The 57,076-nt window shown below is 57.6% G+C and carries 50 protein-coding genes (1 of these 50 running past the window's edge); 37 read left to right on the top strand and 13 right to left on the bottom strand.

Annotated elements, in window-relative coordinates; genetic code table 11:
* On the top strand, positions 1 to 461 hold a 461-nt coding region (locus AC0ZWN_RS09035; protein WP_476334766.1), incomplete at its 5' end, for an acetyl-CoA C-acetyltransferase.
* 218 nt (positions 462 to 679) lie between these two features.
* On the opposite strand, the gene cobF is transcribed toward AC0ZWN_RS09035, so the two are convergent.
* Together cobF and AC0ZWN_RS09025 are read right to left on the bottom strand one after the other, a co-directional pair.
* Entirely contained in the window at positions 680 to 1,435 is a 756-nt protein-coding gene (gene cobF / locus AC0ZWN_RS09030; RefSeq protein WP_476334765.1) for a precorrin-6A synthase (deacetylating), read from the bottom strand.
* Positions 1,435 to 1,989, bottom strand: a complete 555-nt coding sequence (locus AC0ZWN_RS09025) for a histidine phosphatase family protein (protein ID WP_476334764.1) — start codon at positions 1,987 to 1,989, stop codon at positions 1,435 to 1,437. Before AC0ZWN_RS09025 ends, cobF begins: the two co-directional genes overlap by 1 nt.
* A 333-nt stretch (positions 1,990 to 2,322) precedes the next feature.
* Here AC0ZWN_RS09025 and AC0ZWN_RS09020 point away from each other — a divergent pair, with 333 nt between their 5' ends.
* From AC0ZWN_RS09020 to AC0ZWN_RS08985, 8 genes are all read left to right on the top strand, one after another.
* Positions 2,323 to 3,177, top strand: a complete 855-nt coding sequence (locus AC0ZWN_RS09020; RefSeq protein ID WP_093439023.1) for a MurR/RpiR family transcriptional regulator — start codon at positions 2,323 to 2,325, stop codon at positions 3,175 to 3,177.
* A gap of 2 nt (positions 3,178 to 3,179) precedes the next feature.
* Positions 3,180 to 3,824, top strand: coding sequence for a cysteine hydrolase family protein (locus AC0ZWN_RS09015; protein ID WP_476334762.1), 645 nt, complete (start codon positions 3,180 to 3,182; stop codon positions 3,822 to 3,824).
* A complete protein-coding gene (locus AC0ZWN_RS09010; protein ID WP_476334761.1) occupies positions 3,821 to 5,152 on the top strand; it encodes a type I glutamate--ammonia ligase in 1,332 nt (443 codons plus the stop codon). The genes AC0ZWN_RS09015 and AC0ZWN_RS09010 overlap by 4 nt, the downstream gene beginning before the upstream one ends.
* The gene (locus AC0ZWN_RS09005; protein ID WP_476334759.1) at positions 5,136 to 5,888 is read left to right on the top strand and encodes an N-formylglutamate amidohydrolase; all 753 of its coding nucleotides are present in this window, start codon (positions 5,136 to 5,138) and stop codon (positions 5,886 to 5,888) included. The genes AC0ZWN_RS09010 and AC0ZWN_RS09005 overlap by 17 nt, the downstream gene beginning before the upstream one ends.
* 81 nt (positions 5,889 to 5,969) lie before the next feature.
* Complete coding sequence (locus AC0ZWN_RS09000) at positions 5,970 to 7,319, top strand: APC family permease (protein WP_476334758.1); 1,350 nt, start codon at positions 5,970 to 5,972, stop codon at positions 7,317 to 7,319.
* 118 nt (positions 7,320 to 7,437) lie between these two features.
* A complete protein-coding gene (locus tag AC0ZWN_RS08995) occupies positions 7,438 to 8,454 on the top strand; it encodes an arginine N-succinyltransferase (protein ID WP_476334757.1) in 1,017 nt (338 codons plus the stop codon).
* A 61-nt stretch (positions 8,455 to 8,515) separates the two neighbouring features.
* On the top strand, positions 8,516 to 9,550 hold the full coding sequence (astA, locus tag AC0ZWN_RS08990) for an arginine N-succinyltransferase (RefSeq protein ID WP_093439043.1): 1,035 nt from the start codon (positions 8,516 to 8,518) through the stop codon (positions 9,548 to 9,550).
* Positions 9,551 to 9,717: 167 nt separating this feature from the next.
* Complete coding sequence (locus tag AC0ZWN_RS08985) at positions 9,718 to 10,587, top strand: isocitrate lyase/PEP mutase family protein (RefSeq protein WP_007919546.1); 870 nt, start codon at positions 9,718 to 9,720, stop codon at positions 10,585 to 10,587.
* 132 nt (positions 10,588 to 10,719) lie between these two features.
* On the opposite strand, the gene AC0ZWN_RS08980 is transcribed toward AC0ZWN_RS08985, so the two are convergent.
* The 3 genes from AC0ZWN_RS08980 to AC0ZWN_RS08970 form a co-directional block, all read right to left on the bottom strand.
* A complete protein-coding gene (locus AC0ZWN_RS08980; RefSeq protein WP_038369113.1) occupies positions 10,720 to 11,022 on the bottom strand; it encodes a hypothetical protein in 303 nt (100 codons plus the stop codon).
* A gap of 562 nt (positions 11,023 to 11,584) precedes the next feature.
* Positions 11,585 to 12,823 carry a M20/M25/M40 family metallo-hydrolase gene (locus AC0ZWN_RS08975; RefSeq protein WP_093439048.1) on the bottom strand — a complete coding sequence of 413 codons (1,239 nt, stop codon included), beginning with the start codon at positions 12,821 to 12,823 and terminating at the stop codon, positions 11,585 to 11,587.
* 214 nt (positions 12,824 to 13,037) lie between these two features.
* Positions 13,038 to 14,111 carry a diguanylate cyclase gene (locus AC0ZWN_RS08970; RefSeq protein ID WP_095047520.1) on the bottom strand — a complete coding sequence of 358 codons (1,074 nt, stop codon included), beginning with the start codon at positions 14,109 to 14,111 and terminating at the stop codon, positions 13,038 to 13,040.
* Positions 14,112 to 14,288: 177 nt separating this feature from the next.
* On the opposite strand from AC0ZWN_RS08970, the gene AC0ZWN_RS08965 reads away from it, so the two are divergent.
* The 17 genes from AC0ZWN_RS08965 (at position 14,289) to AC0ZWN_RS08885 (ending at position 36,551) form a co-directional block, all read left to right on the top strand.
* Positions 14,289 to 15,743 (top strand): flavin-containing monooxygenase, encoded by a 1,455-nt coding sequence (locus tag AC0ZWN_RS08965; RefSeq protein WP_476334756.1) that lies wholly within the window; start codon positions 14,289 to 14,291, stop codon positions 15,741 to 15,743.
* A gap of 21 nt (positions 15,744 to 15,764) precedes the next feature.
* On the top strand, positions 15,765 to 16,691 hold the full coding sequence (locus AC0ZWN_RS08960; protein ID WP_476334755.1) for an alpha/beta fold hydrolase: 927 nt from the start codon (positions 15,765 to 15,767) through the stop codon (positions 16,689 to 16,691).
* A gap of 136 nt (positions 16,692 to 16,827) precedes the next feature.
* The gene (gene glcD / locus AC0ZWN_RS08955; RefSeq protein ID WP_476334754.1) at positions 16,828 to 18,327 is read left to right on the top strand and encodes a glycolate oxidase subunit GlcD; all 1,500 of its coding nucleotides are present in this window, start codon (positions 16,828 to 16,830) and stop codon (positions 18,325 to 18,327) included.
* Positions 18,327 to 19,376 carry a glycolate oxidase subunit GlcE gene (gene glcE / locus AC0ZWN_RS08950; protein ID WP_476334753.1) on the top strand — a complete coding sequence of 350 codons (1,050 nt, stop codon included), beginning with the start codon at positions 18,327 to 18,329 and terminating at the stop codon, positions 19,374 to 19,376. Before glcD ends, glcE begins: the two co-directional genes overlap by 1 nt.
* A gap of 2 nt (positions 19,377 to 19,378) precedes the next feature.
* The gene (glcF, locus tag AC0ZWN_RS08945) at positions 19,379 to 20,599 is read left to right on the top strand and encodes a glycolate oxidase subunit GlcF (protein ID WP_476334752.1); all 1,221 of its coding nucleotides are present in this window, start codon (positions 19,379 to 19,381) and stop codon (positions 20,597 to 20,599) included.
* A gap of 88 nt (positions 20,600 to 20,687) precedes the next feature.
* Complete coding sequence (gene hglS / locus AC0ZWN_RS08940) at positions 20,688 to 22,070, top strand: 2-oxoadipate dioxygenase/decarboxylase HglS (RefSeq protein WP_476334751.1); 1,383 nt, start codon at positions 20,688 to 20,690, stop codon at positions 22,068 to 22,070.
* A gap of 345 nt (positions 22,071 to 22,415) precedes the next feature.
* Positions 22,416 to 22,931 carry an Hcp family type VI secretion system effector gene (locus AC0ZWN_RS08935; protein ID WP_007919523.1) on the top strand — a complete coding sequence of 172 codons (516 nt, stop codon included), beginning with the start codon at positions 22,416 to 22,418 and terminating at the stop codon, positions 22,929 to 22,931.
* A 130-nt stretch (positions 22,932 to 23,061) separates the two neighbouring features.
* Positions 23,062 to 25,140 (top strand): type VI secretion system Vgr family protein, encoded by a 2,079-nt coding sequence (locus tag AC0ZWN_RS08930; RefSeq protein ID WP_476334749.1) that lies wholly within the window; start codon positions 23,062 to 23,064, stop codon positions 25,138 to 25,140.
* Entirely contained in the window at positions 25,125 to 25,958 is an 834-nt protein-coding gene (locus tag AC0ZWN_RS08925) for a DUF4123 domain-containing protein (protein WP_476334748.1), read from the top strand. Before AC0ZWN_RS08930 ends, AC0ZWN_RS08925 begins: the two co-directional genes overlap by 16 nt.
* Before the next feature lies 1 nt (position 25,959).
* Positions 25,960 to 28,968, top strand: coding sequence for a hypothetical protein (locus AC0ZWN_RS08920; protein ID WP_476334747.1), 3,009 nt, complete (start codon positions 25,960 to 25,962; stop codon positions 28,966 to 28,968).
* A complete protein-coding gene (locus tag AC0ZWN_RS08915; RefSeq protein ID WP_476334746.1) occupies positions 28,961 to 29,932 on the top strand; it encodes a tetratricopeptide repeat protein in 972 nt (323 codons plus the stop codon). The genes AC0ZWN_RS08920 and AC0ZWN_RS08915 overlap by 8 nt, the downstream gene beginning before the upstream one ends.
* Positions 29,933 to 29,941: 9 nt before the next feature.
* Positions 29,942 to 30,919, top strand: a complete 978-nt coding sequence (locus tag AC0ZWN_RS08910; protein ID WP_476334745.1) for a tetratricopeptide repeat protein — start codon at positions 29,942 to 29,944, stop codon at positions 30,917 to 30,919.
* 110 nt (positions 30,920 to 31,029) lie between these two features.
* Positions 31,030 to 31,995, top strand: a complete 966-nt coding sequence (locus tag AC0ZWN_RS08905; protein ID WP_476334744.1) for a tetratricopeptide repeat protein — start codon at positions 31,030 to 31,032, stop codon at positions 31,993 to 31,995.
* Positions 31,996 to 32,225: 230 nt separating this feature from the next.
* Complete coding sequence (locus tag AC0ZWN_RS08900; protein WP_476334743.1) at positions 32,226 to 33,194, top strand: tetratricopeptide repeat protein; 969 nt, start codon at positions 32,226 to 32,228, stop codon at positions 33,192 to 33,194.
* 17 nt (positions 33,195 to 33,211) lie between these two features.
* Entirely contained in the window at positions 33,212 to 34,189 is a 978-nt protein-coding gene (locus AC0ZWN_RS08895) for a tetratricopeptide repeat protein (protein ID WP_476334742.1), read from the top strand.
* Between the two features lie 158 nt (positions 34,190 to 34,347).
* The gene (locus tag AC0ZWN_RS08890) at positions 34,348 to 35,400 is read left to right on the top strand and encodes a DUF6708 domain-containing protein (RefSeq protein ID WP_476334741.1); all 1,053 of its coding nucleotides are present in this window, start codon (positions 34,348 to 34,350) and stop codon (positions 35,398 to 35,400) included.
* A gap of 116 nt (positions 35,401 to 35,516) precedes the next feature.
* On the top strand, positions 35,517 to 36,551 hold the full coding sequence (locus AC0ZWN_RS08885; protein WP_414927476.1) for a hypothetical protein: 1,035 nt from the start codon (positions 35,517 to 35,519) through the stop codon (positions 36,549 to 36,551).
* Between the two features lie 165 nt (positions 36,552 to 36,716).
* Here the strand turns inward: AC0ZWN_RS08885 and AC0ZWN_RS08880 are convergent, their stop codons facing one another.
* Positions 36,717 to 37,529, bottom strand: a complete 813-nt coding sequence (locus tag AC0ZWN_RS08880) for a VanW family protein (RefSeq protein ID WP_476334740.1) — start codon at positions 37,527 to 37,529, stop codon at positions 36,717 to 36,719.
* Between the two features lie 225 nt (positions 37,530 to 37,754).
* Here AC0ZWN_RS08880 and AC0ZWN_RS08875 point away from each other — a divergent pair, with 225 nt between their 5' ends.
* Positions 37,755 to 38,564, top strand: a complete 810-nt coding sequence (locus AC0ZWN_RS08875) for a glycosyltransferase family 2 protein (protein WP_476334739.1) — start codon at positions 37,755 to 37,757, stop codon at positions 38,562 to 38,564.
* 349 nt (positions 38,565 to 38,913) lie between these two features.
* Here the strand turns inward: AC0ZWN_RS08875 and AC0ZWN_RS08870 are convergent, their stop codons facing one another.
* From AC0ZWN_RS08870 to AC0ZWN_RS08840, 7 genes are all read right to left on the bottom strand, one after another.
* Positions 38,914 to 39,498 (bottom strand): hypothetical protein, encoded by a 585-nt coding sequence (locus tag AC0ZWN_RS08870; protein WP_095047534.1) that lies wholly within the window; start codon positions 39,496 to 39,498, stop codon positions 38,914 to 38,916.
* An 85-nt stretch (positions 39,499 to 39,583) separates the two neighbouring features.
* Positions 39,584 to 39,781 (bottom strand): hypothetical protein, encoded by a 198-nt coding sequence (locus AC0ZWN_RS08865; RefSeq protein ID WP_186624614.1) that lies wholly within the window; start codon positions 39,779 to 39,781, stop codon positions 39,584 to 39,586.
* Between the two features lie 10 nt (positions 39,782 to 39,791).
* Positions 39,792 to 40,034 carry a hypothetical protein gene (locus tag AC0ZWN_RS08860; protein ID WP_476334738.1) on the bottom strand — a complete coding sequence of 81 codons (243 nt, stop codon included), beginning with the start codon at positions 40,032 to 40,034 and terminating at the stop codon, positions 39,792 to 39,794.
* Positions 40,035 to 40,111: 77 nt separating this feature from the next.
* Positions 40,112 to 41,179 carry a lipocalin-like domain-containing protein gene (locus AC0ZWN_RS08855; protein WP_476334737.1) on the bottom strand — a complete coding sequence of 356 codons (1,068 nt, stop codon included), beginning with the start codon at positions 41,177 to 41,179 and terminating at the stop codon, positions 40,112 to 40,114.
* Positions 41,169 to 43,640, bottom strand: coding sequence for an FtsX-like permease family protein (locus AC0ZWN_RS08850; RefSeq protein WP_476334736.1), 2,472 nt, complete (start codon positions 43,638 to 43,640; stop codon positions 41,169 to 41,171). Before AC0ZWN_RS08850 ends, AC0ZWN_RS08855 begins: the two co-directional genes overlap by 11 nt.
* Entirely contained in the window at positions 43,637 to 44,290 is a 654-nt protein-coding gene (locus AC0ZWN_RS08845; protein WP_476334735.1) for an ABC transporter ATP-binding protein, read from the bottom strand. Before AC0ZWN_RS08845 ends, AC0ZWN_RS08850 begins: the two co-directional genes overlap by 4 nt.
* 173 nt (positions 44,291 to 44,463) lie before the next feature.
* On the bottom strand, positions 44,464 to 46,161 hold the full coding sequence (locus AC0ZWN_RS08840) for a sulfatase-like hydrolase/transferase (protein ID WP_476334733.1): 1,698 nt from the start codon (positions 46,159 to 46,161) through the stop codon (positions 44,464 to 44,466).
* A gap of 387 nt (positions 46,162 to 46,548) precedes the next feature.
* Here AC0ZWN_RS08840 and AC0ZWN_RS08835 point away from each other — a divergent pair, with 387 nt between their 5' ends.
* The 10 genes in view from AC0ZWN_RS08835 to AC0ZWN_RS08790 are tightly spaced (at most 21 nt apart) and all read left to right on the top strand, a layout consistent with a single transcriptional unit that may run on beyond the window.
* Entirely contained in the window at positions 46,549 to 47,901 is a 1,353-nt protein-coding gene (locus AC0ZWN_RS08835; protein WP_476334732.1) for a UDP-glucose dehydrogenase family protein, read from the top strand.
* On the top strand, positions 47,898 to 48,935 hold the full coding sequence (locus tag AC0ZWN_RS08830; RefSeq protein ID WP_476334731.1) for an NAD-dependent epimerase: 1,038 nt from the start codon (positions 47,898 to 47,900) through the stop codon (positions 48,933 to 48,935). The genes AC0ZWN_RS08835 and AC0ZWN_RS08830 overlap by 4 nt, the downstream gene beginning before the upstream one ends.
* 18 nt (positions 48,936 to 48,953) lie before the next feature.
* On the top strand, positions 48,954 to 49,700 hold the full coding sequence (locus AC0ZWN_RS08825) for a sugar transferase (protein ID WP_095124748.1): 747 nt from the start codon (positions 48,954 to 48,956) through the stop codon (positions 49,698 to 49,700).
* Positions 49,700 to 50,347, top strand: coding sequence for a CpsD/CapB family tyrosine-protein kinase (locus tag AC0ZWN_RS08820; protein ID WP_038369597.1), 648 nt, complete (start codon positions 49,700 to 49,702; stop codon positions 50,345 to 50,347). The genes AC0ZWN_RS08825 and AC0ZWN_RS08820 overlap by 1 nt, the downstream gene beginning before the upstream one ends.
* A gap of 21 nt (positions 50,348 to 50,368) precedes the next feature.
* Complete coding sequence (locus AC0ZWN_RS08815; protein ID WP_038369600.1) at positions 50,369 to 51,391, top strand: polysaccharide biosynthesis/export family protein; 1,023 nt, start codon at positions 50,369 to 50,371, stop codon at positions 51,389 to 51,391.
* Positions 51,392 to 51,407: 16 nt separating this feature from the next.
* Positions 51,408 to 52,997 (top strand): GumC family protein, encoded by a 1,590-nt coding sequence (locus AC0ZWN_RS08810; RefSeq protein ID WP_476334730.1) that lies wholly within the window; start codon positions 51,408 to 51,410, stop codon positions 52,995 to 52,997.
* On the top strand, positions 52,982 to 54,085 hold the full coding sequence (locus AC0ZWN_RS08805; protein ID WP_476334767.1) for a glycosyltransferase family 4 protein: 1,104 nt from the start codon (positions 52,982 to 52,984) through the stop codon (positions 54,083 to 54,085). Before AC0ZWN_RS08810 ends, AC0ZWN_RS08805 begins: the two co-directional genes overlap by 16 nt.
* Positions 54,082 to 55,449 (top strand): O-antigen ligase family protein, encoded by a 1,368-nt coding sequence (locus tag AC0ZWN_RS08800; RefSeq protein WP_476334729.1) that lies wholly within the window; start codon positions 54,082 to 54,084, stop codon positions 55,447 to 55,449. The genes AC0ZWN_RS08805 and AC0ZWN_RS08800 overlap by 4 nt, the downstream gene beginning before the upstream one ends.
* The gene (locus AC0ZWN_RS08795) at positions 55,446 to 56,414 is read left to right on the top strand and encodes a glycosyltransferase (RefSeq protein WP_476334728.1); all 969 of its coding nucleotides are present in this window, start codon (positions 55,446 to 55,448) and stop codon (positions 56,412 to 56,414) included. The genes AC0ZWN_RS08800 and AC0ZWN_RS08795 overlap by 4 nt, the downstream gene beginning before the upstream one ends.
* Positions 56,407 to 57,076, top strand: the 5' portion of a protein-coding gene (locus AC0ZWN_RS08790) for a glycosyltransferase (RefSeq protein WP_476334727.1). 467 nt of this gene lie beyond the right edge of the window; 670 of the gene's 1,137 nt are visible here — the first part of the coding sequence; its start codon is at positions 56,407 to 56,409; its stop codon lies beyond the right edge, outside the window. The genes AC0ZWN_RS08795 and AC0ZWN_RS08790 overlap by 8 nt, the downstream gene beginning before the upstream one ends.

Genomic DNA, 57,076 nt, shown 5'->3' with positions numbered 1-57,076 from the left:
GCGTCACGGCCGGCAACGCTTCGTCGCTGAATGACGGCGCCGCTGCGGTCATCTTGATGAGCGCTGAGAAAGCCAAAGCCCTCGGTCTGCCGGTTCTGGCGAAAATCGCTGCCTACGCCAACGCAGGTGTTGATCCTGCAATCATGGGCATCGGCCCGGTTTCGGCGACTCGCCGCTGCCTCGACAAGGCTGGCTGGAACATCGGTCAACTCGACCTGATCGAGGCCAACGAAGCCTTCGCTGCGCAATCGCTGGCGGTGGCCAAGGACCTGCAATGGGATCTGGACAAGGTCAACGTCAACGGCGGCGCCATCGCGTTGGGCCATCCGATCGGTGCATCGGGTTGCCGCGTGCTGGTGACCCTGCTGCATGAAATGATCAAGCGTGATGCGAAAAAGGGTCTGGCGACCCTGTGCATCGGCGGCGGCCAAGGCGTGGCGCTGGCGCTGGAACGCGTATAACCAGAGTTCAACAGTGAATGGCGGATCCACGACATCCGCCGCTTGCTGGCAACAAAAAACCCGGTGCGACTTGCGTTGCACCGGGTGTTTTTTTGCCTGTTCGAAATGTGCGTTGAATGTTCCGGCGCCTTCGCGAGCAAGCTCGCTCCCACATTTGAAATGCGGCCCCCTGTGGGAGCGAGCCTGCTCGCGAAGAGGCCCGCCCGGCCAGCGAAAATCTAAGGCTTGCGCAACAAATACGTATCCATGATCCACCCATGCTCGGCCCGCGCCTTTTTGCGCACCCGCTCGATCTCATCCGCAACATCTGCCAGCCTGCCGCTGATCAAAATCTCGTCCGGTGTGCCCAAGTAGGCGCCCCAGTAAATCTCGGTATCCTGATCGGCCACCCGGTGATACGAATCTTCAGCATCGAGCATCACCACCAGACTGTCCGCATTACTCACCTGCCCTGCCGCCAAACGCCGCCCGGTGGTGATTTCGATAGAACGACCGATAGTGTTCAACGGCACCTTGTGCTGCGCCGCCAACGCCTGAACGCTAGTGATCCCGGGGATCACCTCAAACTCGAAGGCGCACGCGCCCGAGGCCAGAATCGCCTGGAGGATGCGCACGGTGCTGTCGTACAACGCCGGATCGCCCCACACCAGGAAACCGCCGCACTGACCGTCAGACAATTGGTCATTGATCAGGCGTTCGAAGGTCTGCTGCTTGGCGCGGTTCAACTCATCAACACTGGCGGCGTAGTCGACATCGCCGCGTTCGCGCTCCGGACTGTGGGCCTCGACGAAGCGATAGTCAGGGTTGTCGATGTAGCGCTCACAAATCTCGCGGCGCAGGTCGATCAGCTTGTCCTTGCTCTGGCCTTTATCCATCAGAAAGAACACGTCGACCCGATTCAACGCCTTCACCGCCTGCATCGTGATGTAGTCGGGATTGCCGGCACCGATGCCGATCACCAGCAGTTGTTTCATCACAAAGCTCCTTTAAGACACAGGCGCCAGCGCCCGGTGAAGCGCAGTTCGAGCAGCGACAACGGTTCGACATCGATGTCATGCAACGCCGAACCGCGCAGCACGTGGATCAGCGCGGCGCGGATGACAAACGGATGCGTCACCGCCACGACATGTCCCGACGTGCCTTGCAGGTTAGCTAGCCAAGTCGCCACGCGCTGGCACAACTGCGCCACTGACTCACCGTCATGCGGAGTGGCGTGGGGATCTTCCAGCCAGGCCTGCAGCGCGGCGTCTTCCGAGGCTTGCAGGGCTTTGATCGACTGGCCATGCCAGCGTCCCCAGTCACAATCGCGCAGCGCCTCATCTATCTGCGCGTCTGCGCCAAACCATGCTGCTGTCTGGCGCGTGCGCAACTCCGGCGCGCAAATCAAGCGTCGCGCGGCGTCGAAACGCTCGGCCAATTCGCCCGATGCCAGCTGGCTATTTTCAACAGGTTCATTCGTAGGAAAACACGCCAATTTCTGTGCGACGGTTCGCGCATGGCAAATCAATGTCAAACGAGTGGTCTGCACAGGGATCGCTCCGGTGGGCCTTCATGAAAATCAGCGGCGCAAAGCCGTTGTGTCGGCAATTGTGCCGTAAACCGAGGGTTGCAGGGTTGTTGGATCGCCCCGGCATGTGCGGACAAAAGCAAAAATACGGCAATCTCTGACACTAACGTGGGCGATGGACTACAAGCCCTGTCGAAGTCCGTGTGGCCCTTGTTACACAGGCGTCTCGCCCCATTTTGGGGCCTTTTCAACACCCGGAAAAATTCACTAGACATGTAACGCCAGTTACATAAATACTGTTTTAACGGATTATGAAGCGAATTCGACACCCCCCCCCATCCAGCAGGAGCCCGGATGCCCCCTCTCAGAGACCTGATCACCGATCCCGGCCTGGATCTTACGCCGTCGGAGCGCAAAGTCGTTCGCGCCTTGCTTGATCAGTACCCACGCAACGGTCTGGGGCCGATGGCGCGTCTGGCCGAACATGCCGGCGTCAGCGATCCGACCATCGTGCGGCTGGTGAAAAAACTCGGTTTCGGTGGTTACGCCGAATTCCAGGATGCCCTGCTCAGTGACATGGACCACCGCCTGCGCTCGCCGCGCACGCTGTTGCAACCGCGCGCCCATCAACACAGGGACGACGCCTGGAGCCACTATCTGGGCGACAGCCATCGCCTGCTGGTCGAAACCCAATCGCTGACCCAACCCGAAGACGTGCGCATTCTCACCGACTGGCTGCTCGACGCGCGGCATCAGGTGTATTGCTTCGGCGGGCGCTTCAGCAGCCTGATGGCCACCTACCTGCTCAATCACCTGCGCCTGCTGCGGCCTGGCTGCTTTGCCCTGGAAGATAACGCGCAACTGCCCGATCGCCTGTTCGATCTGCAACGCCAGGATGTGGTGTTGCTGTTCGACTATCGCCGCTACCAGACCCAGGCCTTGCGAGTCGCCAGCGCGGCAAAAAACAACAACGCGCGCGTGGTGTTGTTCACCGACATCTATGCCTCGCCGCTGCGTGAACTGGCCGATCTGATCATCAGCGCGCCGGTGGAATCGGCTTCGCCGTTCGACACCATGGTGCCAGCGCTGGCTCAGGTCGAAGCACTGATAGCCTGCCTGACCTTGCGCACCGAAAACCTCGCCGATCGCCTGGAAGGCATCGATGCCCTGCGCAATGACTTCAACACCCACCTGCTGGAGGATAAATAAGGATGTTCAGCCTTCCCCACCGCTCGCCGCGGGACTTGCCGTTTGTCACCGATCACACCGCACTGTTGCTGGTGGACATGCAGCGTGCCTGGCTCGAACCGCAGTTCGACGCGCACCTCAACGGGCCTGACGCCGAGTATTTCCTGACCCGTGCACACATGCAGGTGGTGCCCAACCAACGTCGTTTGCTCAGTGCCTTTCGCGAAGCGCGGCAGAATGTACTGCACACCATTATCGAAAGCCTTACGGCTGATGGCCGTGACCGCTCGCTCGACCACAAACTCTCGGACATGCACCTGCCCAAAGGCAGCGCGCAGGCGCGGATCATTGAAGACCTGAGCCCAGTGGAAAACGAAATCGTCCTGCCGAAGACCTCGTCCGGCGTCTTCAACTCGACCAACATCGATTACGTGCTGCGCAACCTCGAAACCCGTCACTTGATCATCGCCGGCATCGTCACCGACCAGTGCGTGGACATGGCCGTGCGCGACGCCGCCGATCGCGGCTATCTGGTCACCCTGGTCGAAGACGCCTGCGCCACCTACAGCGCCGAACGCCATCACGCCTGCCTGAATGCGATCAAGGGTTACTGCTGGATTACCGACACCGACACCGTGCTCGCCCGCTTGCAGGAGATGCGGCCATGAGCACGCGCCTGACGCCGCTGCCGATGACCACGCTGGTCACCACCGACCTGATCGGCATCACCCGGGGCCGCTCTTTTCCCACTGATGAGCTTGAGCACTATCAAGCCGCCGGTTGCGGCTGGGTGCCGGCCAACAGCGCATTGACGCCGCAGGACATCATTGCTTCAACCAATCCGTGGGGCGCTTATGGCGACCTGCGGTTGATTCCCGATCTGAGCAGCCGCGTCACTGTCGGCAACGGCCCGGACGCCGACGCACCGGCGCTGGATTTCATCCACGGCGATATTCGCGAAACCGATGGCCGCCCATGGGGCGCCTGTCCGCGCACGCTGCTGCGTGATGAAATCGAGCGATATCGCGATGCGCTGTGCTTGCAGGTCAACGCCGCGTTCGAACACGAATTCAACCTGCACGCCGGTTTCGCCGAGCATCTGGCATTTTCCCTCGAAGCCCAGCGTCAGGGCGCCGAGTTCGGCGGCTGGCTGCTCAGCGCCCTGCGCGCCGGCGGTGTCGAGCCGGAGATGTTTCTGCCGGAATACGGCAAGCATCAATACGAAATCACCTGTCGCCCGACGCTCGGCGTAGCGGCGGCCGATCGCGCCGTCAATGTGCGCGAGATTACCCGCGAGATCGCCCGGCAAATGGGCCTCGACCTGAGCTTCGCGCCGAAAACTGCGGCGGATGCGGTGTGCAACGGCGTGCATCTACACGTCAGCCTGCTCGATCTGGCCGGCCAGCCAATGCTCTATGACCCCGGTACCAGCAACGGTCTGTCGAGTCTTGGCCAGCATTGGGCGGCGGGAATCCTGCATTACTTGCCGGCCCTCTGTGCGTTCACTGCGCCGACGCCGGTGTCGTACGAGCGCTTGCAGCCACATCACTGGAGCGCCTCTTACGCCTGCCTGGGCCAGCAGAACCGCGAGGCGGCGCTGCGCATCTGCCCGACCGTAACCCTCGGCGGCAAGTCCGTGGCCAACCAGTTCAACCTCGAATTCCGCGCCATGGACGCCACTGCCTCACCACATCTGGCGATGGCCGCGCTGTTGATCGCCGGACGGCTGGGCATCGAACAACGCCTGGCACTGAACGCGATCACCGATGAAATTCCCGATTCACTCAACGACGAGCAACGCCAGGCGCGGGGCATCGTTGCCCTGCCCGCTTCGCTAGCGCAGGCGCTGGATTGCCTGCGCAACAGTGGCACCTTCACCGAATGGCTGCCCAAGCCGCTGCTCGACACTTACTACGCCCTGAAAACCGAGGAACTGGCGCTGACGGAACAGCTCTCGCCCGCTGACTTGTGTGAGCACTATGCACGCCTGTACTGAATCCGCCGAGCTGGGGTTGTACACCCGACCGGCCTACAACCTGAGCCGCGCCGACTCGACGCATCCGTTGATTCTGGTGTGCGAACACGCTAGCCGCTACATCCCCGACGCCCTGAACAACCTGGGCTTGGACGAGGCCGCCGCCGCTGAACACATCGCCTGGGACATTGGTGCGCTGCAACTCGCCGAACAGTTATCGGAAAGGCTCGGCGCCACCCTGTTGAGTGCCAATTATTCACGCCTGCTGATCGATCTGAACCGTCCACGCCACGCCCCGGACAGTATTCCGACGCAGAGCGAAATCTATCAGGTGCCGGGTAACCGCGAGCTGGACGAAGCCACCCGCGAATACCGCCGCCAGACCTTGTTCAAACCGTTTCACACGCGCTTGCAAACGTTGATCGACGAACGTGTTGCTCAGGGCCAAGCGGTGCGTGTGGTGGGGATTCACAGTTTCACCCCGGTGTTTTACGGCCAACCGCGACCGCTGGAGGCCGGCGTGCTGTTCGGTCAGGCCAAGGCCTACGCGCAACGCCTGCTCGACGGCCTCGGCGAACTCCCGCTGAAAGTGGCCGGTAATCAGCCGTACAAGATCGATCCGCTGGGCGACATGACCGTGCCGGTGCACGGCGATGCCCGTGGCCTCGACTCGGTGCTGATCGAGGTGCGCAACGATTTGCTGCGCAGCCCCGAAGCCGTATCGCGCTGGGCCGGATACCTCGCGCCTTTGCTGTAATGAATGAAAGACTGCTGACGCTGTAAACGATGGATCGATAACAACTAAAACGACCGACTGGCTGACAAGGAGTTGCGCTTCATGGAAATTGAAGAATTCGGCTACAAGCAAGAGTTGAAACGTAGCCTGACGCTGACCGACCTGGTGGTATACGGGATGATCTTCATGATCCCCATCGCCCCGTTCGGTGTGTATGGCTACGTCAACGCCGAGGCACCGGGGATGGTGCCGCTGGCGTACATCATCGGCATGGTGGCGATGCTGTTCACCGCGCTGAGTTACGGCAGCATGGCCAAGGCTTTTCCGATTGCCGGTTCGGTCTATTCCTACGCGCAGCGTGGCCTCAATCAACACGTCGGCTTCATCGCCGGCTGGCTGATGCTGCTCGATTACCTGCTGATCCCGCCGCTGCTCTATGTCTACGCGGCGATGGCCCTCAACCATTTGTACCCGGACATTCCGAAAGTCGGCTTTATTCTCGCGTTTCTGGTCAGCGCGACCTTCGTCAACCTGCGCGGCATCACCTTCACCGCACGGATGAACATCATCTTCCTGCTCGCGCAACTGGTGGTGCTGGGGATCTTCCTGTTCTACGCCTGGAATGCCCTGCACAACGGTGGCGGTAACGGCGAGCTGACCCTGGCGCCGCTGTATCACGCGGAAACCTTTAACTTCGCCCTGCTGATGCAAGCGGTGTCGATTGCGGTGCTGTCGTTCCTTGGCTTCGATGCGATCTCGACACTCGCTGAAGAAATCAAGGGCGATCCGGGCAAGAGCGTCGGCAAAGCGGCGCTGATCACGCTGGTAGTCATGGGGGTGATTTTCGTTGCACAAACCTGGATCGCCACCGACCTGGCGGCAGGCATGGGCTTCAAATCCGCTGACACTGCGTTCTATGAAATCGCCGAAATCGCTGCCGGCAGCTGGCTGGCGACCCTGACCGCTGTAGCGACGGCGCTGGCCTGGGGCGTGGCTGTAGCGATCACCTCGCAAGCCGCTGTCTCGCGCCTGCTGTTCGGCATGGCCCGCGACGGCAAGCTGCCGAAAGTGCTGGCCAAGGTGCATCCGAAACACAACACGCCGTACCTGAGCATTTATCTGGTGGCGGTGCTGTCGCTGGTGATCTGCTACCTGTTCATCAACTCGGTCGACACCCTGACCTCGCTGGTCAACTTCGGCGCGCTCAGCGGCTTCATGCTGCTGCACCTGACAGTGATCAACTACTACTGGCGTCGGCAGAAGTCCGGCCAAGTGGTGCGTCACCTGATCTGCCCGGTCATCGGCTTCATCATCGTCGCGGCCATCATGTACAACATGGGCGTCGATGCGCAGAAGCTCGGCCTGACCTGGATTGCCCTGGGCCTGGTGTATCTGTTCTTCCTGAATAAACTCGGCGCCAGTACCGCGCTGCCTGACCCGAGCAACGGCTGACAAGAAAAAGAGCGGCGTCTGACAACAAATCAGGCGACCGCCGATTTATCGCGTGGACACCGACAGTGATAGTCAGGTTTGGCGACATCGCCGAACCTTTTGATACAGGAGTACATCCATGCTGGTCTTACGCCCAGTCGAACAGACTGACCTGCCCCAGCTACAACAATTGGCCCGCGACAGTCTGGTGGGCGTAACTTCCCTGCCGGACGACAGCGAACGCCTGCGCGAGAAAATCGCCGGCTCCTGCGCCTCGTTTGACAGCGAAGCGGCATCCCAAGGCCCGGAGAACTACTTCTTCGTGCTGGAAGACCTGGACCGCCAACGGCTGGTCGGCTGCTCGGAGATTCTCGCGACGGCGGGCTTCGACGAGCCGTTCTACAGCCTGCGCAACCGCCATTTCACCAGTGCATCCCGCGAACTGAACATTGAACACGGCGTGCCGGCGCTGTCGCTGTGCCATGACCTCAGCGGCCACACATTGCTGCGTGGGTTTCACATCAATGCCGAACTGGTGCGTACGCCGTTCTCCGAATTGTTGTCCCGTGCGCGCCTGTTGTTCATCGCCGCTCACACGCGGCGCTTTGCCGAGGCGGTGATTACTGAACTGGTCGGCTACAGCGACGAGCAAGGTCATTCGCCGTTCTGGGATGCGCTGGGCAAACACTTCTTCGACCTGCCCTACGCGGAAGCTGAACGCCTGTGCGGGCTGCAGAGCCGCACGTTTCTCGCCGAACTGATGCCGCAATACCCGATCTACGTGCCGATGCTGCCGCAAGCGGCGCAGGACTGTATCGGTCGTATTCACCCGGACGGTCAGGAAGCGTTCGACATCCTTGAGCGTGAGGGTTTCGAAACCAACAGCTACATCGACCTGTTCGACGCCGGCCCGACCCTGTATGCGCGTACCGCCAATATCCGTTCGATTGCCCGCAGTCAGACCGCAACGGTGCAGCAACGACCACAGATCGATGCCCGTGGCCGTTTCTTGCTGAGCAATGACGCACTGTCGGGCTTCCGGGCGATGATTGCCGAACTTGATTACCAACCCGATCAACCGTTGTCCCTCACCCCTGCAATGTGTGCGGCGCTGAACGTGACCGATGGCAGCCCGATCCGGCTGATTGCCCTGTGAAACCCGCCCGGTTGCGCAGTCAACGACAGTGCCCGAACAGGCGCGCAGAAGGAGTTACAGCATGATTGTCCGTCCGGTCAAAGTCAGCGACCTGCCTGCCTTGCTCGCGCTGGTACAACAGGCCGGCCCGGGGTTCACCACCCTGCCGGCCAACGAAGATCGCCTGTCCCACCGGGTCCGTTGGGCGCAACGGGCGTTCGCCGAACAAGTGGAACGCGCCGACGCTGATTATCTGTTTGTGCTCGAAGACGATGACATGCGTGTAGTTGGCGTCAGCGCACTGGCCGGGGCGGTCGGCCTGCGTGAGCCGTGGTACAACTATCGGGTCGGGTTGACCGTCAGTTCGGCGCCGGATCTGGGCATTCAACGGCAGATCCCGACGCTGTTTCTCAACAACGAACTCACCGGCCAATCTGAGCTGTGCTCGCTGTTTCTCGGCCATGACCAGCGCCACGGCAGCAATGGCCGCTTGTTGTCATTGGGGCGATTGCTGTTCGTTGCCGAGTTCCCGCACTTGTTCGGCGAGAAGATGATTGCCGAACTGCGCGGCAGTGCCGATGAACACGGTTGTTCGCCGTTCTGGGACAGCCTGGGTCGGCATTTCTTTCAAATGGACTTCAGCCATGCCGACCACTTGTCCGGGCTGGGCAACAAATCGTTCATCGCCGAACTGATGCCGCGCCAGCCGCTGTACACCTGCCTGCTCACCGAACAGGCCCAGGCGGCGATCGGCCAGGCGCACCCGAATACCGAACCGGCGCTGAAGATCCTCCAGGCCGAAGGGTTTACCCACAAAGGCTACATCGACATCTTCGACGGCGGCCCGGTGATCGAAGCGCCCGTGCGCAATATCCGCACCGTGCGCGAGAGCGTCGAGCTGGCCCTGAGCCTCGGCAGCCCCGACGAACAGGCGCCGCTGTGGCTGATTCACAACCGGCGTCTGGAGAACTGCCGCATCACCGTCGCCCGCGCCCGCCGGGTCGGCAGCAGCCTGGTGATCGATCGCCTCACCGCCAAGCGCCTGCAACTGCAACCGGGCAATTCGGTACGCGCGGTGATGCTGCCCAATCAACAGCAACAGGCGGTGGCGGCCTGACAGTCACCACCGCAAAAAGGTAAATCCTTTCAGCAAAAGAGTCCGCGACAACCTGTCCCTTGCAAATTCGTCATGATCCTTGACCCATTCGCGTGATAGCCTTTTCATTCTTCGGCGTTGACACCTTTGTTCAAGCCTTTCCATTCCTTTGTATTGGTGGAACTCGTATGACCCGGCTTTCCCATCAAGATTTGCGCCGTAACTTCCGTCAACTGCTGGCCTCCGACACCTGCTACCACACCGCGTCGGTGTTCGATCCGATGTCCGCGCGCATCGCTGCTGACCTGGGTTTTGAAGTGGGCATCCTCGGTGGTTCCGTGGCCTCGTTGCAGGTGCTCGGAGCCCCGGACTTTGCCCTGATCACCCTCAGCGAGTTCGCCGAACAGGCCACCCGCATCGGCCGCGTCGCCCAATTGCCAGTGATCGCCGACGCCGACCACGGCTACGGCAACGCCCTCAACGTGATGCGCACCATCGTCGAACTGGAACGCGCCGGCGTCGCTGCCCTGACCATCGAAGACACCTTGCTGCCGGCCCAATTCGGCCGGAAATCCACCGATTTGATCACCGTTGCCGAAGGCGTCGGCAAGATCCGCGCGGCGCTGGAAGCCCGGGTTGATACGGAAATGGCGATCATCGCCCGTACCAATGCCGGCATTTTGCCGAACCAGGAAATCATCAGCCGCACTCGCCAGTACCAGGCGGCCGGGGCTGACGGCATCTGCATGGTCGGGATTCAGGATTTCGATCAGCTTGAGCAAATCGCCGAACACCTGACCGTACCGCTGATGCTGGTGACCTACGGCAACCCGGCGCTGCGCGACGACAAACGTCTGGCCGAACTCGGTGTACGCGTGACCATTGATGGCCATGGTGCTTACTTTGCGGCGATCAAAGCGACGTATGACAGCTTGCGTGAACAGCGGCAGATCTTTACCCAGGCCTCCGACCTGAGCGCGACCGAGTTGACGCACACCTATACCCAGCCGGAGGAATACATTCTTTGGGCCAAGGAATACATGAGCGTCAAGGAGTGATGGGTTGACCGGGCTGACGCCATCGCTGGCAAGCCAGGCTCCCACAGGTTATGCGGTTCGACATCAATTGATGGTTCAGCACCAAACCCTGTGGGAGCTGGCTTGCCAGCGATGAGGCCTGCCGCTACACCGCTAAACCGGCGTCTTGTAAGCCTCTTCCCGCTGCACCGCCCGCGCCTGAATCACATTCAGAATCGCACAGCCCTCGCGCATCAACAGATGCACCGCGCTGGTCACCCGCGTCAGATCACAATCGGAAATGCCTTTGAGGTTGAGGCTGGCAAAGGTGTCGGCCAGATCGCGCACAACCACAAATCGGTGCATCGCACAGGCGGCCATGTCGCTGAGTTCTGAGTGGGTATTGAGGAAGAGCACCGGGGATTCGGCGTCGTAGGTGTCGATGGGGAGGAAGCGGGGCATTACTTGATCACACATTGGTATAACTCCTGTATTGAGAGAGCTACCACCAGTCGCGGCCAAACGAGGAAGGTGGCAGCCGTACGCGGGTTGGCCGACCGGATACAGGAACCGGCACACCCGAAGGTGTCCCACGCACAGCCGCCATAACACAACATCACAGACAAGCATCGACTGAATATGTTGGGCAGACTGTACGTCTCTGTATCGACCGGCCAAGGTCGTTCGCGGTGTTTTTCCGCGAGCCCGAACTATAGGGGTCGATACCGAAATGCGGCAACAGGGTACGTTGTAGGAAACGTCTTGGAAAGTTGTACGCCGTCCGCGACTTCCACTTTTCCCACAAAAGCCCCTCACCCTAGCCCTCTCCCGGAGGGAGAGGGAACCGATTGGGGGATGCTCGGGATCTACGCCGACTTGTGATACCGCGCTGAATCCGATTTTGAATTCAAAATCGATCTTTCAGGTCGCTGTATTGACCAAAAACAACACGGTCAGTCCCCTCTCCCTCTGGGAGAGGGTTAGGGTGAGGGCAAATGCACCTGACACCCCACCCGCATCAGTCACACCACAAAACCACTCACCGCGGCTTGGCCAACTCCATAATCATCCGCGACAACAGATAAATCCGCGGCGCCACACTCGCCACTTCGGCGTACTCCTCCGGCGTGTGAATATTGCCGCCAACAATCCCGAAGCCATCCAGCGTCGGCGTGCCAACCCCGGCCGACAAGCTCGCATCCGCCGCACCGCCACTGCCCTCTTCGGTCAACTTGCGGCCAATCTCGCCGTAAATCCCCTGGGCCATGGCCATCAGACGATCCGACTCAGGCGTCTGCGGCATCGGTGGCAGCCCGCGTTGCAACGAAGTCTTCACTTCCGTCTCAGCAATCAGCTTGTCCTGCGAGACCCGCGCCAGATCCTTCTCGATCCGGTCAAACTCCTCTGGCACCGCCGCGCGCACGTCAGCCTTGGCCGTGGCTTGATCGGGAATCACGTTGGTGCGGTCACCGGCCTTGAGCACAGTGAAGTTGATGGTGGTTTTCTTAGCCTCATCACCCAGTTTGCCCAACTGAAGAATCTGGTGCGCCGCTTCCATCGCGGCATTGCGCCCCAGTTCCGGAGCGACGCCAGCGTGCGCGGCTTTGCCCTTGACCTCGACCAGCGCCGTCGCGCTGCCCTTGCGCCACACCACCAAGCCATCAGCCGGGCGCCCCGGCTCAAGGTTGAGAGTCACGTCGTGCTGTTTAGCGGTTTTCTTGATCAGATCGGTGGCGACGTCCGAACCGGTTTCTTCACTGGCGTCGAGCAGAAAGGTGATTTGCGCGTAGTCCTTGAAGTCGAGGTTTTTCAAGACTTTCAGCGCATAGATCCCAGCGACGATGCCGCCCTTGTCATCCATCACCCCTGGCCCGTAAGCGCGGCCGTCCTTGATGTGGAACGGCCGCTCGGCCGCCGAACCTTCCTTGAACACCGTGTCCATGTGCGCCATCAGGAGGATTTTCGCCTTGCCGGTGCCTTTCAGCGTCGCCAGTACATGGTTGGATTTTTCCGGCGTGTTCGGCACCAGTTCGATGGTCGCGCCGAGTTTTTTCAACTCATCGATGGCGATGTCGCTGACTTGCTTGAGGCCTGGCTCGTAACCGGAACCGGAGTCGATATTGACCAGCCGTTCCAGCAATTTCAGCGCTTCTGGCTGGTATTGCTCGGCATCAGCGAGCACTTGTTTGTGCGGTTCGGCAAAGGCGTGGGCAGCCGAGAAGGCGAGAGACAGGCCGAGGCTAGCGGCCAGCAGGGAGCGAGAAAATGAGCACGTCATGAAGCGATCCTTGTTTCGCGTCGGGGGGATTTAACCGTACCCGACATCGGCGCGAGGCTCTACACCGAATGCGACACTGATCTAACCGACAACACACAACCCCCTGTGGGAGCGAGCTTGCTCGCGAAAGCGGTGGATCAGTCAACATTGATACAGCCTGGCAGGACGCCTTCGCGAGCAAGCTCGCTCCCACAGGGGATCTACGGTGTAGCGGTCAAACCGAATCCAGTAACGTCTGCCGGGACTTGTCATCGCAATTGCAGATCACCCGGTTACGCCCGCTGGCCTTGGCTTCGTACAACGCCTGATCGGCATCATTGAGCCAGCGTGTTGCGTCGGCATGCGCCGGATCGTACGCCGCCAGGCCGATACTCAAACTGACCTTCAATGCCGGATTCTGCTCATAACCCAGAATCGCGAAGCGCTCACGCAACGCTTCCATCGCCTGCGCGGCGTTGAACAGCGGCAGATCCGGCAAAATCACGCAGAACTCATCACCGCCATAGCGCCCGGCAACGTCTGTCGCCCGCAGGTTTTGTTTAAGTAACTTGCTCAACTGGCGCAACACGATGTCGCCGGCAACATGGCCGTAGGTGTCGTTGATTGCCTTGAAGTGATCGATGTCGATCAACGCAATCGCCGCGCCCTGCTTCTGCCGCTTGCAGCGCTGAAAAGCGATCTCCAGTTGATCCTTCCAGGCGCCATGGTTGAGCAACCCGGTCAGACTGTCGGTGCGGCTCAGGGCAAGCAATTCGCGTTTATGCAAGCCAAGCGTGTAGGCCTGACGAAAGCAGATCCAGCCCAGCGCCAAGGGGTACAGCAGCAGTAACGGGAAACAGGCGTACATTTGTGCAGGCGTAGTTTGCGGAATGAATGCCGGAGCAAACACCACCAGCCCGACGCCGACCCCGAGCAACTGCGCCGCAGAGCCTGCCAATAGAAAACGTGAACCACCGATTGCGACGTTGTTCATTGCCATCATCGAAATGGTCGTGGCAGTGGGCAGCGGATTGAAATGCATGGCGGCAAGCCAAAAGCCGCCGAAAAAGGCGTCGATCAACAGATTGCGGTGTTCAGCGTGGTAAGGAACCCGGGCGCGGCGCGCCCATTGAAACGCCAGATGCGGCCAGACCAAGCCATTGAAGAACATCAACGCCCAGACCCAGAGCGGCGGATCGAGCGAATACATCGCCACGCTCACGCACACAAGCCCCAGAATCAACCCGAGGATGCGCGACGTATAAAGCCTCCTGGCCAATGAAAGTCCCTTTCCTCCGGTATTTCCCATAAGGACCTCGATCACGCACACCGCAGGACGGATGTGCTGGAAGTCTAACAGGGCGACGTTAAATAGCCATCACCGGCCAGCGGGCTGAATAGCGCGACATCAGGACCGCACACAGGGCAAATATTTGGCTATACATGAAAGGAGCAAAATGGAAAAAAAACTATAAGAAGGAGACCCATGCACACCTATCACGTGTTGATCATCGGCAGCGGTTTTGGCGGTCAATGTGCTGCGGTCAACCTGCTCAAGGCCGGGATCGACGATTTTCGACTGCTGGAGCGACGGGACTTCTTTGGCGGCACCTGGTGCCAGAACACCTACCCCGGCGCGGCGGTGGACGTGCCGTCGCCGCTGTATTCGCTGTCGTTCGCGCCGTACCGCTGGTCGCAGATGTTCGCCGGACAGGCCGAACTGCAGCGCTACACCGAGCATGTCATCGAGCAGTTCGGTTTGCGTGAGCGCTTGGAGCTGGAGGCCAATGTCGAGCGCGTCGAATGGGACGACACGGAAAAACGCTGGGCTGTGCACACCGCCAGCAAAGGCACCTTTTATGCGCAGTTCCTGATCAATGCCACCGGACCATTGAGCCAACCGGTCATCCCACACTTTCCCGGCCAGGATCGCTTTCAAGGCAAGACGTTTCATACGAACAACTGGGATCACAGCTACGACTACCGCGCTAAACGCGTGGCCATCGTTGGTAGCGGCGCCAGTGCGGTGCAAGTGATTCCAGCCATTGCGGAACAGGTCGAGCAACTGCACGTGTTTCAGCGCACGCCACACTGGGTGCTACCCCGCGCCGATCGTCAGTTCGGACCGCTGCAACGCTGGCTGCTCGGCCGCAAACCCGCCTACAAACTGTTGCGCTGGCTGATTTACTGGCAATTCGAAACCCGCGTCATCGCGTTCAAATACTCGAAAGCGGCGATTCACATGGTCCAGCAGCACGCCCTGCGCTTTCTCAAACGCCAGGTGCCAGACCCGGCGCTGCAAGAAAAACTCACCCCGGACTTCACCATCGGCTGCAAACGGGTGCTGGTGTCCAGCACCTATTACCCGGCGCTGAGTCGCGCCAACGTCACCTTGCATACCCGCGAGCAAGGCATTGCGTCCATCGACGAAACCGGGATCAACACTCAGGACGGTCAGCACATCGACGTTGATCTGATCGTCTGGTCGACCGGTTACGACGCCACCGACGGGGTGATTTCCTACCCGGTCAGCGGAAAAAACGCCGTGCAACTCAGAGAGGTCTGGGCGCAATACCCGCGCGCCTATCTGGGCACCAGTCTGCCGGACTTCCCCAACCTGTTTATCGTCACCGGCCCCAACACCGGCATCGGCCACACCTCGGCGCTGTTCATCATCGAATCGCAGATGAACTACATCCTCGACTGCATCCGCACCGTGCAGGCGAAAGGTCTGCGCAGCATCGAAGTGCGCCCCGAAGCGGAACGTACCTACACTGAGATGATTCATCGGGAAATGCAGCGCACGGTCTGGAAGTCCGGCGGCTGCCACAGTTGGTATCAAAGCAAGAGCGGTCATGTGATCGCGATGTTTCCCGGCTTCAGTTTCAGCTATCACCGCTTGACCCGGGCGCTGAAACCGGCCGACCACATTCTGTCCTGAACACGTAAAAGGAAGACGTCGATGCTTTTGCTGTTTGTCGCCCTCGCGGTTTTCGTGGCCTGGAGCTGGTTGAGTTATCCGGCGGTCGGTCATTGGCTGTACGACCTGAACATGGCCATCAAGGCCAAATTGTACAAATTGCACAAGATCGAAGTGCCGATCGCCGAGATGACCGTCTCGACCTGGCAGGGCGGGCCGTATGAAGCAGCCAGCGCGATTCTGATGCTGCATGGCTACAGCGGCGAGAAGAACCTGTGGCTGCGCTTTTCCCGGCACTTCGTGCGCCAGTATCGGGTGATCATCCCGGACCTCGCCGGTCATGGTGAAACCGGCTTCAAGGCGGGCGGCGGCTACGACATTCCGTTGCAGGCCAAACGCATGATCCAGTTGCTCGACGTTTGCGGCGTGGAGAAAGTCCACGTAATCGGCAACTCGATGGGCGGCTACATCGCTGCGTGGCTGGCGGCGACGTATCCCGACCGCATCGCGTCGGTGGCATTGATCGACCCGGCGGGCGTCACCGCGCCTGAGGCCAGCGACATGGAGCGGCATCTGGCGCGCGGGCATAACCCGTTTCTGATCAATTCGCGGGAAGAGTTCCAGCAGTTCTACGCGATGACCATGGCCACGCCGCCATGGGTACCCAAATTGGTGCTGGACGCCATCGCCCAGCGCTACGAACAACAACGCGATGAACTGGAAGAGATCTTCCGCGATTTTCGCGCCAGCCCGCCGATGGAGCCGAAACTGGTCGACATCAAGTGCCCGGCGCTATTGCTCTGGGGGCGCAAGGATCGGCTGATCGACGTCAGCAGCGTGCCGGTGTGGAGCAAGGGCATCGCCAATTTGCGTGTGGATGTCTGGGATCACGTCGGGCACATGCCGATGGTTGAACAGCCGGGGAATACTGCGCGCCTGTATCGCGAGTTTCTGGGAAGCCAAAGATGACAATGCACTCTTCCCCTGATCGTTCCCACGCTCTGCGTGGTAATGCCTCAAGGGACGCTCCGCGTCCAGTGACGCGGAGCGTCACGGGCTGCATTCCCACGCAGAGCGTGGGAACGATCAAGGGTAAGGGCTTGAGATGAACATTCTTTATGACGAACGCCTCGACGGCCCGTTGCCGAAGGTGAACAAGGCCGAATTCCTCAAGTCATTGCAGCAAACGCTGCCAGATCTCGACATTTTGTGGCGCGAGGAAGAACTCAAACCCTACGAATGCGACGGTCTCTCCGCCTACCGCACCACGCCGATGCTGGTCGCCCTGCCCCGACGACTTGAGCAAGTGCAAACCCTGCTCAAACTCTGCCATGAGAAAAACGTCCCGGTGGTTGCCCGTGGTGCCGGCACCGGGTTGTCCGGCGGCGCCTTGCCGCTGGAACAGGGCCTGCTGCTGGTGATGGCGCGCTTCAACAATATCCTGCACATCGACCCCGCTGCCAGTACTGCGCGGGTTCAGCCGGGGGTGCGCAATCTGGCGATTTCCCAGGCAGCCGCGCCGTTTGGCCTGTATTACGCGCCGGATCCATCCTCGCAGATCGCCTGCTCAATCGGCGGCAACGTCGCCGAAAACGCCGGCGGCGTGCATTGCCTCAAGTACGGTTTGACCGTGCACAACCTGCTGAAAATCGAAGTGCTGACCATCGAAGGCGAACGCCTGAACCTCGGTTCGGATGCGCTCGATTCAGCAGGTTTCGATTTGCTCGCGTTGTTCACCGGCTCCGAAGGCCTGCTGGGGATCATCACCGAAGTCACGGTCAAACTGCTGCCCAAACCGCAAGTCGCGAAAGTGCTGCTGGCCAGCTTCGATTCCGTGGAAAAGGCTGGCCGCGCGGTCGCCGAAATCATCGCGGCGGGGATCATTCCCGGCGGCCTGGAGATGATGGACAACCTCGCCATTCGCGCCGCCGAAGATTTCATCCACGCCGGTTACCCGGTCGACGCCGAGGCCATTCTGCTGTGCGAACTCGATGGCGTCGAAGCCGACGTCCACGACGATTGCCAACGGGTGCGCGAGGTCATGACCGCGGCCGGCGCCACCGAAGTGCGTCAGGCCCGCGACGAAGCCGAGCGCGTGCGTTTCTGGGCCGGGCGCAAAAATGCCTTTCCGGCCATCGGTCGTTTGTCACCGGACTATTACTGCATGGACGGCACCATCCCGCGCCGCGAATTGCCCGGGGTTTTGCAAGGCATCGCCCGCCTCAGCGAAGAATACGGATTGCGCGTGGCCAACGTATTCCATGCCGGCGACGGCAACATGCACCCGCTGATTCTGTTCGACGCCAATCAACCCGGCGAGCTGCACCGCGCCGAAGCCTTGGGCGGCAAGATCCTCGAACTGTGCGTGCAGGTCGGCGGCAGCATCACCGGCGAACACGGCGTCGGCCGCGAGAAAATCAACCAGATGTGCGCGCAGTTCAACAGTGACGAACTGAGCCTGTTTCATGCAGTAAAAGCCGCGTTCGACCCGCAAGGCCTGCTGAATCCCGGCAAGAACATTCCGACCCTGCACCGCTGCGCCGAATTCGGCGCCATGCATATTCACGCCGGGCAATTGCCGTTCCCCGAACTGGAGCGTTTCTGATGGCCGACGTCGATGCCGCCAGCGCCCTGCTCGATCAGGTCAACGAGGCCCGGGCCAATGCCACGCCGCTGAAAATTCAGGGTGGCAACAGCAAAGCCTTTCTCGGCCGCGAGGTTGCCGGTGAAGTGCTCGACACCCGCGCCCATTGCGGCATCGTCCGTTACGAGCCGACCGAACTGGTGGTTACGGCGCGCGCCGGCACGCCGTTGTCCGAGCTGCTGGCGGCGCTGGACGCTGCCGGGCAAATGCTGCCGTGCGAACCGCCAGCGTTCGGCGAAAGCGCGACGGTGGGCGGCATGATCGCCACGGGTTTGTCCGGCCCTCGGCGACCGTGGTCTGGCTCGGTGCGCGACTTCGTCCTCGGCACGCGGGTGATCACTGGCCTTGGTCAGCACCTGCGTTTCGGCGGCGAAGTGATGAAAAACGTCGCCGGTTATGATCTGTCACGGCTGATGGCCGGCAGCTATGGCTGCCTCGGCGTGCTCACCGAAGTGTCGCTGAAAGTCCTGCCAAAACCGCGCCAGTGCCTGAGCATTCGCCTCGATATGGAATGCGCGCTGGCGCTGACCAAGCTTGCCGAATGGGGCCAACAACCGTTGCCAATCAGTGCCGCCTGCCACGATGGCCAGAGTCTGTATCTGCGTCTCGAGGGCGGCGAAGGTTCGGTGACGGCGGCACATCAACGCCTCGGTGGTGAGCCGCTGGATTCAGGGTTCTGGCGAGATCTGAATGAGCAGCGTCTAGCCTTTTTCAACGAAGGTTTGCCGCTGTGGCGCTTGTCGTTGCCGAACAATCTCGGGCCACTGGATCTGCCCGGCGAGCAACTGATCGACTGGGCCGGTGCACAACGCTGGCTGAAATCCGACGTCGAGCACATGCATATTCTTGCTCAGGAACTCGGCGGCCATGCCACCTGCTTTACCCACGGTGCCAACTCTTCGCCGTTCCAGCCGCTGGCCTGGACACTGCTGCGCTATCACCGACAACTCAAGGCGCAACTCGACCCGCAAGGGCTGTTCAACCCCGGGCGCATGTACGCGGAGTTCTAGCCATGCAAACCACCCTCAGCGAACAGTCACTGCAACTGCCCCGTGCCGCCGAAGCGGAAAAAATCCTCCGCACCTGCGTGCATTGTGGCTTTTGCAACGCGACCTGTCCGACCTATCAGTTGCTCGGTGATGAACTCGATGGCCCGCGCGGGCGCATCTACCTGATCAAACAAGTGCTCGAAGGCGCACCTGCGACGGCGCAGACGCAACTGCACCTGGACCGCTGCCTGTCGTGCCGCAACTGCGAAACCACCTGCCCGTCCGGCGTCGACTATCACAACCTGCTCGACATTGGCCGCGCGGTGGTCGATCACGCGGTGCCGCGTCCGGCGGCGCAGCGCCTGTTACGTGAGGGCTTGCGCGCATTGGCGCCTAATCCGGGATTGTTCAAAGGCTTGTTGCGGGTGGGCACGACGTTTCGGCCGCTGTTGCCGCGCTTGCTTGAAAGCAAATTGCCGCAGCACTTGCCGGTTAACGGCTCGCGCCCTGCCCCTCGGCATGCCCGGCGGGTGTTGTTGCTTGAAGGCTGCGTACAACCGGGGTTGTCGCCAAATACCAATGACGCCACGGCGCGGGTGCTGGATCGTTTGGGCATCAGTGTCACCCCGGTGGCCGAGGCCGGGTGTTGCGGCGCGCTGGACTATCACCTCGACGCGCAAGCCAAAGGCCTCGACCGCGCCCGGCAGAATATCGATGCCTGGTGGCCACACCTGCAAAACGGTGCAGAAGCGATTGTGCAGACCGCCAGCGGTTGCGGCGCATTCATCAAGGATTACGGGCATTTGCTGGCAGACGATCCGCTGTATGCAGCCAAGGCACGGGAAATCAGCGAGCGGACGCTGGATCTGGTGCAGATACTTGATCGGGAACCGCTGGAAAAAGTCTGCGCGGCGAGCGAGCGGCGGATTGCCGTGCATTGCCCGTGCACCCTGCAGCATGCGTTGAAACTGGGCGGCGCGGTGGAAGCCGTGCTGACACGCATCGGTTTCAACCTCACCGCCGTGCCCGACGGCCATTTGTGCTGCGGTTCGGCAGGCACGTATTCGCTGACGCAACCGCTGCTGGCGCGGCAACTGCGCGACAACCGCCTCAACGCTCTGGAGAGTGGCCGCCCTGAGCTGATCGTTACCTCCAACGTCGGCTGTCAGTGCCATCTGGGCAGCGCCGGGAGCACGCGCGTGATGCACTGGATCGAACTGGTGGATCAGTCGTTGGCAGAATGAAGTTCGTAGGATTCTTCGTTTGCCCGCGTGCGAGAAGGCTGCGATCTTTTCCCTCATCCATTCCGTGACCGTGGCAGGAATTTTTTTCATGACTGTGCAGCCGTTCGTCAGCCCCGACCTGATCCGCCAACGCTTCTCCAAAGCGATGTCCGACATGTACCGCGAAGAAGTGCCGCTGTACGGTGCACTGATGGAGCTGGTGGAGCAGACCAACCGCGAGGTGCTGGCCCGTCAGCCGGATATCGCCGAGCAGCTCAACAGCACCGGCGAAATCCAACGGCTGGACATGGAGCGCCATGGCGCCATTCGCGTCGGCACCGCGACGGAGCTGGCCACCCTCGCCCGCCTGTTTGCGGTCATGGGCATGCAACCGGTGGGCTATTACGACCTGACTCCGGCGGGCGTGCCGGTGCACTCCACGGCGTTTCGCGCGGTGCATGAGGAGGCGCTGCAGATCAGTCCGTTCCGCGTGTTCACCTCGTTGTTGCGCCTGGAATTGATTGAAGACCCGCAGCTACGTGCCTTTGCCGAATCAGTTCTGGCCAAGCGTTCGATCTTTACCCCGGAGGCGATGCGCCTGATCGCGCAAGCTGAAACCGCAGGCGGATTGGATGAAAGCGAGGCCGAGGCATTCGTCTTACAGGCACTGGAAACTTTTCGCTGGCATCACAGCGCTACGGTTACCGCTGCGCAATATCAGACGTTGAGCGCGCAACATCGCTTGATCGCCGACGTCGTGGCGTTTAAAGGCCCACACATCAATCACCTGACGCCGCGCACGCTGGACATCGACAGTGTTCAGGAACAGATGCCGGCCCATGGCATCACCCCGAAGGCCGTCATCGAAGGTCCGCCGCGCCGGCAGTGCCCGATCCTGTTGCGCCAGACCAGTTTCAAGGCGCTGGACGAGCCGATCGCCTTCACCGATCAGAACCAGACCCGTGGCAGTCACAGCGCGCGTTTCGGCGAAATCGAACAGCGCGGCGCGGCACTCACCCCCAAAGGTCGGGAGCTGTATGACCGTTTGCTGAATGCCGCGCGCGATGAACTCGGCGACTTCCCCAACGAAGCCAACGCCGCACGCTACAACGCGCTGATGGCTCAGCACTTTGGCGAATTTCCTGACAGTGTCGAGGGTATGCGTGAACAAGAGCTGGCGTACTTTCGCTATTTCGTTACGGAAAAAGGACTGTCAGCGGCAGGACTTGGGAGTTCGTCTCTGGAAGACTTGTTGCGCGATGGTCATGTGAAAGCGGAACCGTTGGTGTACGAAGATTTCCTGCCGGTGAGCGCAGCGGGGATTTTTCAGTCGAACCTTGGCGATGCGGCGCAGGCGCATTATGGCGAGCATTCCAATCGGCAGGCGTTCGAGCAGGCGCTGGGGCGCGCGACCATTGATGAGTTGGGGTTGTATGCGGCGACGCAGCAGCGTTCCATTGATGAGTGTCTGACACAACTTGCGATCTTTTGATTTGAAAGTTTTTAAGCAGCCGCTTCAGCCAAATGAAGGCATCTGGCCATTGTGTGCAAGAAGTTGCGCACTTGTTTTGCAAAACAGACCGCTAAAACCGCTGAGAGCCACGTCGTACAAGGCCTGCAGCCAAGTGCGCAAGAAGTTGCGCAGTACTGCGCAACTTCTTGCGCACTTTTGCATTGGGCGAGCGCTTTATTTCGCACAAGCGCCTGAAAAATCAGACAAACACCCCGGCCCGTATGGCCGGCACAATTGTTGGCACGCTCCTTGATAACAGTCAGGCACCCACCGGGCGATTTCGCCTCCCGGGCACCTTAAATTATTCCGCAAGGAGAGCACCCCATGGCAACACCAGCGTACATGTCGGTTACCGGCGAAAAACAAGGCCTGATCACTGCAGGCGCTTTCACCGCTGACTCCGTAGGCAACACCTACCAGGAAGGCCACGAAGACCAGGTTATGGTTCAGGCTTTCAGCCACGACGTAATCATCCCGCGTGACCCACAATCCGGTCAGCCAACCGGTCAGCGCGTTCACAAGCCAGTTGTGATCACCAAGGTCTACGACAAGGCTTCGCCACTGCTGCAAGCCGCTCTGACCTCCGGCGAGCGCATGAGCGAAATCGTTATCCAGTGGTTCCGTACTTCTGCTCAAGGTACCCAAGAGCACTACTACACCACCAAACTGGAAGACGCGATCATCGTCGCCATCAACAACAAAATGCACAACTGCCAGGATCCAGGCAACTCGCACTTCACCCACCTGGAAGAAGTGCAGTTCACCTACCGTAAAATCACCTGGACCCACGAAGTATCCGGTACTTCGGGTTCCGATGACTGGCGTGCTCCAGTCGTTTAATTACGGCTGATCGTTACAAGCATCGGCCAGCTCTGCTGGTCGATGTTGTTTTCGCCCTCCAGAATTTCGCGTAAGTTGAGCCGTTTTGCGGTCGTCGACTCACGCCGCTGTACAGCACGAGGAACAAGGGATGTTCGCGCCGGCCAATGAAACTCACTTTGCCCTGACCATCGAAGGTCTTTCCGCCGATTTCCAGGTGTTTACCCTCACCGGCCGGGAAGCCATCAGCCAGCCTTTTGTGTTCGAGGTGGAGCTGGTCAGTGAGCAGCCGTCGCTGGACCTCGAAACCCTGCTGCACAAACCGGCCTTCCTGCAACTGTCGCCCGACGGCAGCGGCATCCACGGCCAGATCTACCGCGCCGCGCAAGGTGATTCGGGCAAACGCCTGACCCGTTACTCGGTGACCCTGCGCCCGCAACTGTCGTACCTGGCGCACCGCATCAACCAGCGCATCTTCCAAAACCTCACCGTACCGAAAATCATCGGCATGGTCCTCGAAGAGCACGGCATTCAAAGCAACGCCTACGAATTCAAGACCGGTTCGATCTATCCCGAGCGCATCTACTGCGTGCAATACGATGAATCGGACCTGCATTTCATCCAGCGCCTGTGCGAGGAAGAAGGTATTCATTACCACTTCGAGCACACGGCGACGGCGCACAAACTGGTATTCGGCGATGACCAGACGGTGTTCCCGAAACTCAAGCCTGTGGCCTATCAGCAAGACTCCGGCATGGTCGCCAGCGACCCGGTGATCAAGCGCTTCGACCTGCGTCTGGAAACCCGTACCAGCCGCACCACCCGCCGCGATTACGATTTCGAAAAACCACGCCTCACCCTCGAAAGCGAAAACCGTGGCGACGCCCTGCCCGACCTCGAAGACTACGATTATCCGGGTCGTTTCATCGACCGCGAGCGCGGCAAACACCTGGCCAAACGCGCCCTCGAACGTCATCGCAGCGATTTCAAGCTAGCTGAAGGCAAGAGCGATCAGCCGTTGCTGGTCAGCGGCCACTTCCTCGCCCTGACCGCGCACCCGAAAGCCAAATGGAATGACCTCTGGCTGCTCACCGAAGTCCACCACGAAGGCAAGCAGCCGCAGGTCCTCGAAGAGTCGGTGACCAGCGACACCACCGCACTCAAAGACGATTTCCACCAGGGCTACCGCAACCGCTTCCAGGCGACCCCGTGGGACGTGCCGAACCGCCCGCCCCTGCGCCATCCAAAACCGCGCATCCTCGGCAGCCAGAGCGCCGTGGTCACTGGCCCGAAAGGTGAAGAGATCCACTGCGACGAATACGGCCGCGTCAAAGTCCAGTTCCACTGGGACCGCGAAGGCCAGGCCGACGACAAAACCAGCTGCTGGCTGCGCGTCTCCAGCGCCTGGGCCGGCGCCCAGTACGGCGGCATCGCCATCCCACGCATCGGCATGGAAGTGCTGGTCACCTTCCTTGAAGGCGACCCCGATCAACCGTTGATCAGCGGCTGCCTGTACCACAAGGAAAACACCGTCCCCTATCCACTGCCGGCGAACAAGACCCGCAGCACCTTCAAGACCCTCAGTTCCATGGGCGGTGGCGGCTACAACGAACTGCGCATCGAAGACAAAAAAGGTCAGGAGCAGATATACCTGCACGCCCAGCGTGACTGGGACGAAAACGTCGAGCACGACCAGAAAATCCGCGTCGGCAACGAACGCCACGACACCGTAGAAAAGAACAGCTACAGCGAGTTCAAGGCCGAAGAACACCATACCGTCTACGCCGACCGCAAAGTCGAAACCCGCGCCAACGACCACCTCACCGTCGGCGTCAATCAGCACATCAAGATCGGCACCGGCCAGTTCATCGACGCAGGCCAGGAAATCCACCTCAGCAGCGGCATGAAAGTGGTGATGGAAGCAGGCGCAGAGCTGACCCTGATCGGCGGCGGCAGCTTCATCAAGATTGATGCTGGTGGTGTGACCATGAGTGGGCCGGTGATCAATATGAACTCGGGGGGTAGTCCGGGGAGCGGCACCGGTGCGGCTCCTTTGTTGCCGGGCGTCGTGAAACAGGCTGACGCCGACAAGGCTGGCAAGGTATTAGTCCCGCCAATGACCAATCCGTTTGTACGAAAAAGCGTTCAAGGCCTGCCCCTTGTTCCGATCTGTGGAAAGCAAGCCAATGGCGCTTGCTCGCGAGAGGTTTGCCCATGTCTGAATGGCTGAGTCATTTCCTTGAACAACCCGTGGCCACAACGCCATCGGGCAACAGTGGAAACCGCACCCTGTATGGCATCATCGACAGCGTTCGCCAGCCTCGGGCTCTGGAAAAGCTTTATCAACAGTCCGGGTTGAATGGTGTTGAAAAGCTGTTTCAGGACACGCCGTTTGCCGAAATGAATGATGTCAGTCCGATCTGGCTGCAACTGACACCGGGAAGTCCTGCCGCCGCCCAAGCCATAGAGCTATGCCGCGACAACCGCGCGGGAATTTTGCTGACCTCGCGTGAAAAGCCAGAGACCGCGCTCTTGCATGCTCGTCGCCTCCTGCGCATGAACGACCCGTCTCATGGTGACTCGCTGGCGCGCTACTACGACCCGGCATTCTGGAGCGCGCTGGCGCTGACGGTACCCGCCCGAGCGCTGTTCGGCCCTTGGGCCAGCGTCTACACCCCGCCCGCCCACAGCGACGATCAACAATGGCGTGTTTGGGAACAAACAGAGAAAGTTGATGCCTCTAATGGCGAACAAAAATATCCGCTGCACCTGAAGAGCGACACGCTGATAGCGTTCGATGAGATCCGCTGGTGGTACTGGATTCGGCTGCGGAACGCCGAGTCCGCAGCGGGCTTATCGGATTCGCAATTGTCTGACGTGGCCGATAATTTGCAACTGCTGGTGGATCACGGCATTGAAGAAGGACGTCATCTTGAGCACCTGCTGCCGAATCTGAATCAAGGTCCGTTGCAGGCCCGCACCGACATCATGAACGTGCTGAGCAGCGACATGCCGGCATTCGAGAAAGTACAACGACTGGAAGTCTGAGATGACAGGTACGTCCGAACAAACACCCGCGCCAGAACAACCACCTGTTGTCATTCCGGCCGATCCACCAAAAAAGACTGCCGACGCGGAAACGTTCTGCAAAGACAAGAAGCCGGGCTGCAGCAGCAGCTATGACGACATCATCTACGTCACCGGTCAGCGCCGTTTCTGGCTGTTGCCCAAGCGCACGTCCGAGAAACTCAAGGAAAGCGTCAGCCTGCTCAAACAGAAAACCGTCGACGCTGATAAAGCCACGCGCATGAGCAACATCGCCGACGCGGGTTTGATGGACTACTTCCTCACCCCTGGCCCGGAAGCCTTTCTCGAAGGCGAGCAACATAGCAGTTACCTGGCGTCGAAGTCGGCAATCCCCGAAGACACTGCCAAAAAGGCGCAGTGCCGCAAGGATTGGGAAACGGCAAAAGCAAAGGGTGATAGCGACGCCACGATGCACGCCGAGCGCGAGATGTTCCACGCGGGACAACGCATCGAGAAAAACCAGAAAAACACGGAAACCCTCGAAAAAGTTTCCGACGAAAAAGCAAAAACGTTGGGGTACAAACGAGAAAACGGCGTCTTCTATACCCCGCGCGCGTTAAAGGCCTGTGAAGCCATCGATACGTACATTAAAGAGCGCGACAAGGCGAAAGCCCACGGCTACAAAATGTTCGATCCAGGCACCAAGAAGATCGCCTCGGCTTGGGAACATCTGAAAGAATATAAGGCCCTTCACAAAAAGCTGATTGAAACCGGCGAGATCGACGAAAAGAAACTCAAGGGTGTGCAAATCAACATCCTGGCGTTGAAAGACCTGATGTCCAAGTACATCAATGCCATCGTCGAGCTTGCCGAGTGCGGGATTGCAGTTCCCGAGTTTGCGCTGAGTCCCGATGACCAATACGCCGGTACCGAGGATTTTCAGGCATTCATCGAGCTGACCACCAAACGCGATGAGCTTGAGAAAAAGATCGAAGAACGTTACTCCCAATGGGTCTCGGCCACTGGCGGCAAATCTGCGCCACCCGGCGTGCTCTTCGTCAGCTTGCAGAAACAGTGGTACGACCTGAATGACGAGGCAGAGCGAATTCAGAACACCGCCGAAGCACGCGTTCGAACACTGAAGCCGCCCCGTCTGTTTCTCTGGGACGCGGAAAGCTACAAGCCAAAACCCCTCGAACGACTGGCCAAAACAAACATTCCACTGCGTGAGCTCAGCAGCGCATCGTCGACGACGATCCTGAACCACATCAGCCTGAAACATCTGGCACAGGTCAGCGGCAACGCATTCGAGGGTCAACTCAAAGAACTCGCGACCAGTTTGCCAAAGTCGATTGCCAAAGAATCCGACGACGACCGGATATTCAGTGATTGGCTGGAACAGGAAGGCGCGCTGCAGTTCGATGAAAAGGGACCATGGTTCGATGAACATGGACTTTTCGTGCCTGAAAAATTCTTCACCGCACTGGAAGCCAAAGGCTACAGAGTCGAAAGCATCAAAGCCGAAGCCAAACGCAAAAGCTGGGGCGAAAACCTCAAAGCCATGGTTTTCGAAGATAAGCAGTTGCGCAACCTCATGCTGTTCGACAACAGCCCACAGGCCCAACTGGTTCGATGCTTACTCCCGGAAAGTGCCAACCTGCTGTCCGAAGTGAAAATGGAAGGCCCCACTCTGAAAAGTGGTTCCCCTCAGATTGCCAACGTAGAAGTTGCACTGGATGTAACAGCGTGGCGCGGGGAAGTCAGCTTACTCAAAGTCGAATTCCCGAAACGGGCAAAAGCCGATCCTTGGGTCGCGAAATACAAGGCCCAGGACGGCAGCGTGCGCAGCGTCAACTTCGGCAAACTGTCTCTGGATCTGGAAGCCAAGGCCTGGGGATTCGCTGGCGCAAGCCTCATGCTGTCACGCGACCTGACCCTGGACCAGAAAACCGGCTACACCAGCTTGGTCGGTGTGGACATCGCTGAAAAATCCGGCGACCTCGCCAAGTTCGAAGTGTTTGCCGGCGCCCAAGCCGGGTGCAAAGTCACCGGCAAACTGTTCTGGTGCCCTCCCCCAAGCGTCCTCCCGCCTGCTCCCGTGCCCAATCGCATTTCGGCCAACCAGTGGCGCCCTATGGCCAAACTGGAAGTTGAAGTGGCCGTGGCCATCGGTGCCGGCTACACCGGCGACATGCAACTGCGGATGCAAAACGGCCTACTGCTGTTATCGATCAAGGGCGCGCTGGTCTGGGGCGCAGGCGTCAAAGGGTATTTGACCTTTGAAGTCGGCTACGACAGCATCGTAGCCTTGACGGAACTGGTGCGACAGGAAATGGCCGCGAACCAATACAAGGATCTTGAGTGGGTCGATGGCGAAGCCATGGACTACCTGCAAAAACTGAGCTTCCTCGGCGCCACTGGTATCGATGTGGCGTTTGCCTATGTGCGTGGGTATGCGATTGTTAAAGGGATATTTGATGCGCTGACTGAGGGGGGGCGTGGGGGGTTGATTGCTTACTCAATCGTTAATGACAAGAATCAGAAGGAAATGCAGGATTGGGTGTTTAACCTACAACCTCAAGCCTTTGGACCATTACTAATGGCGCTAAGCGCAGCCCCTGCGTCCTTTACTGTGGAGGAAAATCAGAAGAACAAAACCTTCGACGAGGACAATGCATATCACCTGCAACAGAGAGCCATCGAGCAATGTTTAAGATGGATAGCTTCCAAGGCTAATGCGGCCCAGCAATTCGAAGAATCAATTATATGTATGAATCGCGACGGGATACGTCCGAAACAAGCAGGCACCACATATTGCAAGAATAAACTAAAACTTGATACTTTTATGGCAGAGCGGGTTTACGCGCTCGACGGAATCAGCAATAAAATAAGATCACGTTATCGTGAACATGTAGAAAAACTGGGTGCACGTTTAAATGGACACTGCGAATTCACTACAATTTACAAAGGTCCGGCGTTTGCGCCAATTCAAGACACGAAAGCGGTTTACAAAGGACCTGACATTGATTAACAAGATTATCTTCGGCCTGTTGCTCTCAGTACTCCTTCCTTGTGCCGCTTTCGCAAAAATAACACCGGAACAACAATCGGCAAAAGAGAAGGGGTTAATTCTTTATCAACAAAATGACTGGTACGATTCTCAGCCACTACTAGCGAAAGCTGCAGAAGCTGGAGATAGCATTTCTCAGTATTATTTAGCAGAGGCAATTCGGCTAAGCGAACGATATACAACTTCCGAGGCAAGGAAATGGTATGAGGCGGCAGCTGAACAGGGCAACCTTTACGCGATGCTTCGTCTGAGCAGCAAAAATGACATCTGCAGCGATCTGGCAATATGTACGGGCAAGAGCGCTGATGAATGGCGTGAGAAAGTAATAGTAACTGCTCGTGAGCGCGCCGATAAAGGCGACACAGAAGCCATGACAGTATTGTTTATCACCGAGCAAGGTCTTAGTTGGTTGGAGAAGGCTGCAGATGCAGGCGACCCATTAGCTCAAAATACACTTGCCGGAGTTTACAAAGATGGGGAAGGATGGTTTCTTATTCCTGGCAGCCGCGAAAAAGCTGTTGAACAATGGTATGGAGCCTCGGCTAATGGGGGTTATCCGCGAGCCATGTATCTTTACGCCAATTATTTGTATGAACACCACGGTAAAAAAGAAGATGCAGCCTACTGGCTAAAAAAATCTGCCGAAAGTGGGTACATCGATGCCATGGGCAACTATGCGCTGAGCATAGCTCATCTGCCGGACAATCTTGGCTACACTAAAAATTTAGTGGAAGCGTATGGATTAGCGTACCTAATGTCCAAGCTTGAGGGTGGTGGAACAGGCGCCGAAGATGGAAAGATGATATTGCCTGATATAGCAGAGAAAATGTCAGAACAAGAAATCAAGCAAGGCCTTCTATTTGCGGAAGAATGGAAGAAAACGCGCCCACCGCTTTCTTATTTCGTCCCTGTTTACGGCTATTGAGAACTCGACGTGGCATTAATCATGAAACTAGTGACAAGCTTTCTTCTCTTAATTCTTGCACTAGATGTTTATGCCACCCAATTGACAGAGAATCAAGCTACGGCCAAAGATCGCGGTATCGCGCTTTACCATCAAAGCGCTTGGACTTCTTCACAGTCTTTTTTGCAAACCGCCGCCGAAACGGGTGATCGAGACGCTCAATACTACTTAGGCGAGGCCATCCGCCTAAGTAATCGCTACATGACAGAGGAAGCCGTGAAATGGTATGAGGCCGCAGCCGAACAAGGACATATCTATGCCATGCTGCGTCTCAGTAACAAAGAAGATCTCTGCACTATTATCGAAACCTGCAAGCAAAAAAGTGGTCAGGACTGGCGGGCGCAGGCCTTAAAAACTGCACATGAGCGCGCGAAGAGAGGCGACACCGAAGCAATGACTGCGCTCTTCACAGCTCAACAAGGTTTGGAGTGGTTAGAAAAGGCTGCAGAGTCGGGTGATAACTTTGCCCAGCAACTTCTAGCAAGTGCCTATCAAAATGGACAGGGTTCGTTCCTGATCCCAGGCAGTCGAGAGAAAGCAGTCAAGAATTGGTTTAAGGCGTCTGCGGAAGGGGGCTATCCTCCCGGAATGTACCTTTATGCTAACTACCTATATGAGCACAATGGAAAAAGGGAAGAGATAGGACATTGGCTTAAAAAAACAGCTGAAGCAGGACATATCGATGCACTTGGAAGCTATGCTCTCAATATCGCCCACCTCCCGAATAGTTACGACTTTCCGCTCGATTTAGTCAAAGCCTATGGCTTTACGTATTTGATAACACAGCTCCAAGGAGGGGGAGCAGCACCAAGAGAAGCGAAGATCAGCCTCCCTGAGATTGCAGAAAAAATGAAACCTGAAGAAATCGAAATGGGAATTTCATTCGCAAAGGAATGGGAAAAAATACACCCTCCGCTTTCCTATTTTGATCCAATTTACGGATATTAAACCAATTTATTGCCAAGATTACCGCCAAATGTTCTAAGTGCGACTAGCCCTTGGGTATTTGTAAAACCAACGATCGCATAACGAGAAATTAAATTTTTTAGATCCCACCAATGATCAAAAACACCTTATTTTTATTGCTCTCGTTAGCACTGTCTAACCTAGCTTCCGCCGGAATGACAGCAGCGCAAAAAGAAGCAGGAGAAACGGGAGTTATTCTTTTCAAACAGAGTGACTGGTACGACTCCCAGCCCTTTCTGAACATTGCTGCAGAGGCAGGGGATCGTGACGCACAATATTATTTGGGCGAAGCTATTAGACTCAGTCAGCGCTATATCACTCCAGACGCAAAAAAATGGTATGAGGCCTCAGCTGAGCAAGGTTTTTTATATGCAATGCTCCGCTTAAGCAATAAAAATGACTTGTGCGGAAGTATGGGTACCTGCACAGATAAAAATGGAGTGGACTGGCGAGAGCGTTCACTAACAACGGCACAAGAACGAGCAAAAAAAGGCGACACAGAAGCAATGACCGTCCTGTATACGGCTGGACAGGGCCTGCCATGGCTTGAGAAAGCGGCCGAAGCAGGTGACAGTTACGCACAACAAATGCTGGCTAGCGCTTACAAAAGCGGTGCCGGGTGGTTTTTGATTCCAGGTAGTCGAGAAAAAGCGATTATCAAATGGTTTAAAGCGTCATCGGAAGGCGGTAACCCGAGAGGTATGTTCCTCTATGCGAATTACTTATACGACCATAATGGTAGTAAAGAAGAGATCGCATACTGGGTGAAAAAATCAGCGGAATACAGTCATATAGATGCAGTTGGCACCTACGCTTACAAAATTTCAGATCCGTCCAATGAGCTTGGTTACCCAGAAAATCTGATTGAAGCATACGGTTTGACGCTTTTACTTTCGAAACTGGAAGCAGGAACAGCGCCAGAAGATGCAAAGCGTCTGCTCCCGGATTTAGCTAAAAAGATGAATCCTGTAGAAATAACAGAAGGGATTGAGTTTTCGAAAGAATGGAAAAAAAATCACCCACCCTTGTCTTATTTTGACCCAATATACGGATACTAGACGATCAAATATTCTTAACAACCCTACCTTCGCTCAATTACATTCAGGGGCAGAACATGGTTTATCATGTTTTACATGTGGCATGCCCCCAAAATTAAAAACACCATTGAGTGATCAGACTTATTTGCACCAGAGACAAGAATCTATAGCCACCGCACTTAATCGAACGCATACTTTGGCCATCATCCCCCCCACTCAAGTAGTCAAGGCTTTCAATAAAGGACGAATCGTTGACTAAAATAATTTATATCATCATTTTGTACTCAATATTTTTATTCACTCCAGCTTCCGCAGAGCTAACGACAGAAGAGCTATTAGCAAGAAATAACGGCATTATCCTGTATCAACAAAGTGATTGGTACGATTCACAGCCACTACTGAAAATCGCTGCAGATGCAGGGGATAGTACAGCGCAATATTACCTGGGAGAGGCTATCCGCCTCAGCCACCGCTACACCACCGAAGATGCAAAAAAATGGTACAAATCCGCAGCCAATCAAGGAAATTTGTACGCAATGCTTCGGCTGAGTGCGCATAACTTGTGCAAAGAGATGGAAAGTTGCTTAGGTAAAAACGATGAAGAATGGCGGAGTTATGCGCTGCAGATTGCAAATGAACGCGCCGAGAAAGGCGATACTGAGGCAATGATTTTTTTATTCACCGCTAGCCAAGGTTTGCAATGGTTAGAAAAGGCAGCGACAGCAGGCAGTGGATTTGCTCAAAAAACGCTCGCTGGTAAGTACAAAGATGGTGAGGGTTGGTTCCTTATTCCTGGTAGTCGCGAGAAAGCCGTTGAAAAATGGTTCAAAGCTTCAGCTGACAGCGGTTACCCGCCGGGCATGTACCTATACTCAAATTTTTTATATGAAAATAATGCGCGCAAAGAAGATGTAGGATATTGGCTAAAAAAAGCGGCTGAGTCAGGTCATATTGATGCTGCTGGTGGATATGCCCTCACTGTCGCGCATCTCCCTGACAGTTACGGATTCCCTTTGGACTTGGTAGAAGCCTATGGAATCACCTACCTTATCTCCCATTTGCAAGGCGGTGGCGTAGCCCCTGAGGATGCTCGAAGAAGCCTCTCTGAAATTGCCGAAAAGATGATTCCTCAAGAAATCGAGGATGGGATTCGCTTTGCCAAAGATTGGGAAAAGACTCACCCACCACTTTCCTACTTTGTTCCGGCTTACGGCTACTGACCTAAGGAAGTTTATCTGTGTCCGCTCTCCGCCCTCTTTTCTTAAGCATCGCCTTGTGGGTTTCCACAACATCAATTTCCAACGCCCAATTAATTGAAAATCAAGCGGTAGCGAAAGAAACTGGCATTATGCTTTACAAGCAAGGTGCATGGACTTCCTCCCAACCGTTTTTACGAACCGCGGCTGAGGCCGGCGATAAAAAATCTCAATATTTTCTAGGTGAGGCGATACGACTGAGTAATCGCTACATGACAGAGGAGGCCAGAAATTGGTACGTAGCTGCGGCAGAGCAAGGTGAACTTTACGCTATGCTACGTCTAAGTAGTAAAAAGGATCCTTGCAACTTACTAGATGACTGCGCGGGGAAAGGTAATGTTGATTGGAGAGAGCAAGCTTTAAAAATTGCCCGTGAACGTGCCGACAAAGGTGATACTGAGGCAATGGTTGTGCTGTTTACGGCAAATCAAGGATTGGAATGGCTGGAACGAGCCGCAGAATCGGGTGATAATTTTGCTCAACAGCGGCTCGCCAGTGCTTACCAAAGTGGAGAGGGATGGTTTTTGATCCCTGGGAGTCGCGAGAAAGCAGTTAAAAAATGGTTTAAGGCTTCAGCAGAAGGAGGTTTTCCTCCGGGCATGTATCTGTACGCAAACTATTTATATGAACACAATGGTAGTAAAGAAGAAGTAGGAAGCTGGCTCAAAAAAACAGCTGAATCCGGACATATAAATGCACTAGGGGGTTATGCATTAAATATTGCCCATCTTCCAGATACTTATGGATTTCCTTTAGATCTCGTTAAGGCTTACGGCTTCACCTACTTGATAGCAAGCCTCAAAGGCGGAGCAATCGCACCGGAAGATGCAAGATTGAACCTCCTTGAAATAGCAAAAAAAATGCAACCTGGAGAAATAAAACTAGGAATATCATTCGCAAAAGAATGGGAAAAATCCCACCCTCCTTTATCGTATTTCCATCCGACATACGGTTACTAGCAAATCCATTGCAAATAGAGAACAACCAACAACACAAAGCGATAGATTTATTTAACAGATACTTCAGCAATTAAATAATCCGTCGCTTTTTCCTTCCAAAACAGCCATTTCTTTCAGAGCCGCCGCAGGAGCAAAGGAAGCAAGGATGGAGAACCCAAGTGCTTAAAAGTAAGTATGAGCGATTACCCCACGCGGGGGACTTCGAAAAAGAAAATGGACTAGAAATAATATACTTATCTCCAAAACCGATACCAACCGGGATGCCTGCAATCACCACTCGGCAACTACACCGCAACGCCAATAGTACCTTCCTGGACTTTTCTACAGGACAAGGGAACTTCGAGTTCATGGCGCGAATTGGTATTGGTTCGATAATGTTAATTATCACCTCACTTTTTTTCTTCTCAGCTTTCGCTTCTTGGATCAGAAGATACTCAGAACCGTTCCTGAGTGCCTGGGCCAGCTTTTTCTTCAACCCCGTGATATGGTTCATAATTCTATCGATTGCCGCACTCTATCTTTATTATTTTATAAAGTTAGCCAATGAGTTCTCTTCAAACCCGCCTCTACGTTTTAATCGTGAGCGCCGCGAAGTTGTATACGTAGCTAAAAAGCGAGACAAACCCAAGTATATATGTTGGGAAAGCGTTATAGTCTGCATATCTTCCGGCAAACTGATAACACAATATTCTGTAACCCCAGAGCACAAGCTAATGATCGGTCTGCGCGAAACGACCAGCGGCGAAGTCCTTTGGAGCGTAATACCATGTGGTAGCTTAAGTCTGGCGATATCAGAATGGGAGGCTATTAGAGCTTACATGGAGAATGGTATAGACAGCCTCCCAACCAATTATAGCGACGAACTTGAAGAAGGTACTGTCGAGTTTTTCAAATTATGCCGTGAAAGCTATCGCGAAGAACATTCCCTAGTACGTTACATCTGGGGTTTTATCACAATTCAGTTATTTAGTGGCTGGACTTTACCATGCTACATATCCGAATGGATTAACAATCGTCCTAAAGTGCTTTTCCCCAAGGAAGTATTAGAGTGGTCAAAGCCCCTCCCACTAGCAGATCATGCAAAGCCCAGCAAAGAGCTAGTTGCGGAAACCGAAGAAATCCGCAAGCACTTCGCAAGAGGGAAGACTCTTTTAGATTACTTCAGCGTAAAACTCTCTGATGTGGATACAAAATCCCAGACAAGTGAATAATTACTACCTAGGACTTTGCGTCGCTAGTATATATGGCGCATTCCGAGTTCCCGTAAGATGCCATATACAACGGCGAAATAGAGCAACCACGAAGGACACTCTACCGGACCAATTGAATGCCTGATAAAAAATCCTACCGTTTGCCCCAAGCCGGTGACACTGAAAACAAATTCGGAACCGAATTTATTTATCTTTCGCCGGTGCCATTTCCCACAGGGGTGCAAGCCTTCAGCGCCCGCAATTTACATCAAGAGGCAAACGAAACCTACTTGGATTTTTCCGTAGGACGCGGAAACTTTGAGTTCATGGCAAGAGTGGGTATTGGCGTCGTCATGTTTTTTATTATTTTCCTATTTCTTGCAACCGGATACTTGTCCTGGCTACGACGAAATTTTGAACCGTTCTTATCAAGTTGGTGGGAGTTCTTCTCCGGCCCGGTTGTGTGGGCGATTGTAATACCATTAGCCTTGCTTTATACAGTGGTCTTTTATCTTTCTACACGCCAGATCACACAACATCCACCCATACGTTTTAACCGTCAACGTCGCGAGATCGTTTTCATTCCAAAAAGAGGAACTCGCCCTCATTATGTAGCTTGGGAAAGTACTATTGCTTGCGTATCTGCTGGCCAGCTAGTAACGCAATATGCAACGATACCTGAATTCAAATTAATGATCGGCTTGCGTGAAGCAGAAACCGGAAACATTCTTTGGTCATCGGTCGCTTGTGGGAGCTTAAGTTTAGCGATTTCCGAATGGGAGGCTATACGGGCCTATATGGAAGAAGGACCCTCAGCCTTGCCTGCGCCACAAACAGACGAACTTGAAGAAGGAAGTGTGGCATTTTTCCATTTATGTCGACGAACTTACCGAGCAGAACACTCCGTAATCCGTTACGCCTGGGGCTTCCTGACGATACAGTTTTTTAGCGGCTGGACTTTGCCCTGCTATATTTCCGGTTGGGTAAATAACCGCCCAAAGGCAAAATTCCCTAAAGAAGTACTGCAGTGGTCGAAGCCAATATCCACTGATCAGCATGCAAATCCGAGCGAGGAACTTTTAAATAAAAGTGCCGAGATTCGCTCGACCTTTTCAAAGGGGAAAACTTTTCTCGACCATTTCAAACTCAAGCGATCTGATCAAGCACAGTAAATAGACAATCGGGGGATAAACCACGTTTTCTTTCTTCTAGAAGTGGTCTCCCCCCGAATAGCCTGCCCCCCTTACTCGGTAAACAGCTAACCCACATAAAAATCCGCGAAAATCTGAAGAGCAACAGTACGTCATCAAAGCTGAAACCCCGCATTCACAATGCATCTATTCAACCAGTTCGCCCGCCACTTCATACTTCACCACGACCCGATTCCGATAAAGCCTCTCCCTTTCCACCAAAGCCCCCACCTGCCCCTTTTCCCTGACCTCCCGCCAGATCTCATTCTCCCGATACACCCGCGCCCCCTCCCGCACAAACCGATGCGCCTCCTGGAACACGTGATAGCGATATTCCCTCACCCGATCACACAGCAACTCCCCTTCGAGTTGTGTCTCGCCGACGTTCAACTTCAACTGAAAGTGCCGATCCGTCGGGTTGTGCAGCACCAGATCAACGTAGTTGTAGAAAATCGCCGCCCCGGATCCAAACGGCAGCACCCGCCCTTCGTCCGGAAACGGGTCGAAGCTGTGGTTGGAGCGTTCGACTACCACCAGCGGTGAATGAATCGCCATCCAGTGAATCAGGTTGCTCAGTTGGCAAATGCCGCCGCCTACACCGCGTCGTGCCTCGCCGAATGACAGTTCCATGCCTTCAACGTAGCCGCGCTTCAAGGTCGGGCGGCCGACGAGGCGGCAGAAGGAGAAGTGTTCGCCGGGGGCGATGATGATGCTGTCGATGGCGGCGACGGCGAGTTTGAGGTTGATGACTTTGTTGTGTTGCAGAGCGAGGTCGGAGTTGCCGAGTTTGCGGATGAGTTTCGAGGTGTGTTTGAGGTAGCGATATGGCAGACGCTCGGCTGCGGCGACGGGGCGTGCGTAGCGTTTGCTGGAACAGTGCCAGGCGATCTGGCGGAACAGTCTTTTTTGCCACACGCGCAGCCAGTACAAGGCCGGGTGGTAGAGGGAAAGAGGTTTCATCCGTGACACAACGGCGTGCGCCGTTTCTTCCTTGAACCGTGAGAGGGGCGCGCATTTTATCCGCTTATGACCGGCAGCACCCCCATGCATTTCATTAGACCAGCAGCCTCTCTTCGGCATACATCTACCGTCACATCCGCAAATTAAGGTTCGACTAAGGTTGCCTCGCTACGATCGCGGCAACGAAACCCTGTTGTCCTTGAATCGCAGATGAGTCCTTCCGACATGAACGCGTTTGATTTACCAGCCCAGCCAGCGTCGAATTTCAGCCTTGTCTTGGTAAATTACAAAACCCCGGACATCACCCGAATGTGCCTCGAGCTTTTGCGTGAGCACGTCCAGGAGCAGCGCATTCCGGTGTGGGTGGTGGACAACGATTCGGCGGATGCCAGTCTCGATTACTTGCGTTCGCTCGACTGGATCAACTTGATTGAACGGCCTTCCCCGGGCAAGGAAATCGGCCATATTGCGCATGGCAAGGCGCTGGATCTGGCGCTGGAAAAAGTCGACACTGATTACTTGTTCCTGTTGCACACCGACACCTTTGTCTACGACAAAGAAGTGTTCGCCATGATGATGCGTGAATGCACGAAAAAACCGGATATGGCCGCAGTCGGTTGTGTAGAACAACTCAATCGCGGGGTTGTTCGTGACACTTGGCGGTTAACTTCGCGTTTCTGCAAGCACTATGTACGTAAAGCTAAAGTACGTCTTGGCATGCGCTCGAAAATGCCAAGACCCTACAAAGAAACTCATCTGAAAAGTTTCTGCACATTGTGGAATGTCCGTCTGATGAAGTCCCTGGGCCTGCACTTCTGCATGGATGAGCAGGTGCCCGGTTATGCGCTGCAAGATCAAATGAGCAGCCTGGGCTATGGCATCAAGTTCCTGTCACCGCGCAAGATTTTCAGCTATCTGGATCACATTCAGTCAGGAACCGTCGCGGCGGCGGGCACCTACGGGGCAAATCACCGCAGGACAAAAATGTATCAGGCCACGCTGAAGCGCTTTCAAGGGGCAGCTAGACACAGCTGAAGCGCACACCTCGGTCTAATTCACAGCAAACAAAAAGGGCGACTATAAAGTCGCCCTTTTTGTTTGCAGAAATTGTATACATCCACTCCGAAGAGGTGTTCGCCCAGTGTAATGGCCTGGCAATCCATGCACCGGTAAAGAGCCCTGACACTGGGCGAACGGGGTGGATTTTAATAGAAGTTGGCGCTTATGTCCTCATTCTTGAATATGAAATTTATGTACGGAAACGTTAATAGATATTTATCGGCGATTCCTTTCATGAAACTTTCAATGAGGTCAAATCACACTAATAGTATGACTACTCTCATACAAAAACTGTACAAGAGCAGTCATCCTGTAGAGTTAAAGCTCAACTTTCGTGTTGACTGGTCACTTTTAAGATATCGGTGTAAGTGACAATAACGCTCTGCCCTTCTTTCAGATCTTTCAGCTTGGCTTGAATTTCAGGCTGTTTCACGTCGAGGACTTTCGATTGACCTTGCGGGTTTTGCAGGGTCACCTGATTTGTCTTCAAATCAATTTTGGTGATTTTCAACTGCACCTGAACCTGACGATACGCCTCGCCACCGGGGTTATCGCTGCCCGGAGCCTTACGCAACTCACCGGTACGTTCGGTAGTGCCAGGCAGACCTTTATCCACATCGGTGTCGAGGTAAGCGGCGACAGAACGCTGTACCTGGATGTTGACCTGATCGCCCACCTTCAGATTGGCGAGGTTTTTCGCCTTGTCACTGAGCTGAACGTGAACCGGCTTGCCTTCGGCACCTTCCAGCACAACCTGATGGTTGGCGGCATCGACGGAGATCACTTTGGTGGTGACCTGATCGGCTTCAACAGTGGCAGACAGCGGAATATCGGCAGCCAGTGCGCCGAAGCTGGTGGCGGACAGTACGGTTGCGAGAGTGATGGCCTTGGCCAGTGCGTCGAGCTTCATAATCAATACTTTCCCTGTGATGAATGGCAGCGCCCGGCGTTGAAGCGGCTTCGACGCCGAGCGTGCCACTGAGCATAGACGCTGTTCAGGGCTTGGCTTTGGTTTGTGACGGCGAGGTTTGTTGCTTGGCGGTGTCTTGCGCGGTGGATTCGCCGCTGGGCGTGCCTTTGCCATTGTTTTCACGCTGTTTCGGGTCGGTGGGCCGCAGGGCGTCGTTGTCACGTTCGGTCTCGCCCGGTGGACGGGGTTCGTCGGGGTGTTCGCCTTGGGTGATGGGTTTCATGGGGTTGTCCTCAGGCTTTGGGGTCGTCGAGTTCACGGGCGACGTTGATCGCCGGTGAGTCCTTGTGCAGATCGTCGGCCTTGGCGCGCAGAAACTGCCATTGCTCCAGGTCAATGGCGCCCTGGCCGAGCAGGTCGTCGGCGATGCGTTGCAGGTCGAAGTAATGCGCGTCGGGGGATTGCTGCCAGTAGGTCTGGTCGTCGAACAGGCGCTGCCAGGTGGTCATGTCTGGGGGTTGCAGGTCGTCGCTCATGGCTAATCCTCGGCAGATTTTTCTGTAGAGGACAACACACCAAGCCAAGTTCAAACCGATCCTTTGCAGGAGAGTTTTCAGTACCCGGTCATTTCCAGATAGCCCTGGCCGGGATGGCTGCCGCTGATGTGCACCGGGCCTTCCCAGTACGGGATGCGCAGGTTCATCCAGGCGTTGGGGTTGAGCGCGTCGAGGCTGATGTCGAGGTGTTTGTCGGGGATGCTGATCGACCATTTCACCGGCATCGCCCGGCCGGCGACTTTTGCGGTGTCTTGCGGGGTGAGCTGGATCTGCGAACTGCGCAGGGTTTGCGTCTGGCCGTCGGCAGCGATCCACGTGCCGGTGAGATACGGCGCACCGTCCTTCTGACGCATGCGGTAAAGCATCACGTGTTCGCCGCTGTCCAGGTGCAGAGAGAACCAGTCCCAACCGGTTTGATTGGCGGTCAGCGGCTGGCTGCTCCATTCGCGATCGAGCCACGCGGGGCCACTGACGGCGTAGCTCTGGCCGTCAATCTGCAATGTGCCGCTAGCCTGAAAAAACGGCTGGCTGTAGTAATACGACGCCTGACCTTCTTCGGATTTCTGACTGAAACCCTTGTCGCCCTGCAACACCAACGGACGACTGGAAATGAGGTGCAGTTGATAGGCGAAATCCTTGTCACGAGCGCTGAGTTGCAGGTCGCTCAGGGGATCCTGCGCCTGACTGGCGAACCGCCAATCATCGATCCACGCCTCGAACGGCGCCAGTTGCACACCCGCCTGCCCCACCCCGCCTCGCGCATAACGTTCGGCAGCGTGATGTACCGTGCTCGACGTCACCGCCGCATGCCCCAGCCAGATCGTTTGATTGCCCCACCCTGCCGTCTCCGCCACAGGTTTTAAAGCGCTGCGAAACAAGGTCCACTGCACGCCGAATTCATTGCCCTGCTGATCCTTGAGATTGGCGGTGACGTACCACCACTCAATGCGAAAGCCGTCATGCGCCCCGTGATCAGCGGGAAAACTGAACACCCGCCCCGGCACCACCGGCGTAAACGCCAACGCCTGATTGCCCATCCCGGCGAAGCCCTTCTGCTCCGGCGCCGATTGATCGCAACCGCCGAGCAGCAACAAAACCATCAGCACAACGCGGTTAATCCTCATGGGCAAACGTCCTCAACAGGTCCGCCGGTTGCGTGCGGTACAACGAGTACAGCGGCCATGCCGACGCCAGCAATGTCGCCAGCAACGCCAGCCCCATCAGTTGCAGCAGTTGCCATGGGAACACCCGTAACGGCAGCCGCCAGCCAAACGCCTGCACGTTGATCACCGCATCCAGGCACCACGCCAGCGCGATCCCCAGCGGCAACGCTAACACCAGCGTCAGCACCGCCAACAGCCAGGTCTGACCAAGATTGAGCAGCATCAATTGCCGCCGCGTTACGCCCAGCGCCCACAGCGGTGCGAGTTGTCCGAGGCGACTCTGGCTTTGCGTCAGCAGGCTGATGAACAGCGCCACACCCGCCACCGCCAGGGTCAAGCTGTTCAACGCCGCCGTCGCCGCAAAGGTCCGTTCGAAGACCTGCACCGACCAGCCCTTGAGCCGCGCCTGATCAACGATGCGACTGTCATCGAGTTGAAAACGCGTCTGCAATGCTGCTAAAAGTCCCGGGATATTCTGCGGGTCAATACGCAAATTGAAGCGGTTCGGCGTCAGTTGCGGCCAGCCGCGCAGCAGGTGGTGGATGCTGACCAGCAAATGCCCCTTGGGATTGCCGTAGTCGGCGTAGATGCCAACGATGCGCGGCGACCAAGTGCCGTTGGGTGTCGGAATCGCCACGTGTTCACCCACGTGTAGTTTCAGGCGCCGGGCGATTTGCTCACTGAGCATCACCGCATCATCCGTCGCGAGATGCGCCCACGGATCGCCGCCAACGGCATCGAGCAGCGGCCAGTGCTGGCGATAATGCTCGTGATCGATGATGCCGAACACTTCCGCCGGCCAGCCCTGCAACGTCACCGCGACCTGCCAGTTGGGCAGAATCGCCGCGATGTTCGGCTGCTGCTTTAGCCAGCTGTACATTTCCCGCGACTGTGCCGGATTGCTCGGGTTGATATACAGCTCGGCGCTCAGGCGTTGTTCGAGCCAGTCATCGAAGGTCTGGCGAAAACCGGCGGTCATGCTGCCGGCACCGATGTTGGCGGCGAGCGCCAAAAGCAACGCCATCAGCGCCAGGCTCAGTGCCGGCAATTGCTGACGACAATCGGCGAGAAACCACTGCCCCAGCACCGAGCGACTGCGCCCGAGCAACTGATTCAACAGCGCACTGAGCAACACCGGCAAAGCCAACGCGGCGCCGATCAGCAACCCGGCCATCAGGACAAAACCGCTGGCCAGACTGTCACCCCAGATCAACGCCACCAAGGCCAGCAAACCGAGCACTGCCGCCAGCCAGCCTTGTCGACGCAGCCAACGTGCATATTGCTGATGCCAGGCTTGCGGATCCGCTACGGCCAACAACGGCAAACGGGCGGCGCGCAGCAGACTGTTGGACCCGGCGAGCAACGCGCCGAGCAGGCTCAAGCCGATGCCGCTGAACCACCACCACGGACTCAGGCGCAGTTGCCCCGCCACTTCCGCGCCATATAAACCGCGCAAGCTGGCGGCGACATCCGGCAGCAAGACACTCGCTAACCAATAGCCGCTGATCACACCGAACAATCCGCCGATCAGCGCCAGAACACCCAGTTCGACGATCAGGCACACGATCAACATCCGCGCGCTGACCCCGCAGGCGCGCAACGTACGCAGCAGACCGCGTCGTTGCTCAAGAGCCAGGCCAATCGCAGCGTGGACGATGAACAAGCCCACCACGAATGACAAAAACCCTAACGCATCGAGATTCAGGTGAAAACTCTCGGTCAACCGCGCCAGATTGTTTTCCTCGCCGCTGCTTTTGATTTGCAACAGACCTTTGAAGGAGGCCGGCAACTCGGCGTGGAAATCCTTGGGCAGCAATAGCCGCGACAATTGTCCGGGTTGTTCAAGCAGGGTTTGCGCGACGCCGATGTCCACCAGCAATACGCCGGGCGCCATGTCCTTTTGCGCGAGCAACGGTGGCAAGCGCAGCCCATTAGCCGTTTGTGGTGTGTCGCCTTCACGCAGAGCCAGCGCCTGCAAGGTTTCCGGTGAAATCCACGTACTGCCCGGCGGCGTGAAAAACTCGACAACACGCTCAATCGGCAGCGCCTGCCCGGCCACTGCGGAATCGGCCGGCAATGACACCGGCTCGATGCCCATCAGTTGCAGGCGCTGATCTTCATGGCCCTTGAGCAACAACCGCCCCTGCAATAGCGGCGATACCGGCCAGCCCGCTCGGCGCAGGTCAACGAACCATTGCTGTGCGAACGTCGCGCCGTTCGGCGTACTGAGACTGGCCTGGGGTTCGCCGCCGATCAACTGGCTGGCCCGCGCGTAGCTGTCACGCGCCTGACTGTTCAGCGCCTCGACGCCAGTGAGCAGACTGGTCGCCAGCCACAAGCCGGTCAGCACGCTGAAAAACTGCACTGGATGACGCCGCCAATGGCTGAGCAGCGCACGCAGGGTTTGTCGGAAAACGATCACGTCAGCCGCCCGCTGGACAACACCACTCGCTGCGCCAATCGCGCCGCAACCCGCTGACTGTGAGTGACCATCAACAATGTAGTGGGCGTGTCATCGAGCAACTCAAGCAACAAGCGCAGCACTTCATCGCTGGTGGCTTCATCGAGGCTGCCGGTGGGCTCATCGGCCAGCAGCAATTTCGGCTGCGACGCCAGCGCCCGGCCCAAGGCGACCCGCTGCTGCTGGCCACCGGAAAGTTGCTCGGGATAACGCTTGAGCAAATCGCCCAGGCCCAGACGCTGCACCAGATGCGCCTGCCAACGCGGTTCATGGCGCCCGGCCAGGCGCGCCTGAAAGGCCAGATTGTCCTCGACGCGTAGACTGCCGATCAGGTTGAACTGCTGGAACACCAGACCGATTTCCGTCCGCCGCCAGTTCGCCAGTTGCGCCTCGTTCATCACCTCAAGTCGATGCTCGCCGCTGCGAATGCTGCCGCTGTCGACTTTGTCGAGACCGGCCACCAGGTGCAGCAAGGTGCTTTTGCCACTGCCGGATTCGCCCATCAGTGCCAGGCTGCTGCCGGATTCCAGCGTCAGGTCGACGCCTTGCAGCACCGGCAATGGGCCTTGCGGGGTGAGATAGCTTTTGAAGACGTTTTCAACACGAAGCATGCCGCCACCTGATCGGTCAGTGTGGGGCAAGGATAGCGGATGGCGATGACAGACCTGAATCTTGCGTTGAAGCAAACCGCCCCTTCGCGAGCAGGCTCGCTCCCACAGGTTGATCGCATTACAAAGGTGGGAGCGAGCCTGCTCGCGAAAGCGTCAGCCCAGCCAACTCAAACTTACTGCCCCGCCGCCACACTCGTCGGCGCCTGCGACGGCGTGACAATGCTGCCCAGATCAATGTGCTTCCACTCAGGCTTGGCACCCAACCGTGCATTGAAGCGGTAGTTGAAGGTGAACTCATCCGCCGTCGCGACACTCAGTGGCTTGCCATAAACAGCCTCGATCCCCGCCAGGTCATAGCCCATCAACTGCAACAGCGTCGGGAAGATGTTGTAGTGGCTGGAGCGATCCTTGTTCGCGGCCAATTGCGCTGACCAGTCCAGGGTTTTCAGATCGCTGCCCTGAATCACCACCAGCGGCACCAGGCCCTCCTCCTCCACCGGGTCGCCGCCGCAATGGGTGTTCAACCCCGGATTACCGCGTTCATGCAAATCCTGGCCATGATCAGACGTATAGATCAGCAGCGCATTATTCAGATTGGCCTCGGCGAACACTCGCGCGAAAAACTCACCGACATTCCACAACACGGTGTTCTTGTAGGCGTTGCGGTACAGCACCCAATCGTCTGGCTGGCCGTTGAAACCGTTGCGTTCGCCGGTATCGGCCACTTCGGTGAACTGCCCGCGCGGCAAGGTCGGGCGGTAGGCCATGAACGCATCCGGGTATTTGTCGTGCACCGGAAAGTGCGCGCCGACCTTATTGATCACCACCAGCTCTGACTGGTCGTCGTTGAGCAATTCGATCAGCTTCGCCGCTGCCGCCATGTCGCGATCGCGCACGCTGGTCTGGTCGAATTGCACGAACTGATCGATGTCCTTCTTCTCGGTATCGGTCATCAGGTTCTGCAGATTGCCGGCGGTGCGCTGGGCGTCGATGTACACGGTGCGCAGCCCAGCTTTCTTGGCGTACTGCCAGATCGACGGCAACGTGGTGTTGATGCGCATGTAGTCGGCGCGGGTGCCGCCGTAACGCAGGGTCACGTTGGTGTCGGCGCTGCAATTGGCGATGGAGGCGGCGTAGCCGTAATTGAAGATATCGACGCCGGGACGCGCTTGTTTGAGGTTGCTGTGCACCCCGAACGGCGCGTTGATGTCCAGATAATTGCCGGAGATGCTTTCGTCGATGATCAGCACGATGTCATGGCCGACAGCTTGCGAGCTGCGTGCCAGTGTCACCGGTTCGCGCGGGCCGACGGTGTTGTGCAGGGCTTCATAGGCAAACAGGTTCAGGTAGGCCAGCGGCGTGTACATGATCGGCAAACCCCGCGCGCCCTCGCCCGCACGCAAGAACAGCACCGCACTGAGCAGCAACACGCCGCACACCGGCGCCGCCACACGTAACGCGTTGGGAATCGCCAGGCTATGGCGGGGTTTCAGACCGATGGCAAACAGCAACAGCAAACCGCTAAGCACGCCACGCAGGATCGCGTCCCGGTACTGGTACGCCGCTTCCTGGATGAAACCGCCGGAGTAAACCAATGACACGAAACCGCTGTAGGTCAGGTAATCCGCCGTGACCCGGGTATAGACATCGAAAAACACTGCCGAGACAAACATTGCCAATGCGAAAACGTGGCGAATGAGAGCCTGTTTTATATACGCCGTTAGATATAACGCTAAAGTCAGCGCCAAAAACATCGCGCCAAAAAGAAGTACAGAAAAACTGAGGCCGATAGCATTTAACCGATCAAAGTAATATTCGGAATAAATCAGTAAATAAACAATTAAGAACAATTCTTTGGCATATCTGAACATGGCGATACCGATCGGGCAAAACGGCAGGGAGTCAAAGGTTTGTCAGTCAGAACCTGACACTAGCACCCGGCCATCAAAGCGCAAGAATTGACTGTTTTCAGTAGAAAGCGTCAAAAAAACGGTGACTCAAATCTGACACAGCTCAAACGCTACAAGCCTTTAAATTAAAGGCTTAAGACCGTTTATCGCTTATTTAAAATCTGAACAAATCTGCACAAAAGCAACAAATTCAATCGCAGCAATGACTTGATGGCCAATCGCCAAAAAATGCTCAAGTGTTATACAGATGCAACATGTCATTTTGCTGACACGCTTTTCAAACGCTGCGCTATACCCCTTTAACAATCTCATTCCGTAGTTAACTTTTGGTGTTATTGAGGTGCGCAGATGGACGTGAGCGTATTTGGCACTGGCTATGTCGGACTTATACAAGCCGCCGCACTTGCAGACGTCGGTCATCGCGTTTTATGCGTGGACATTGACCCAAACAAGATTAAACAACTGCAACAAGCGGTGCCGCCAATCAGTGAGCCCGGTTTATCCAGCACGCTCGAAGAAAACATCAAGGCCGGCCGTCTGCTGTTCAGTACCCAGGCAAGCGACGCCGTCGAGCATGCCGAGCTGATTTTCATCGCCGTCGGCACCCCGGCCGATGAGGACGGTTCTGCCGACCTCAGCCACGTGCTCAACGTCGCCCGGCAAATCGCTTCGCACATGGAGGCCGATCGCACCCTGATCATCAAATCCACGGTGCCGGTGGGCACGGCGGATCAAGTGCTGACCACCGCCAACAGCGAATTGCTGCGTCGCGGCAAGACTGATCTGCAAGTGCGGGTGGTGTCCAATCCGGAATTCCTCAAGGAGGGTAGCGCCCTCGCCGACTGCATGCGCCCGGATCGGATCATCGTCGGCACCCGTGACGATGTAGCCCGCGAGCAAATGAGCGAGCTGTACGCGCCGTTCTGCCGCAACCGCGAAAAACTGATGTTCATGGACAACCGCAGCGCCGAGCTGACCAAGTACGCCGCCAACGCCATGCTCGCCACGCGCATCAGTTTCATGAACGAACTGGCCAACCTCACCGAACTGCTCGGTGCCGACATCGAAGCGGTGCGCAAAGGCATCGGTTCTGACCCGCGCATCGGTTACCACTTCATCTATCCGGGCTGCGGCTTCGGTGGCTCGTGCTTTCCCAAAGACCTGCGCGCCCTGCTGCACACCGCCGAACACAACGGCATGCCGTTGAAACTGCTGCGCAGCGTAACCGACGTCAACGACCTGCAGCGGCACATACTCTTCAGCAAACTGAAAGCGCAATTCCCGCAAGGCCTTGCCGGCAAATCCATCGCGATCTGGGGCCTGGCATTCAAACCCAACACCGATGACATGCGCGAAGCGCCCAGCCGCTACTTGATGGATGCGCTGTGGGCCGAAGGCGCCAGCGTGCAAGCCTATGATCCGGAAGCGATGTCCGAATGCCGGCGCCTCTACGGCTACCGCAACGATCTGCACCTGTGCGCCACCCGCGACGACACCCTGGAAGACGCCGACGCACTGGTGATCTGCACCGAGTGGAAAAACTTCCGCGTGGTCGATTTCGAGTTGCTCGCCGAAAAGCTCCGTTCGAAGGTGATCATCGACGGCCGCAACCTGTACAACCCGGAACAAGTCGCCGCCGCCGGTTTGCATTACAGCGGCATCGGCCTGCGCCACATTGCGCCTGAAGGACTACGGCCATGAAGGTGCTGGTCACCGGTGCGGCCGGTTTCATTGGTGCCCATTGCGTGCTGCGGCTGCTGCGCGACGGGCATTCAGTGGTCGGTCTGGACAATTTCAACGCCTACTACGACCCGCAACTCAAGCACGACCGCGTGCAGTGGGTGCGTGAGCAGGCCGGCGATTTCCAGCTCGCTACGGTTGACCTGGCCGATGCCTCGGCCATCGCAGCGCTGTTTGTCCGCGAACGTCCGCAAGTGGTGATTCACCTCGCCGCGCAAGCCGGGGTGCGTTACTCGCTGGACAATCCCAAGGCGTATCTGGACAGCAACCTCAACGGTTTCCTCAATATTCTCGAGAGCTGCCGGCATCACCCGGTCGAACACCTGATCTACGCGTCATCGAGCTCGGTGTACGGCGCCAATCAGCACACGCCCTACTCCGTGAAAGACGGCGTCAATCACCCGCTGTCGCTGTACGCCGCAACCAAGAAAGCCAACGAGCTGATGGCGCACAGTTACAGCCACCTGTTCGGCATTCCCTGCACCGGCCTGCGCTTTTTCACCGTGTACGGGCCATGGGGTCGGCCGGACATGTCACCGATCCAGTTCGCCCGGGCGATCAGCGAAGGCACACCGCTGAAGCTGTTCAACTACGGCGAGCACCAGCGCGACTTCACCTACATCGACGACATCATCGAGAGCATCACCCGCCTCATCGAGCAGCCACCGCAGGTCAATCCGCAGTGGGATCGCGAGCAGCCCGACCCGGCCAGCAGCATGGCGCCGTGGCGCCTGTTCAACATCGGCGGACAGCACCCGGTCGAGCTGAAAACCTACCTGGCGCTGCTGGAAAAACACCTTGGCCAGAAAGCCATTGTCGAGCTGCTGCCACTGCAACCGGGTGACGTTCTCAACACCTGCGCCAACGCCAGCGATCTGGCCCAGGCCACCGGATTTCAGCCCCGGATAGAGCTGGATGAGGGACTCGGACGCTTTATCGCCTGGTTCCGCGACTACTACCCCACTGCCTATCGCCCACGCGCCGCTCGCGGCTGAATTACTGTGGAGGACTCCATGACTGGACATGAGAAAGGTGTACCGATCCTAGAAATGCGCCGCGACAAGCGCGTGGATCCCGAGCACCGAATGCGTCTCGACGCGGCGATTCATCGCCAGGGTCGCGGCTGGTTCACGGGCCGCGACGGCGGTCGGCCATGGCAACTGTCACGCACCAATCGCGTGGTCGCCTGCCTCGGTGCGCTAGTCATTCTGGTACTGATTTCACCACTGTTGCTGGGCCTGGCACTGGCCATCAAATACTCCAGCAAAGGCCCGGTGATGTTCGTACAAAAGCGCACCGGCTACCGCGGTCGCAAATTCGGCATGTACAAATTCCGCACCATGGTCGCCAACGCCGAAGAATTGAAAGAGTCGTTGCGTCACCTCAACAAGCACGGTGCCGACGCCATCGATTTCAAAATCGACCACGATCCGCGCATCACCCGCATCGGCGGTTTTCTGCGGCGCACCAGCCTCGATGAACTGCCGAACCTGATCAACGTGGTGACCGGTGACATGCGCCTGGTCGGCCCTCGCCCGACCTCGTTCAACGCTTACCGCTACAAGGACAATCACCTCGCCCGTCTGGCGATCTATCCGGGCATGACCGGCCTGTGGCAGATCTCCGGGCGCAGCAATATCGACTTCGACCAGCGCGTTGAGTTGGACCTCAGCTACATCGCCGAGCAGAGCCTTCTGCTTGATCTGAAGATTCTGTTGAAAACCCCCTTCAAAGTATTCAGCGGCCACGGAGCAAGCTAATGGACGGTTCAACCAACAAAAGCCTGAGCATCGCCACCCCCAGCGAATCGAACCTGACCTCGACCGTGCTGGATCTCGATCTGCGGATCCTGTTCCTGACCGCCGCCAACCCCGGCTCAGGCACCACCACCAGTGCGCTGGCACTGGCCAGCCAACTGGCGCAAATGAGCAGCGGCCAAGTGCTGCTGGTCGACGCCAGCCAGTCGGCGAGCAATCTCACCCAGCAGTTGAACCTGAGCAAGGAGCGCGGCCTGCGCGACTTGCTGTTCAACCCCGACAAACCACCGCTGTTGCAGGACTGCGTGGTGCAGGTCTCGAGCCTGCCGTTCCACGTGCTGCCCAACGGCCGGCCGATCCGCACCCTGGAGCACCTGACCGCCGAGCGTCTGAGCCCGTTGCTTGATCAATTGGGCAGCCAGTACCGCTTTGTGGTGATCGATGGCGACGCGGTGTACTCCGACGCCGACACGCTGGTCATCAGCACTCAGGTCGATGGCGTGGTGCTTGTCGTACGCGCCGAAGACACTCGCTGGGAAGTCGCCCAGGCCGCCGTGCAACGCCTGACTCAGGCCGGGGCAAAAGTGGTCGGTAGCGTGTTCAACCGGCGCAAGTACTACATGCCCAAATGGCTTTACAAAAACCTGTAAGCGAACGCAAAGGATGACGCCATGAACGCCAAAATGCTTGTCCTGCTGTTGCTGCCGCTTGCAGGCTGCTCCAGCAATTCCGACACCCGCAACATGCCGGTGAATATCCTCACCGCCACACCGGCCAATGCGCAAGCCACCGACATGCCGAGGGTCGAGCAGACCCTGCGCCCGAAAGACGTGCTGGATGTGATTTTCCACATCAGTACCAGCGGCTCGGACGCTTACCGCGTGCAGTCGGGTGACCAGATCGGCCTGAACTTCACCGCTGCCAGTCAGCTCAACGGCACGCAACTGGTGCTGCCCGACGGCACAATCGAACTGCCGGGCGCCAACACCTCGGTGAAAATCGCCGGGCTGACCAGCGACGAGGCTCGGCAGGAAATCCAGCGCGCCTATCAACGCAAACAGCTGTTCCAGCCCAACCGCAATCAGCTCTCGGTGCAGATTCTGAGCCCGCTGAGCAACGAGCAAAACCTCAAAAGCGCGCTGAACCACCCGGCCACCGGCATGAGCCGCGAAATCACTGTCGGCACCGATGGCTATGCGAGTTTTCCGGAAATCGGCGCCGTGCCGCTGCAAGGCATGACTGTCAATCAACTGGAAACCTTCCTCAACAGCAAATACGCGCAATTGCCGGGACGGATGACTGTGGATGTGCTGCTCAAATCCACCGCCGGCAACGAGATCTACGTGCTCGGCGAAGTCGCTCAACCGGGCTCGTACCCGATCCGCCGGCCGGTGTCGGTGCTTGAGGCGCTGACCCTGGCGCGCGGTACCAATGTCAAGGCGCGTCTCGATTCGGTGGTGATCATGCGGCGCAACGGCAATCAGGTGCAGGCCATGAATTACGACGTCGAGAAAGCACTGTCGGGCGATGCGCCACAGATCGCCTACCTGCAACCGGACGACATGCTCTACGTACCGAAAACCAAACTGGCCAGCGCCGGCGAACTCGCCCGTCAACTGGCCGATGTGGTGCTGTTCCAGGGCGTGGGGTTCAGCTTCGGCTACCGCGTCGACAACAAAGGCAGTGACAACTGACTCTCAGGTGAACGACATGAACCCAAAAGAAAATTACCTGCACGAGTTCTTCAGGATTTTCTTCGCCAACAAGCAACTGGTGAAGCGCATCTTCCTGATCTTTGCAGTGATCGCGCTGTTGCTGCCGCTGTTGCTCAAACAGAGCTTCGATATCACCGCGCAGGTGATCGTGCAGTCGAAAAAACTCTCCCAGGGCGATGCGACCACCTCGCTGACCCAGGACAACGCCACCTTCATTCCGCCATCGCTGGCGGACATGGAGACCGAAAGCAATATCCTCCGTTCGCCGGCGCTGATTCGTCAGACCATCAGCGAACTGCGCGACCAGGGTCAGTACAACCCGCCGCCGGGGATGCTCAGCAAGCTGGCCGAACCGTTCAAGCGTTACGTCAGCACGCCGCTGCGCGAATATGTGATCAATCCGCTGCGTGATGCACTGGGCATGGAAACCGATCCGGTGCGCGACACGGCACTGGATGGCTTGACCCAGGAGGCCATCGACAATCTGAAGATCGAAACCCTGCCGGGTTCCAATGTCATCTCGATCGTCTACAGCTTCCCTGATCCTGGCCAGGGCACGACGTTCGTTGCCACGCTGTTGCGAAACTATCTGGTCGATCGTCAGGCGTTGCAATCGATCGAGCTGCCGCACTCGTTCTACGAGACCAAGAAGCTTCAGTATCAGGTCCGCCTCGACGGTCTGGAAGGCGAGCGGCTGAGCCTGCTGGAAAGCGTCGGTTCGTCCGATCCGAAAGAGGAAATCACCTTTCGCCTCAACGCGATCAACACCGAAGAGCAGGCACTCAACCTGTATCGCGATCGCTTGCTGCAAAGCCAGCGCTGGCTCGATTATCTGAAAACCAGCCTGGCCACCGCCAACACCAACAAACTCAACGACTACACCTTTCCGTTCACCTTCACGACGACGGTGGACAACATCGCGTTCGAGGATCGCGAGATCCGGCAGATGGGCGAGGCGCTGACCACTCAGGTCAGCCGCTATATGAACGACCTGGCTATATTTCAGCCCAGCAGCGAACCGATGTTGCTGGCCCGCGAGCAAATTGCCCGGACACGCCAGCAGTTCCTCAAAGTGGTCAACAACCGCATCCAGGAACGCACGATCGACCTGTCGGTGGTCAGCCAGGTCATCGAGCAGAAAACCGCGCGCATTGCCGAGTTCAAGAATCGCATCCATCAATTGCAGCAGACCCAAAGCAAGCTGCGCCAGATGGACACCGAGATCGGCGCATTGCACGCAGCGTTTTCAACCTATGCGCAACGCTTTGCCGAAAGCAGCACGACGCGCGCGCTGGATAACGACTTGTCCAACGCCCGTGTCTTGAGCCCGCCGTATGAACCGACCGAGGCGGCGTTTCCCAAGCCGATGCTAATCATTCCGTTTGGCCTGCTCACCGGACTGCTGCTGGCCATTGCCTTCGTCTATGTACGTGAGTTCTTTGATCACCGCTTCAAGCATCCGGCGCAAATCAGCCATGAACTGGGCCTGCCGGTGCTGTTGGTGCTCAACGAAGAAACATCGCAGCCGGGCAATCCGCACAAGAACTGGACCGTGCCGAGCCTGGTTCACTGGGTGCGCAATTGAACGCGGCGTCCATCCCGTGCGTCGCCCTGCCGATCATTCATTTGCTCAGCAGCGGCGGCTTCTACGGAGCCGAGCGGATGTTGCTCGATCATTGCCTGGCGACGCCGGGACAGCATCAGGTGCTGTTCCTCGACGCGCCACCAGAGCTGATCGAGCGCTTTCGCCAGGCCGGGGTGGACGCTCGCGGCTGTGCCGGGCTCGGCTCACTACTGCGGCACTTGCGTCAGCGCCGTGGCGACAAGCCGTTGCTCAACACGCACAACTTCAAAGGTCTACTGTTCGGTTGGGTCGGCGCAACGCTGTTGCGCCTGCCACTGGTGATCACTCAGCACGGTTTCACCCCGCGCAGTCGCAAGCAGAAGTTCTACACCTGGCTAAGCCTGCAACTGTGCCGCACGGCCTCGGTGAAGCGGGTGGTCTGCGTCGCGCAAAGCATCGCTGTGCTGCACCGTCGGGCTGGCGTTCGTGCCGAGAAGTTGCAGGTGATTGCCAACGGTTTGCCAGCGGCGCCAGCACTGCCGCCAGCGCTGGAACGACAACGCTGGCTGGTCGGTTACGTCGGTCGGTTGAGCAGCGAGAAAGGCCCGGATCTGTTTCTTGATGCGCTGATTGCGTTGTGTCACCAGCATCCGCAACTGGACGCCGTGATGCTCGGTGACGGTCCGGAATGTGAGGTTCTGCAGGCGCGTATCGACGCTGCCGGTTTACCACAGCGGATTCGCTTGCCGGGCTATCAGACGGCAATGCAAGGCTGGTGGCAGCAACTCGATGCGCTGGTGATCAGCTCGCGCACCGAGGGTACACCGATGATTCTGCTTGAAGCGATGCAGGCCGGTGTGCCGGTGGTGGCGTTCGCGGTCGGTGGCATTCCCGATGTCTTGCAGGACCGCCACAACGGCCTGCTCGCCGCACCGACCGATACCGCCGCCCTCACCCGTCAGCTCGACACGTTGCTGGCCGAACCGAAGCTGGCCGCACAACTACGCGACAACGCCAGACGCACACAACAGGAGCGCTACGACCTCAAGGCTTTGGCTGAACGCTGGTCGCAGCTGTACATCCACACGGCACGGGAGGCACGCGCATGATTTTCCCGCTCTCGATCGTCAGCCTGCTGGCACTGGTCTGCATGGCTTTGCTGGTCAGTCCTTATCCGTATCTGGCGCCGGGGGCAGTGCTGGGGCTGCTGGGTTTCACGGTGCTGTACCGCAAACCGTCGTGGGGCCTGCTGGGCATTGCCGCGCTGGTGCCGTTTGAAGGATTCTTCAAGGACAGCGCGTTTTCCGGGAGCAAATTCCTCGGTGCTTCGCTGGCGCTGATCCTGGCGTTGCAACTGGTATTGCACCAGATTCCATCGCAGCGCCTGCGCAGCAATCTGTGGCGCTACCTGATCGGTTTCATGGCGCTGTACCTGCTGAGCCTGCTCGCCACCGACAACATGGGCATGTCACAGAGTCATCTGCGTGAACTGAGCGTGGGCCTGATTCTGTTCGTGATCACCTTGTTGATCGGCCGCGAGCTGAACCTCGATCTGTTCGCCCGGCTGGTCACGCTCAGCGTCAGCGCCACCTGCGCGATGGCGATGTTTTCCAGCCGATTCCAGGACAAGGGCCGCGCCGCCGGCCTGCTCGATGACCCGAATGCCTTTGCTCTGCTCATCGCCTTCGCCGTGCCGCTGGGCCTACTGCTGGTGATTCGCGGCCCGAACCTGCTACACCGCTTGTTCTGGGCGGGCTGCTGCCTTTTGCTGCTCGGCGGCATGACCAAAACGGAGTCGCGCTCAGGCCTGGTGGTACTGGCCTTGAGTCTGGCGATCGGGGTCTGGCATTACCGCCAGCACCTCAACCGTATCCGTCCGCGGCATTTCGGATTCGCCATGCTCGGCGCCGCCATCGTGCTGCCATTGGCGATTTATGCGATGCCTGCCGGTTATCTGGCGCGCATCCAGTCGCTGAGTATCTTGAGCGCCGGGGCCAAGGCTCAGGATGAATCCCTCGGCCGTCGCGCCTCGTACATTGTCGTCGGCAGCCAGATCATCCGCGAGCATCCGCTGCTCGGCTCGGGCCCCGGGACCTTCCCGCTGCACTATGCGACCACCGGTTATGCCAAGGCATTCTCGGCCAACCGCAAGATCGGCGACCTGTATCGCCGGGCACATAACACTTATCTGGAGATTTTCAGCGAATTGGGGATTCCCGCCGGCCTGCTGTTTGTCGGCATGCTCGTGCAGGGTTTCTACAACCTGATCCGCGCACGACGCGAATGGCTGCAACGGCGTGAATGGCAGCAAGCGGACCTGATGACCCATCTTGGAATGAGTTTCCTGTCGTTGACGTTGTTTCTGATGTTTCTCAGCGCGCCGAACCTCAAATACCTGTGGATCATGCTTGCACTGACCTGGGTGCTGCGCCTGAAAGCCGAGCAAGCACCGCTGACGGAGGCCAGGGCATGAACCGGATCAGCATCGTCATTCCGATGTACAACGAGGCACGGCACATCGGCCGCACCCTCCTGGCCGCACGCAAAGCCGCGAACGCCGCTGACATCGACTGTGAGCTGATCGTCGTCGACAACGGTTCCACTGATGACGGGCCACAGATCGCCCGCGCATTCGGCGCACAGGTGCTGGTGCTGCCCGGCCTGCTGATCGGCGCCTTGCGCAATCGTGGCGCAACGGTTGCCAACGGTGAATGGCTGGCGTTCATTGATGCCGATATCGAAATGCCCGAAGACTGGCTGAACGAATTGTTCGCTCTCGAAGCCCAGAGTCAGGGCGACATTTTTGGTTTGGATCTGCACACCCCCGCCGCCGCGCCGTGGTACGCGACCGCCTGGCAACGGCGCATGTTGCGTCCATCAGCGCACGCCAGTCGCACCGTGGACTGGCTGCCCAGCGCCAATCTGTTGATGCGCAAACGCTGGTTTGACGTCGTCGGCGGATTCAACGAGACCCTGCGCACCGGCGAAGACAAGGAATACACCTTGCGTCTGAGCACACAGGGCGCTCGGCTGCTGTCGACCAGTAATAGCATCGCCCTGCATTGGGGCTACGAAATGAACTGGCGCGAGTGGATGGGCAAGGAGCTGTGGCGCCAAGGCAGCCACCTGCAGTTGCTGCGCACCCATGGCATGAGCCTGCGCCTGCTGCGTTTTCCGCTGCTGTCGTTGCTGGTCTGGATGACGGATTTTCTACTGATCGTTGCCTTGCTCGCCGGCCTCGCGCAGCTCGCGGTGATCCTGCTGGTGCTGACCCTGCTGCCGAGTCTGATGCTCAGCGTGCGGCAGAGTATCAAGCACCACAATGCTCGCCTCACCTTGCAGCTGTGGGGTCTGCACTGGTTACGCCTGCACCTGCCCAGCGCGGCACTTATTCTCAGTCTGTGTCATTGGAACGCCAGGAGGCCCGCCCGTGGCTGAATTCATTTTTTGCCTGTGCCTGCTGCTGCCGGCGTACGCCTACATCGGCTATCCGCTGCTGCTGACCTTGCTGGCGCCGCTGTTCCCGGCCTGGCGGCACGCGCCGGCACCGCCGCTGAACGTCAGCATCGTCATCGCCGCGCACAACGAGGCGCGTCACATCGAGCACAAGTTGCGCACGCTGCTGGCCCAGGATTATCAGCCCGCCACGCTGCAGATCATTCTCGCCAGCGACGGCTCGACGGATGACACCGTGGCCTGCGCGCACAAAGTGATCGATCCGCGCATCACCGTCCTCGACCTGCCGCGCCAGGGCAAAGCCGCCACACTGAATGCCGGCGTCGCTGTGAGCAGCGGCGACATTCTGGTGTTCACCGACGCCGACAACCAATGGTCGCGCGACACCCTCGGCCATTTGCTCGCGCCGTTGAGCGATCCGCAGGTCGGTGCCTGCGCCGGGCACATGGTGATCCCGGTCACCGGTGGTGGCCTGAGTATTGGTGACAGCCTCTATCGGCATTACGAAGGCTGGTTGCGCCGGGTCGAGAATCGCACCGGCTGCATGGTCTCCGCCGACGGCGCCCTGCTCGCCTTGCGCCGCGAGCTGTTCCAGAACGTACCGGCCGAGGTCAACGACGACTTCTTCATCAGTACCTGCGCGC

The organism is Pseudomonas sp. 3B-A001-10F, from assembly GCF_056313565.1.
The sequence above is the reverse complement of the archived record's forward strand: the minus strand, read 5'-3'. Positions and strand labels throughout refer to the sequence as shown.

What these genes read in the sequence shown, in the direction of transcription:
- cobF (WP_476334765.1), bottom strand. Translation starts at nt 1,435, where the DNA reads ATGAAACAACTGCTGGTGATCGGCATCGGTGCCGGCAATCCCGACTAC.
- AC0ZWN_RS09020 (WP_093439023.1), top strand. Translation starts at nt 2,323, where the DNA reads ATGCCCCCTCTCAGAGACCTGATCACCGATCCCGGCCTGGATCTTACG.
- AC0ZWN_RS09015 (WP_476334762.1), top strand. Translation starts at nt 3,180, where the DNA reads ATGTTCAGCCTTCCCCACCGCTCGCCGCGGGACTTGCCGTTTGTCACC.
- AC0ZWN_RS09010 (WP_476334761.1), top strand. Translation starts at nt 3,821, where the DNA reads ATGAGCACGCGCCTGACGCCGCTGCCGATGACCACGCTGGTCACCACC.
- AC0ZWN_RS09005 (WP_476334759.1), top strand. Translation starts at nt 5,136, where the DNA reads ATGCACGCCTGTACTGAATCCGCCGAGCTGGGGTTGTACACCCGACCG.
- AC0ZWN_RS09000 (WP_476334758.1), top strand. Translation starts at nt 5,970, where the DNA reads ATGGAAATTGAAGAATTCGGCTACAAGCAAGAGTTGAAACGTAGCCTG.
- AC0ZWN_RS08995 (WP_476334757.1), top strand. Translation starts at nt 7,438, where the DNA reads ATGCTGGTCTTACGCCCAGTCGAACAGACTGACCTGCCCCAGCTACAA.
- astA (WP_093439043.1), top strand. Translation starts at nt 8,516, where the DNA reads ATGATTGTCCGTCCGGTCAAAGTCAGCGACCTGCCTGCCTTGCTCGCG.
- AC0ZWN_RS08985 (WP_007919546.1), top strand. Translation starts at nt 9,718, where the DNA reads ATGACCCGGCTTTCCCATCAAGATTTGCGCCGTAACTTCCGTCAACTG.
- AC0ZWN_RS08980 (WP_038369113.1), bottom strand. Translation starts at nt 11,022, where the DNA reads ATGTGTGATCAAGTAATGCCCCGCTTCCTCCCCATCGACACCTACGAC.
- AC0ZWN_RS08975 (WP_093439048.1), bottom strand. Translation starts at nt 12,823, where the DNA reads ATGACGTGCTCATTTTCTCGCTCCCTGCTGGCCGCTAGCCTCGGCCTG.
- AC0ZWN_RS08970 (WP_095047520.1), bottom strand. Translation starts at nt 14,111, where the DNA reads ATGGGAAATACCGGAGGAAAGGGACTTTCATTGGCCAGGAGGCTTTAT.
- AC0ZWN_RS08965 (WP_476334756.1), top strand. Translation starts at nt 14,289, where the DNA reads ATGCACACCTATCACGTGTTGATCATCGGCAGCGGTTTTGGCGGTCAA.
- AC0ZWN_RS08960 (WP_476334755.1), top strand. Translation starts at nt 15,765, where the DNA reads ATGCTTTTGCTGTTTGTCGCCCTCGCGGTTTTCGTGGCCTGGAGCTGG.
- glcD (WP_476334754.1), top strand. Translation starts at nt 16,828, where the DNA reads ATGAACATTCTTTATGACGAACGCCTCGACGGCCCGTTGCCGAAGGTG.
- glcE (WP_476334753.1), top strand. Translation starts at nt 18,327, where the DNA reads ATGGCCGACGTCGATGCCGCCAGCGCCCTGCTCGATCAGGTCAACGAG.
- glcF (WP_476334752.1), top strand. Translation starts at nt 19,379, where the DNA reads ATGCAAACCACCCTCAGCGAACAGTCACTGCAACTGCCCCGTGCCGCC.
- hglS (WP_476334751.1), top strand. Translation starts at nt 20,688, where the DNA reads ATGACTGTGCAGCCGTTCGTCAGCCCCGACCTGATCCGCCAACGCTTC.
- AC0ZWN_RS08935 (WP_007919523.1), top strand. Translation starts at nt 22,416, where the DNA reads ATGGCAACACCAGCGTACATGTCGGTTACCGGCGAAAAACAAGGCCTG.
- AC0ZWN_RS08930 (WP_476334749.1), top strand. Translation starts at nt 23,062, where the DNA reads ATGTTCGCGCCGGCCAATGAAACTCACTTTGCCCTGACCATCGAAGGT.
- AC0ZWN_RS08925 (WP_476334748.1), top strand. Translation starts at nt 25,125, where the DNA reads ATGTCTGAATGGCTGAGTCATTTCCTTGAACAACCCGTGGCCACAACG.
- AC0ZWN_RS08920 (WP_476334747.1), top strand. Translation starts at nt 25,960, where the DNA reads ATGACAGGTACGTCCGAACAAACACCCGCGCCAGAACAACCACCTGTT.
- AC0ZWN_RS08905 (WP_476334744.1), top strand. Translation starts at nt 31,030, where the DNA reads ATGATCAAAAACACCTTATTTTTATTGCTCTCGTTAGCACTGTCTAAC.
- AC0ZWN_RS08885 (WP_414927476.1), top strand. Translation starts at nt 35,517, where the DNA reads ATGCCTGATAAAAAATCCTACCGTTTGCCCCAAGCCGGTGACACTGAA.
- AC0ZWN_RS08880 (WP_476334740.1), bottom strand. Translation starts at nt 37,529, where the DNA reads ATGAAACCTCTTTCCCTCTACCACCCGGCCTTGTACTGGCTGCGCGTG.
- AC0ZWN_RS08875 (WP_476334739.1), top strand. Translation starts at nt 37,755, where the DNA reads ATGAACGCGTTTGATTTACCAGCCCAGCCAGCGTCGAATTTCAGCCTT.
- AC0ZWN_RS08870 (WP_095047534.1), bottom strand. Translation starts at nt 39,498, where the DNA reads ATGAAGCTCGACGCACTGGCCAAGGCCATCACTCTCGCAACCGTACTG.
- AC0ZWN_RS08865 (WP_186624614.1), bottom strand. Translation starts at nt 39,781, where the DNA reads ATGAAACCCATCACCCAAGGCGAACACCCCGACGAACCCCGTCCACCG.
- AC0ZWN_RS08860 (WP_476334738.1), bottom strand. Translation starts at nt 40,034, where the DNA reads ATGAGCGACGACCTGCAACCCCCAGACATGACCACCTGGCAGCGCCTG.
- AC0ZWN_RS08855 (WP_476334737.1), bottom strand. Translation starts at nt 41,179, where the DNA reads ATGAGGATTAACCGCGTTGTGCTGATGGTTTTGTTGCTGCTCGGCGGT.
- AC0ZWN_RS08845 (WP_476334735.1), bottom strand. Translation starts at nt 44,290, where the DNA reads ATGCTTCGTGTTGAAAACGTCTTCAAAAGCTATCTCACCCCGCAAGGC.
- AC0ZWN_RS08840 (WP_476334733.1), bottom strand. Translation starts at nt 46,161, where the DNA reads ATGTTCAGATATGCCAAAGAATTGTTCTTAATTGTTTATTTACTGATT.
- AC0ZWN_RS08835 (WP_476334732.1), top strand. Translation starts at nt 46,549, where the DNA reads ATGGACGTGAGCGTATTTGGCACTGGCTATGTCGGACTTATACAAGCC.
- AC0ZWN_RS08830 (WP_476334731.1), top strand. Translation starts at nt 47,898, where the DNA reads ATGAAGGTGCTGGTCACCGGTGCGGCCGGTTTCATTGGTGCCCATTGC.
- AC0ZWN_RS08825 (WP_095124748.1), top strand. Translation starts at nt 48,954, where the DNA reads ATGACTGGACATGAGAAAGGTGTACCGATCCTAGAAATGCGCCGCGAC.
- AC0ZWN_RS08820 (WP_038369597.1), top strand. Translation starts at nt 49,700, where the DNA reads ATGGACGGTTCAACCAACAAAAGCCTGAGCATCGCCACCCCCAGCGAA.
- AC0ZWN_RS08815 (WP_038369600.1), top strand. Translation starts at nt 50,369, where the DNA reads ATGAACGCCAAAATGCTTGTCCTGCTGTTGCTGCCGCTTGCAGGCTGC.
- AC0ZWN_RS08810 (WP_476334730.1), top strand. Translation starts at nt 51,408, where the DNA reads ATGAACCCAAAAGAAAATTACCTGCACGAGTTCTTCAGGATTTTCTTC.
- AC0ZWN_RS08800 (WP_476334729.1), top strand. Translation starts at nt 54,082, where the DNA reads ATGATTTTCCCGCTCTCGATCGTCAGCCTGCTGGCACTGGTCTGCATG.
- AC0ZWN_RS08795 (WP_476334728.1), top strand. Translation starts at nt 55,446, where the DNA reads ATGAACCGGATCAGCATCGTCATTCCGATGTACAACGAGGCACGGCAC.